The sequence below is a fragment of the Candidatus Protochlamydia sp. R18 genome (genome assembly GCF_000648255.1).
Lineage (GTDB): Bacteria > Chlamydiota > Chlamydiia > Chlamydiales > Parachlamydiaceae > Protochlamydia > Protochlamydia amoebophila.
This window is the reverse complement of sequence record NZ_BASL01000705.1, coordinates 1-57,671: the sequence shown is the minus strand read 5'-3', so window position 1 is coordinate 57,671 and position 57,671 is coordinate 1. Positions and strand designations below refer to the sequence as shown.

At 34.0% G+C, this 57,671-nt stretch carries 46 protein-coding genes and 1 tRNA gene (1 of these 47 running past the window's edge); 29 read left to right on the top strand and 18 right to left on the bottom strand.

Annotation, left to right across the window (positions count from 1 at the left end; translation table 11 throughout):
- Window positions 1-968 carry the 3' portion of an asparagine--tRNA ligase gene (gene asnS / locus TY19_RS06575; protein WP_042281139.1) on the top strand. It extends 436 nt beyond the left edge of the window, so only the last 968 of its 1,404 coding nucleotides appear in the window; the start codon falls outside the window, past its left edge; it ends in the stop codon at window positions 966-968.
- 111 nt (window positions 969-1,079) lie between these two features.
- On the opposite strand, the gene TY19_RS06570 is transcribed toward asnS, so the two are convergent.
- Window positions 1,080-2,102 (bottom strand): glutamyl-tRNA reductase, encoded by a 1,023-nt coding sequence (locus tag TY19_RS06570; protein WP_042281137.1) that lies wholly within the window; start codon window positions 2,100-2,102, stop codon window positions 1,080-1,082.
- A gap of 464 nt (window positions 2,103-2,566) precedes the next feature.
- On the opposite strand from TY19_RS06570, the gene TY19_RS06565 reads away from it, so the two are divergent.
- On the top strand, window positions 2,567-4,378 hold the full coding sequence (locus TY19_RS06565) for a hypothetical protein (protein ID WP_042281136.1): 1,812 nt from the start codon (window positions 2,567-2,569) through the stop codon (window positions 4,376-4,378).
- A gap of 91 nt (window positions 4,379-4,469) precedes the next feature.
- Here the strand turns inward: TY19_RS06565 and pseB are convergent, their stop codons facing one another.
- A complete protein-coding gene (pseB, locus tag TY19_RS06560; RefSeq protein ID WP_039356619.1) occupies window positions 4,470-5,498 on the bottom strand; it encodes a UDP-N-acetylglucosamine 4,6-dehydratase (inverting) in 1,029 nt (342 codons plus the stop codon).
- A 223-nt stretch (window positions 5,499-5,721) separates the two neighbouring features.
- Between pseB and TY19_RS06555 the strand changes: the two genes are divergently transcribed.
- The 8 genes from TY19_RS06555 (at window position 5,722) to TY19_RS06520 (ending at window position 13,115) form a co-directional block, all read left to right on the top strand.
- Window positions 5,722-7,542 carry a DNA topoisomerase IV subunit B gene (locus TY19_RS06555; protein WP_042281134.1) on the top strand — a complete coding sequence of 607 codons (1,821 nt, stop codon included), beginning with the start codon at window positions 5,722-5,724 and terminating at the stop codon, window positions 7,540-7,542.
- Between the two features lie 80 nt (window positions 7,543-7,622).
- The gene (locus TY19_RS06550) at window positions 7,623-9,524 is read left to right on the top strand and encodes a DNA topoisomerase IV subunit A (RefSeq protein ID WP_042281131.1); all 1,902 of its coding nucleotides are present in this window, start codon (window positions 7,623-7,625) and stop codon (window positions 9,522-9,524) included.
- A 113-nt stretch (window positions 9,525-9,637) separates the two neighbouring features.
- Window positions 9,638-10,261 carry a regulatory protein RecX gene (locus tag TY19_RS06545; protein WP_042281129.1) on the top strand — a complete coding sequence of 208 codons (624 nt, stop codon included), beginning with the start codon at window positions 9,638-9,640 and terminating at the stop codon, window positions 10,259-10,261.
- Window positions 10,262-10,369: 108 nt separating this feature from the next.
- Complete coding sequence (locus tag TY19_RS06540) at window positions 10,370-10,636, top strand: hypothetical protein (protein WP_039356632.1); 267 nt, start codon at window positions 10,370-10,372, stop codon at window positions 10,634-10,636.
- Window positions 10,637-10,893: 257 nt separating this feature from the next.
- Window positions 10,894-11,199, top strand: coding sequence for a hypothetical protein (locus tag TY19_RS06535; protein WP_039356635.1), 306 nt, complete (start codon window positions 10,894-10,896; stop codon window positions 11,197-11,199).
- A 15-nt stretch (window positions 11,200-11,214) separates the two neighbouring features.
- Window positions 11,215-12,171 (top strand): RluA family pseudouridine synthase, encoded by a 957-nt coding sequence (locus TY19_RS06530; protein ID WP_042281126.1) that lies wholly within the window; start codon window positions 11,215-11,217, stop codon window positions 12,169-12,171.
- Window positions 12,172-12,187: 16 nt separating this feature from the next.
- The gene (gene dtd / locus TY19_RS06525; protein WP_039356640.1) at window positions 12,188-12,643 is read left to right on the top strand and encodes a D-aminoacyl-tRNA deacylase; all 456 of its coding nucleotides are present in this window, start codon (window positions 12,188-12,190) and stop codon (window positions 12,641-12,643) included.
- Between the two features lie 223 nt (window positions 12,644-12,866).
- Window positions 12,867-13,115, top strand: coding sequence for a KH domain-containing protein (locus TY19_RS06520; RefSeq protein WP_011174907.1), 249 nt, complete (start codon window positions 12,867-12,869; stop codon window positions 13,113-13,115).
- Between the two features lie 292 nt (window positions 13,116-13,407).
- Here TY19_RS06520 and TY19_RS06515 read toward each other — a convergent pair whose 3' ends face one another.
- The 3 genes from TY19_RS06515 to TY19_RS06505 form a co-directional block, all read right to left on the bottom strand.
- The gene (locus tag TY19_RS06515; protein WP_052354828.1) at window positions 13,408-16,065 is read right to left on the bottom strand and encodes a hypothetical protein; all 2,658 of its coding nucleotides are present in this window, start codon (window positions 16,063-16,065) and stop codon (window positions 13,408-13,410) included.
- A 23-nt stretch (window positions 16,066-16,088) separates the two neighbouring features.
- Window positions 16,089-16,161, bottom strand: a tRNA-Arg gene (locus TY19_RS06510).
- 141 nt (window positions 16,162-16,302) lie between these two features.
- On the bottom strand, window positions 16,303-16,701 hold the full coding sequence (locus TY19_RS06505; protein WP_042281124.1) for a hypothetical protein: 399 nt from the start codon (window positions 16,699-16,701) through the stop codon (window positions 16,303-16,305).
- Window positions 16,702-17,152: 451 nt separating this feature from the next.
- On the opposite strand from TY19_RS06505, the gene folK reads away from it, so the two are divergent.
- From folK to lptB, 5 genes are read left to right on the top strand one after another with little or no spacing between them, the layout of a single operon-like run.
- Window positions 17,153-17,665, top strand: a complete 513-nt coding sequence (folK, locus tag TY19_RS06500) for a 2-amino-4-hydroxy-6-hydroxymethyldihydropteridine diphosphokinase (protein ID WP_052354827.1) — start codon at window positions 17,153-17,155, stop codon at window positions 17,663-17,665.
- A gap of 29 nt (window positions 17,666-17,694) precedes the next feature.
- Window positions 17,695-18,522, top strand: a complete 828-nt coding sequence (kdsA, locus tag TY19_RS06495) for a 3-deoxy-8-phosphooctulonate synthase (protein WP_011174912.1) — start codon at window positions 17,695-17,697, stop codon at window positions 18,520-18,522.
- Between the two features lie 9 nt (window positions 18,523-18,531).
- The gene (locus TY19_RS06490) at window positions 18,532-19,164 is read left to right on the top strand and encodes a hypothetical protein (RefSeq protein WP_039356656.1); all 633 of its coding nucleotides are present in this window, start codon (window positions 18,532-18,534) and stop codon (window positions 19,162-19,164) included.
- A complete protein-coding gene (locus tag TY19_RS06485; protein ID WP_042281120.1) occupies window positions 19,161-20,684 on the top strand; it encodes a hypothetical protein in 1,524 nt (507 codons plus the stop codon). The genes TY19_RS06490 and TY19_RS06485 overlap by 4 nt, the downstream gene beginning before the upstream one ends.
- Window positions 20,684-21,424 (top strand): LPS export ABC transporter ATP-binding protein, encoded by a 741-nt coding sequence (gene lptB, locus TY19_RS06480; protein ID WP_042281117.1) that lies wholly within the window; start codon window positions 20,684-20,686, stop codon window positions 21,422-21,424. The genes TY19_RS06485 and lptB overlap by 1 nt, the downstream gene beginning before the upstream one ends.
- 70 nt (window positions 21,425-21,494) lie before the next feature.
- Here lptB and ndk (TY19_RS06475) read toward each other — a convergent pair whose 3' ends face one another.
- From ndk (TY19_RS06475) to ndk (TY19_RS06465), 3 genes are all read right to left on the bottom strand, one after another.
- The gene (gene ndk, locus TY19_RS06475) at window positions 21,495-21,965 is read right to left on the bottom strand and encodes a nucleoside-diphosphate kinase (protein WP_042281164.1); all 471 of its coding nucleotides are present in this window, start codon (window positions 21,963-21,965) and stop codon (window positions 21,495-21,497) included.
- Between the two features lie 287 nt (window positions 21,966-22,252).
- Window positions 22,253-22,831: an anthranilate synthase component II gene (locus TY19_RS06470; RefSeq protein WP_039356665.1), complete on the bottom strand. Its 579-nt coding sequence runs from the start codon at window positions 22,829-22,831 to the stop codon at window positions 22,253-22,255.
- A gap of 12 nt (window positions 22,832-22,843) precedes the next feature.
- On the bottom strand, window positions 22,844-23,275 hold the full coding sequence (gene ndk / locus TY19_RS06465) for a nucleoside-diphosphate kinase (RefSeq protein ID WP_011174918.1): 432 nt from the start codon (window positions 23,273-23,275) through the stop codon (window positions 22,844-22,846).
- Window positions 23,276-24,035: 760 nt separating this feature from the next.
- Here ndk (TY19_RS06465) and pheT point away from each other — a divergent pair.
- The gene (gene pheT, locus TY19_RS06460) at window positions 24,036-26,435 is read left to right on the top strand and encodes a phenylalanine--tRNA ligase subunit beta (protein WP_042281116.1); all 2,400 of its coding nucleotides are present in this window, start codon (window positions 24,036-24,038) and stop codon (window positions 26,433-26,435) included.
- 33 nt (window positions 26,436-26,468) lie between these two features.
- On the top strand, window positions 26,469-27,422 hold the full coding sequence (locus TY19_RS06455) for a toxin-antitoxin system YwqK family antitoxin (protein WP_052354826.1): 954 nt from the start codon (window positions 26,469-26,471) through the stop codon (window positions 27,420-27,422).
- 20 nt (window positions 27,423-27,442) lie between these two features.
- Here the strand turns inward: TY19_RS06455 and TY19_RS06450 are convergent, their stop codons facing one another.
- On the bottom strand, window positions 27,443-27,718 hold the full coding sequence (locus TY19_RS06450) for a 2Fe-2S iron-sulfur cluster-binding protein (RefSeq protein ID WP_011174921.1): 276 nt from the start codon (window positions 27,716-27,718) through the stop codon (window positions 27,443-27,445).
- Window positions 27,719-28,543: 825 nt separating this feature from the next.
- On the opposite strand from TY19_RS06450, the gene TY19_RS06440 reads away from it, so the two are divergent.
- Both TY19_RS06440 and TY19_RS06435 read left to right on the top strand, forming a co-directional pair.
- Window positions 28,544-28,738 (top strand): hypothetical protein, encoded by a 195-nt coding sequence (locus TY19_RS06440; protein ID WP_042281110.1) that lies wholly within the window; start codon window positions 28,544-28,546, stop codon window positions 28,736-28,738.
- A gap of 609 nt (window positions 28,739-29,347) precedes the next feature.
- Window positions 29,348-29,539 carry a hypothetical protein gene (locus TY19_RS06435; protein ID WP_039356673.1) on the top strand — a complete coding sequence of 64 codons (192 nt, stop codon included), beginning with the start codon at window positions 29,348-29,350 and terminating at the stop codon, window positions 29,537-29,539.
- Window positions 29,540-29,569: 30 nt separating this feature from the next.
- Here the strand turns inward: TY19_RS06435 and TY19_RS06430 are convergent, their stop codons facing one another.
- Window positions 29,570-32,305 carry a DEAD/DEAH box helicase gene (locus TY19_RS06430; RefSeq protein WP_226988494.1) on the bottom strand — a complete coding sequence of 912 codons (2,736 nt, stop codon included), beginning with the start codon at window positions 32,303-32,305 and terminating at the stop codon, window positions 29,570-29,572.
- Between the two features lie 101 nt (window positions 32,306-32,406).
- On the opposite strand from TY19_RS06430, the gene TY19_RS06425 reads away from it, so the two are divergent.
- Window positions 32,407-33,225: a hypothetical protein gene (locus TY19_RS06425; protein ID WP_039356674.1), complete on the top strand. Its 819-nt coding sequence runs from the start codon at window positions 32,407-32,409 to the stop codon at window positions 33,223-33,225.
- Between the two features lie 433 nt (window positions 33,226-33,658).
- On the opposite strand, the gene trhO is transcribed toward TY19_RS06425, so the two are convergent.
- Window positions 33,659-34,621: an oxygen-dependent tRNA uridine(34) hydroxylase TrhO gene (gene trhO / locus TY19_RS06420; protein ID WP_039356677.1), complete on the bottom strand. Its 963-nt coding sequence runs from the start codon at window positions 34,619-34,621 to the stop codon at window positions 33,659-33,661.
- 324 nt (window positions 34,622-34,945) lie between these two features.
- Between trhO and trxA the strand changes: the two genes are divergently transcribed.
- A complete protein-coding gene (gene trxA / locus TY19_RS06415; protein ID WP_011174929.1) occupies window positions 34,946-35,266 on the top strand; it encodes a thioredoxin in 321 nt (106 codons plus the stop codon).
- A gap of 471 nt (window positions 35,267-35,737) precedes the next feature.
- Window positions 35,738-37,405, top strand: coding sequence for a cation:proton antiporter (locus TY19_RS06410; protein ID WP_039356679.1), 1,668 nt, complete (start codon window positions 35,738-35,740; stop codon window positions 37,403-37,405).
- Between the two features lie 30 nt (window positions 37,406-37,435).
- Here TY19_RS06410 and TY19_RS06405 read toward each other — a convergent pair whose 3' ends face one another.
- From TY19_RS06405 to TY19_RS06380, 6 genes are all read right to left on the bottom strand, one after another.
- A complete protein-coding gene (locus TY19_RS06405) occupies window positions 37,436-37,882 on the bottom strand; it encodes a tRNA (cytidine(34)-2'-O)-methyltransferase (protein ID WP_039356681.1) in 447 nt (148 codons plus the stop codon).
- An 80-nt stretch (window positions 37,883-37,962) separates the two neighbouring features.
- Window positions 37,963-38,835, bottom strand: a complete 873-nt coding sequence (locus TY19_RS06400; protein ID WP_042281107.1) for an FKBP-type peptidyl-prolyl cis-trans isomerase — start codon at window positions 38,833-38,835, stop codon at window positions 37,963-37,965.
- 47 nt (window positions 38,836-38,882) lie between these two features.
- Window positions 38,883-40,682 (bottom strand): aspartate--tRNA ligase, encoded by a 1,800-nt coding sequence (aspS, locus tag TY19_RS06395; RefSeq protein ID WP_079979252.1) that lies wholly within the window; start codon window positions 40,680-40,682, stop codon window positions 38,883-38,885.
- Between the two features lie 166 nt (window positions 40,683-40,848).
- Window positions 40,849-42,123: a histidine--tRNA ligase gene (hisS, locus tag TY19_RS06390; RefSeq protein WP_042281105.1), complete on the bottom strand. Its 1,275-nt coding sequence runs from the start codon at window positions 42,121-42,123 to the stop codon at window positions 40,849-40,851.
- Window positions 42,124-42,381: 258 nt separating this feature from the next.
- Window positions 42,382-43,668 (bottom strand): hypothetical protein, encoded by a 1,287-nt coding sequence (locus tag TY19_RS06385; protein WP_042281103.1) that lies wholly within the window; start codon window positions 43,666-43,668, stop codon window positions 42,382-42,384.
- A gap of 77 nt (window positions 43,669-43,745) precedes the next feature.
- The gene (locus TY19_RS06380; protein ID WP_042281101.1) at window positions 43,746-44,855 is read right to left on the bottom strand and encodes an FHA domain-containing protein; all 1,110 of its coding nucleotides are present in this window, start codon (window positions 44,853-44,855) and stop codon (window positions 43,746-43,748) included.
- A gap of 821 nt (window positions 44,856-45,676) precedes the next feature.
- Between TY19_RS06380 and pgtP the strand changes: the two genes are divergently transcribed.
- From pgtP to TY19_RS06350, 6 genes are all read left to right on the top strand, one after another.
- Window positions 45,677-47,059, top strand: a complete 1,383-nt coding sequence (pgtP, locus tag TY19_RS06375; protein ID WP_042281099.1) for an MFS transporter — start codon at window positions 45,677-45,679, stop codon at window positions 47,057-47,059.
- A gap of 1,225 nt (window positions 47,060-48,284) precedes the next feature.
- Window positions 48,285-48,752 carry a hypothetical protein gene (locus TY19_RS06370; protein ID WP_042281097.1) on the top strand — a complete coding sequence of 156 codons (468 nt, stop codon included), beginning with the start codon at window positions 48,285-48,287 and terminating at the stop codon, window positions 48,750-48,752.
- A 345-nt stretch (window positions 48,753-49,097) separates the two neighbouring features.
- A complete protein-coding gene (gene dnaE, locus TY19_RS06365; RefSeq protein ID WP_042281095.1) occupies window positions 49,098-52,856 on the top strand; it encodes a DNA polymerase III subunit alpha in 3,759 nt (1,252 codons plus the stop codon).
- 98 nt (window positions 52,857-52,954) lie between these two features.
- Window positions 52,955-54,397 carry a tetratricopeptide repeat protein gene (locus tag TY19_RS06360; RefSeq protein ID WP_052354825.1) on the top strand — a complete coding sequence of 481 codons (1,443 nt, stop codon included), beginning with the start codon at window positions 52,955-52,957 and terminating at the stop codon, window positions 54,395-54,397.
- A gap of 5 nt (window positions 54,398-54,402) precedes the next feature.
- The gene (locus TY19_RS06355; protein WP_042281094.1) at window positions 54,403-54,960 is read left to right on the top strand and encodes an LPS assembly lipoprotein LptE; all 558 of its coding nucleotides are present in this window, start codon (window positions 54,403-54,405) and stop codon (window positions 54,958-54,960) included.
- 15 nt (window positions 54,961-54,975) lie between these two features.
- Complete coding sequence (locus TY19_RS06350) at window positions 54,976-55,398, top strand: ATP-binding protein (RefSeq protein WP_042281093.1); 423 nt, start codon at window positions 54,976-54,978, stop codon at window positions 55,396-55,398.
- Window positions 55,399-55,426: 28 nt separating this feature from the next.
- On the opposite strand, the gene TY19_RS06345 is transcribed toward TY19_RS06350, so the two are convergent.
- Window positions 55,427-55,867, bottom strand: coding sequence for a hypothetical protein (locus tag TY19_RS06345; RefSeq protein ID WP_042281092.1), 441 nt, complete (start codon window positions 55,865-55,867; stop codon window positions 55,427-55,429).
- Between the two features lie 224 nt (window positions 55,868-56,091).
- Between TY19_RS06345 and TY19_RS06340 the strand changes: the two genes are divergently transcribed.
- Window positions 56,092-57,366 carry a D-alanyl-D-alanine carboxypeptidase family protein gene (locus TY19_RS06340; protein WP_042281090.1) on the top strand — a complete coding sequence of 425 codons (1,275 nt, stop codon included), beginning with the start codon at window positions 56,092-56,094 and terminating at the stop codon, window positions 57,364-57,366.
- The last annotated feature ends 305 nt before the right edge of the window (window positions 57,367-57,671 follow it).

Sequence of the window (57,671 nt, the reverse complement as noted above, 5' to 3'; positions counted from 1 at the left end):
CCTTTGCAACGCATCAGTTTTTTCAAAAACGCGGATTTCTATATATCCATACTCCAATTATTACAGGGTCTGATTGTGAGGGGGCGGGTAAAATGTTTCAAGTGACAACGTTAGATCAAAACAACCCTGCTAGAACACCACAAGGAAGAATCGATTATACACAAGATTTTTTTGGCAAGCCTACTTATTTGACAGTTTCTGGGCAGTTAAATGGAGAGATTTATGCTTGTGCGTTATCAGATGTTTATACATTTGGTCCAACATTTCGGGCAGAAAATTCCAATACTTCCCGTCATTTAGCAGAATTTTGGATGATTGAACCCGAAATGGCTTTTGCAGATTTAAACGATAATATGGACTGCGCGGAAGATTATCTTAAGTATATTTTAAAATATGTCTTAGACAATTGCCAAGAAGATATGGAGTTTTTCAACAAGCACGTTGCGACAGATTTAATTTCTAGACTTGAGCATGTCATTAACACTTCATTTGAGAGAGCTTCTTACACTTATGCTGTAAGAATTTTAGAGAAAGCGGATAAAAAATTTGAGTATCCAGTTAAGTGGGGATTAGATTTACAATCTGAGCATGAGCGTTTTTTGGCAGAAGAATTTTTTGGTAAGCCAGTCATTTTGACAGATTATCCAAAAGACATTAAAGCATTTTATATGCGTACCAATGAAGATAATAAGACCGTGGCTGCGATGGACGTTCTCGTCCCAAAAGTGGGAGAAATTATCGGAGGTAGTCAACGGGAAGAAAGGCTTAGTGTATTAGAGTCTAAATTAAGAGAATTCAATTTACCAGCAGAAGAATATTGGTGGTATTTAGAACTTCGTAAATTCGGCAGTGTTCCTCACTCTGGTTTTGGTGCGGGTTTTGAACGTTTAGTTCAATTTACAACTGGAATGGAAAATATACGTGATGTCATTCCTTTCCCAAGGCACCCTGGAAAAGCTGATTTTTAATCAGATAAGTTATGAAAATTTGCAAGAAATCAAAAACTTGCAAATTTTAACAAATAAATCCATTCGTGCTTATCGTTTAGACAGTTTTTTACCTCCCAAAAGAAAGAATTTTTAGGCAGATACTGCAAAAATTGTGATTTTAGAATCTTCTTTTTGCCTGTATCGGTTAGTATGTTCATAAGTTGCCAAGTTGACGCGATTTTCAGCTTCAATGAGAGCTTGTGTCATGCCACGATGACGAATCTTAAGTAGGCGATTAATTTGATCAATATTTAATAAAGTTATTTTGGCATTTTGGCCAAGTTTTGGCTCCACATTGCGTGGAACGCATAAATCCATAATCAGTTTATCATTATCAGCTGGGGTAAAGTTCTTTTCAGGTTTAATTAAATATTCGGAGGACTTTGTTCCAAATATAATCCAATCATACTGATGCCATGAATCGAGTTGGCACCACGGAAGAAGATGCAATCCATATAGAATAGCTAATTCTTTGGAGTGAATTTCTGAACGATTGCAAATCGTCATATCTGAATATTGTTTGGATTTCAAAAAATGTAGAATTTTTCGGTTGATTTCTGAGGCACCTACAAAAAGGATTTTTGGTTGTTGAGTATTCCTAAAAAAATATTTTCCAGTTTGAAGGATTGCATGTTCTAAATTAGGCAACCCTCTTCCTAAGCGTAGCTCAGATCGTATTCTTTTAGCAATTCCCATTGATTTTTGAAAGAGAAAATGAAGTTCTTTTGGCAGACAAAGAAAGGTTGTTGCCAGATTGTACGCATTTTTTACTTGGCCTTGAATTTCTGTTTCGGCGACGATAGCGCTATCAAGTCCGGACGTCACACGTGTAAGATGGCTAAAACAATCCATACCAAAAAAAGAGTAAAGTTTATGATCAAAGTCTTCTTTTACATCTTGTCGTAAAATACTTAATAAATAGGAATGGGTAGCTGTAAGATCATAAGAACTAAAATAAACTTCGGTGCGATTACAGGTAGAAAGTAAGATAAAGTGGTGTTGATCATGAACAGATTGATTAGCTCCAAATCGTTTTTGACAAGCTTTGGCAAGTGCGTCTCTTAATTTTAAATCTGCTAGTTTGTGGTTAATACCAATAACGCCAATACGCATTCTTTTGCTCCTTTTCCCAGTTTCAATTTTACATTCTAGGGAAGTCAAATATCGTTGCGCATCTTTATAAGAAAAACGTTAATTATTGCAAATACACTTTTCATTGGAATTTATCCAAAGTGTTTTCTGTCTAATTTTATCTCTCACTGTTTAATTATTTTCGAGATTTTAAAAATAATTTGATGCTTTGAAAATCAATCTAATCCGTATTTTTTATTAATTTTATTTATTTCTTATTAATTTTATTTTCAAATTTTAACTATATATATTATAAAAATAAATTTAAATATTTAAACTATTTTTTATAATTAGAATTAAAATTTTATTTAAACAAATTTAATTAGTAAATTCAATTTTTAATCATTATTAAACTATATAGATTTTAATTTTTATACTAATTAAAACGACATATTTTATATAATTAATTGGTTGTTAAATTAATTTTTAAAATTTTAATGGTTTTTATGTATAATAATTGTTTTTTTACAAATAATTTTTTTGGTGAATTAGATTTTACATTTGATATTTTTAATTTCCCAAAAAGTTGCGAAGATAGTTTAAATAATTTTATTAGCAAGGAAGATAAAGGAAATTATTTTTCCTTTCGTAAAATTAAAAAAGTAAGAGAAAAAGATGTTTCATCTAAAACACAAATATTTAAAAGAAGGGTTTTTAATGAGAGAAGTATTCCGATAGATTTTCTATCTATAAGAAAGAAAAAACCTGTAACTATAAGAAAATCTTCTTTGAACCTTACAAGTTTATCAAAAATGGCAAGGATTCCCCATTTGTGCGAAGATACGACAAGGGAACATATCGATAGCAAATTTGATGGAAAGAATAGCCAAGTTTTAAATGATTGTTTTCTAGACAGTCAATTAACTATTAATTATTCACCGATTAGATTTTCTGAAAGTAAGGAATCAGAATCGAACGAAAGGATGTCCACTGAATTTAAATTTGATGAAGCTTCAATTGATTATTCTTCAGAAATTAATGAACCAACTATTGCTTATTCACCGATTAGATTTTCTGAAAGTAGGGAATCAGAATCGGCTGAAAGGATGTTCGTAGAATCTAAATTTGATGAAGCTTCAATTGAGTATTCGTCAGAAGTTAAGGAATCAACTGTTGATTATTCACCGATTAGATTTTTTGAAAGTGAGGAATCAGAATCGGCTGAAAGGATGTTCGTAGAATCTAAATTTGATGAAGCTTCAATTGATTATTCGTCAGAAGGTAATGAATCAACTATTGATTATTCAATTTCTGCAGCCTTGCAAGAATTTGAACCTGTAAGTTTAGATAGTGATTTTTTTGAACAGCAAAAACCAAAAGAATGGTTTCCCATTAAAATCGATGGGAATAATAAAATAAGTTTTTCGATTAATGCAAATGCTAAAAAAATCAAACAATTGATTTACATATTTAGAAATCATACAACTGACGAAATTGCTTTAATAGGGAAAACAGGAACTTCTTTTGCTGCTCGGATGAATCATTACAAAACTAAATTTAATAAAAGTGTTAAACCATCCAATCAAAGTAAAAAGAAATTTATTACTGCAGTTCAAAACAATCCTACTCATTTTGAAGTCGCTATTTTATATGTTTTAAAAGAAGGGGAAAATTTAGATACGTTTGAGACAGGTTTTATTAAAAGTAAAAAACCTCTCTATAATCAGCGAAACGGAGGAGGGGGTGGTTTAACTCATTCGGAAGAAGAATCAGCAATTTATGCAATTCCAAAAAATCCCCTTTTTTTAACTCCAAAAAAAAGGTTTCGTTTTAGAGTAATTGACACTTCTATTAGACCTGAAATTGATCAAGAAACTTATAAAAAGATGCTTTCAATCGCTGATAAAGTTCAAGGAATTTTATATTCCATTAAAGAAATAGGAACTGAAAAACGTTATATTGGCTACACGACAGGGAATAATCCACATACCCGTATTAGACAACATGGTTATCAAGCTCAAACCTTTTTTCCTTTTAGCGATCAATATGATCCTGAAGAGAAAGATGGAGCATTACATCCAGCCATGGGACAGAATCCTGAAGGGTTTAGTTTTGGATTTTTACCTATATTACATGATTTGAGTGAAATGAAACTTGACGAATTAGATGAATATGCAATTGTTTCAACCATTGGTGAGGCAGAAAAAACCGCCATCAAAATTTTAAAAACTTTGGTTAGTCAAGGAGGATTTAATTGCAATGGCGGCGGTGGCGGGCCGATTTCAGGGGGTATTGCCCGAAGATTGAATTTTGATTAGACAAAACTTTAATTTTGAAACTTCTTTTCATTTATTATGATTCAATGAAACTCTCTACTTAAAATGATTTAGAGCTAAAAATTTTTCGCTTTTATATAAGTGGAGAGTTTTTAATGAATTGCTGGATTTGTTCAACTGTTAGCCATTCAGAATTTGTATGTGATGCATAAATGAAATCAGGGTGAACTGGTTTTCCCCTGATGGGGCAACTTTTGTGATTAGAAGGAATGCGTTCATCTGTTTCAGAAATGGGTTCCGGTGCGATTAAGTAATAACGTTCAAATTCTACTGTATGGCGCACATCATCAGAACTGACCATCAATTCATGGAGCTTTTCTCCTGGCCGAATACCGCAAATTTCTTTGGTTAAGCCAGGAGCTAAAGCTTCAGCTAGATCGACAATTTTAACGCTTGGAATTTTAGGAACAAAAATTTCCCCTCCTCTCATTTTATAAAAGCAGTTAGTGACAAAGTCGACTGATTGTTCCAAGGTGATCCAGAAACGAGTCATTCGCTCATCTGTTATAGGTAAGGATTTGGCTCCTTGTTCGATTAACTTTTGCCAAAAAGGAAGAATACTACCTCGACTGGCGGCGACATTACCATACCGAACCACTGAAAAAATGGGATAACCTTGTGCACCAACATAAGAATTACCAGCTAGAAATAGTTTATCTGAACAGAGTTTAGTTGCTCCGTATAAATTGATTGGATTAACAGCTTTATCTGTGGAAAGAGCAATTACTTTTTGAATGCCACAATTGATCGCTGCGTCAATGACATTCATGGCTCCTATGACATTAGTTTTAATAAATTCTGAAGGATTATATTCAGCAGCAGGGACCTGTTTTAGTGCCGCTGCATGAACAATCATTGTAACATCTCTAAAAGCACGTGCAAGCCTTTGAGAATCACGAACATCTCCTAAAAAATAGCGAATTTTAGGATGGTCAAAAAGAGGATCACTTCGTCGCATCTCCCACTGTTTCCATTCATCTCGACTAAAGATAATGACTTTGCGGCAACTGTTTTCTTTTAAAATTTTCTTAGTTAAAGCTCGACCAAAACTACCTGATCCACCCGTGATTAAAATTGTTTGATCTGTAAATACTGAATGCATAAAGCTATATCCTACGGTATTATTTTGTAATGGCTAAGTAAACCTGAAAAATGAGTTTTTGGGCAATGTGAAAGCTCAAAGACTTCTAAGCCAAAATTAACAAACCTCTCTATAAACTCACGTTATAAATTTGGCAACCCTTAAAATTAATTGCTAAAAAACTAGATTTTCAATTGTTGAATCGTCTAAATTTTTTTGTTCACAAACTAAAAGATGATTATATATGGAAAAAAACTATGATGAAAGTACAGTCAAAACGTTAGATGCGCTAGCTCACATCCGCTTGCGCTCTGGCATGTATATTGGTCGGTTAGGTGATGGAACTAACCCCGACGACGGAATTTATATTATGCTTAAAGAAGTCGTTGATAATAGCGTCGACGAATTTATTATGAAGCACGGAAAAAAAATCATTATTGAGTTAGATGAAGATCTCAGTCGCGTCTCTGTTCGAGACTTTGGAAGAGGAATTCCACTTGGCAAAGTAGTAGAATGTGTCAGCCAGATTAATACGGGTGCTAAATATAATGACGATGTTTTCCAGTTTTCTGTAGGGCTTAATGGAGTGGGAACTAAAGCCGTTAATGCCCTTTCTAGTCATTTTGTTGTTAAAAGTTATCGAGATGGAGAATTTGTTGAAGCACATTTTTCTCAAGGATTGTTGAAACAAGAGAAGAAAGGAAAGACAAAGGAAGAAAACGGCACCTATGTGGAATTTATTCCTGATCCAGAAATTTTCAAAAAATATCGTTTTCAAAAAGAATATATTTTAAAACGTATTTGGCATTATGCCTATTTGAATACGGGTCTAATTCTTCAATTTAATGGGGAAGAGATTCAATCTAAATATGGATTGCTAGACCTTTTAAATGCGGAAGTCACAGAAGATAGGTTATATGAGCCTATTCATTATCGTGGTAAATTTTTAGAATTGGCTTTTTTACACACCCACAGTTATGGAGAAAGTTATTTTTCATTTGTCAATGGTCAATATACGTCTGATGGAGGAACTCATCTTTCAGCTTTTCGAGAAGGGATTTTAAAGGGAGTAAATGAGTTTACTAAGAAAAATTTCCAAGGAGTAGATGTACGAGAAGGAATTGTGGGAACCATACTTGTAAAAGTGAAAGATCCAATCTTTGAATCGCAGACTAAAAATAAGCTAGGTAATAACGAATTACGCGCTCCTATTGTCCAAGAAGTTAAAGAAGCCGTTGTAAATTTATTGCATAAACACCCCGATGTTGCGAATCGCTTAGTTGAACGAATTGTTTTTAATGAGAAGCTCCGCAAAGAACTGGCTTCTGTTAAAAAAGAAGCAAAGGAAAAGCAAAAGAAAATTTCGTTCAAAATTCCCAAATTGAGAGATTCAAAGTATCATTATCAAGATCGATCGGTACATAGTGAAAACACAATGATTTTTCTAACAGAAGGGGATTCGGCTAGTGCTTCGGTTGTGGCTTCTCGAGATCCATTAATACAGGCAGTTTATTCTTTAAGAGGTAAACCTTTAAATGTATTTGGCATGAAGCTCGATCAACTCTATAAAAATGAAGAAATGTTCAATTTAATGAATGCTCTGAATATTGAAGATGAGATTGAAAAACTTCGTTATAATAAAGTCATTTTGGCAACAGATGCAGATGTCGACGGAATGCATATTCGTAACCTAATGATAACTTTCTTTTTAACCTATTTTGAAGGACTTGTTTTAAACGGGCACTTATATATTTTAGAAACTCCTTTATTTAAAGTACGTAATAAAGTGCAAACAATTTATTGCTATAATGAAGAAGAAAAAAATAAAGCGGTTGTTAAATTAAAAAAACAAGTAGAAGTTACTCGTTTTAAAGGGCTTGGAGAAATTTCCCCCTCAGAATTTAAGCAATTTATAGGGAAGGATATTCGCTTAATCCCTGTTACAATTCATTCTTTTTCTGATATTAAATCTACTTTGCAGTTTTATATGGGGAAAAATACCCCAGAGCGGAAACAATTTATCATGCAAAACCTTATTAATGAAGATGAAATAGCTCCTGTATAGCAAGCGAATTTTTAAAAAATATGTAAATTAAGCATGAGATGAACTCTTTGATCAAGTTATCAAGATATTAGGAATAGCGCATGGAAGATATTAAGCAATTGATGCAACGTCATTATATTAAATATGCCTCTTATGTCATTTTGGATAGGGCAATTCCTAATGTTATTGATGGGCTAAAGCCCGTACAGCGCCGTATTCTCTATACTCTTTGGCTCATGCATGATGGCAAGCTTCATAAGGTAGCAAATGTAGCAGGTCAGACAATGGCTCTACATCCTCATGGAGATGCGCCAATTACCGAGGCACTTATTAATATTGCTAATAAAGGCTATTTGTTAGATCAGCAAGGAAATTTTGGTAATTTATTTACAGGAGATCCTGCTGCTGCAGCTCGTTATATTGAAACTCGTTTAACACCTTTAGCAAAAGAAACTTTATTTAATGCTGATTTGACCTCTACAATTCCCTCATATGATGGCAGACATCAAGAACCTACTTGTCTTCCAGCCAAAATTCCCGTTGTTCTATTACAAGGCGCTGATGGAATTGCTGTAGGTATGTCCACTCATATTTTCCCTCACAATTTTTTAGAACTTTTAGAAGCAGAAATTGCCATATTAGAAGGCAAACCTTTTTCTATTCTCCCTGATTTTCCAACAGGCGGCATTATGGATGCTTCTGACTACAATAAAGGAAAAGGAAAAGTTCGTTTGCGAGCAAAAATTGAGGTAAGGGATGCTAAGTCTTTGGTTATTACTGAAATTTGTTATGGAACCACAACAGAATCTCTAATTCGATCAATTGATGAAGCCGCTAAAAAAGGTAAAATTAAAATTGATGCTATCAATGATTATACAGCAGAAAAAGTTGAAATTGAAATTAAGCTTCCACGTGGGCAATATGCTCAAGATTTATTAGAAGCTTTATATGCATATACTGAATGCCAAGTTACTCTACATTCACAAATTGTGGTGATCAAAGACAATTATCCCTGGGAAACAGATGTCGATTCTATCTTACGGTTGCATACAGAAAAACTTCAGGAATATTTGCAAAGAGAACTAGAATTAGAGCGGGATCATTTAAACGAAAAAATCTTCGAAAAAACTTTGGAGCAAATATTTATTGAAAATCGGCTTTATAAGCGAATTGAAGATTTAACTTCTTACGAAGAAGTTCATGTAACGATTGCTGCAAGTTTAATCCCTTTTCATTCTCAACTTTTAAGAGTTCCTACAGAACAAGATAGAGAACGTTTACTCAGCATTCCCATTCGTCGTATTACGCGATTTGACTTAGCGAAAAGTCAAGAGGAAATTTTATCTCACCAGGAGCAATTGACGCGTGTTGAAAAAGACCTGAAAAATATCATTAAAGTTGCCATTCGTTATCTCAATAGTTTGATTAAAAAATTTGCAAACGAACATAAGCGCAAAACAGAAATTCAAGAAATCCAGCAAGTCGATACTCGTGCGATGGAAACAAGGCAAATTACTGTCTGTTTTGATCCTACAACTGGATTTATAGGAACTAAAGTCACTAGCAACTATACAATTGAGTGTACAAATTTTGATAAATTACTTGTGATATTCAAGGACGGAACTTATCAAATCATCAATATTCCTGAAAAACAATATGTCCATCATAAGGGGAATAAAGTTGTTTATGTAGGTATAGCAGATAAAAAGACAATTATTAACGTCGTTTATCGAGATCCCGAAACTCACTATGTTTATGCAAAACGTTTTATTGTCGAAAAATTCATTTTAGATAAATATTACCGCTATTTGGAAGAAGGAACAACTTTGGAATTTATTTCTACACAACCTGGAGTTTCTTTAGAATTACAATTTATTCCAAAACCTCGTCAAACTATTTCAAAAATGCAATTTCAAATCGATAATATAGCGGTAAAAGGGGTGACAGCTAAAGGTATTCGCATATCAAACCGGGAAGTCAAAAAAGTTATTATTGCCAAATAAGCCATTGCAATATGTTTTGATCTTTATAAAGCTTTTTGAAGGAGTTACGGCCCTTTAATTTATTGTGCTTGGATAAATACGAGAAAGAAAATTAAGAAAAGAGGTATTTAGTTTTGCAATTGCCTTTAAAGATTGAAGTTAAACCTCATGAATGGCGTAAAGAACTTTTTACTCTTTATATTAATGAAGAGCGAGAGCGAGATATCCATTCATCTATTTTCGGGAAAAACCCCGCTTTACCTACTTGTTTACAGCTCTCTGATTGGAAAGGAATGTTTGATCGATGGGAATACAAACGAACTAGAAATTACGTTATTTGGCGTCTATCTAATCAATCTTATCATTCAGAACAGCTACAAAAATTACTTAAAGATAAACTTGTTCAACCTGTAACCATACAAAAAGTAATTCAAGAATGTAAAATAGCAGGGTATTTGAATGATGAGGATTGGATTTCTTCATTTATGCGTAGTCATCAAAAAAAACATAGTTTGCGATCCATTCTTGTTAAACTTCAAACAAAAGGGTTAACGAGAGAGAGTTTAGAACAAATTAAACAAGAATGGAATCAATCCGATCAAGAAAAAAATGGAATTCTCACATTACTTCGAACTCGCTATCAGCATCAAAATTTAAGGGATTTTGTGATAAAACAAAAAGTTGTGACAGCTTTGATGCGTAAAGGATATTCATTTGATTTAATAGAAACAACGATACGCGAATTTATTGTGGATTAGTTTTATTTTTTTTAATTAATTTATTTGCCATATTGTATAATATAAATTATTTTGATATTATAAAAGTAAAGACCAGGGATTTCTGGCCAATTATCAAAGTAGGTCTGTATGTCTCAAGAAAATGTTAGTTCAGTTGGAGCTGTTGATTCAGCGAGCCTAAATGTGCAAGATCCAGCAGCAACAAATTCTCCAAATGGAACATTAAAGTCTAGTTCGGAAGTCAAAAGTTTGGCTGCCTTCAAAGAAATGGCTCCCGAAGTTTATGATAAAATGATGTTGTCAATAGCAACTGAGATTTGTAATAAAATGAAAGCACACCAAGAAAAATTGAAACAGATGTGGCGAGAGGCAACCGAACGTGCAAAAGGGGGATAGTTTTCTTATTTTATATTCTATCATGATGGAATCAAACTATTCTACATTGCTTTGTTGAATCGCTAGTGATGGTTATAAGTTCACATAATAGCGATTTACTTTTTAGTTAAAATAATTTTTGACAATCAATCACATGGAATATGCAAATATTTTCAATTTCAAATAAATTCCTTTTTGACCTACATAGTAGCTAAATCTTAGCGGACAAAAATGAATTTTAACTTTAGCTAAAGTCGATTCTTCTTTAGAATAAGCTTATGTTTGATTACCAATTATTTTTAGCATTTCCTATTTCAGAAGCTTACTTTTATCAATTGCTCCAGATTTCAGAACCAGTTCGCAACTTATTCATTCAAGAAATTGAAGGGGAATATTTGCAACAAATCACCTATCAAGAAAAGATTTATTTAGGCAAAAATGTCGGGTATTCGGTTGAATTGGAAAAATTAGAATTTATACAAAATCATATTTTCAGTTTGCTTAAGCGATTAGTGAGCGATTATCCCTATCATGAGCAGTCCCTAGTAGTTTTAGCTATTCCTCAGACCGAATGTTCTTCTTAAAGAAAAAGTATTTTTATGGCAAATCCTTATGGAGAAGAAGTTGATCTCTTAATCATATCTGAAGATGAGGTGGGAGAACGCTTAGATAAAGTTTTAGCTAGACGTTTTAATGCTAAATACTCTCGTACCTATTTCCAATTTTTGATTGATAAGCATTTGATATTAGTCAATGGGATTGCTGTCAAAAAAAGGACATTATTGCAAGAAGGGGACGAAGTTGAAGTGCAATTCGTCGCATCTCCTGAATCAAATTTAATGCCAGAAAATATTCCTTTATCTATCCTTTACGAGGATGAACATCTTCTTGTCATTAACAAACCAGCCGGAATGGTCGTTCATCCAGCACCTGGTAATTGGTCAGGTACTTTTGTGAACGCTCTACTTTATTATTGTCAGAAGTTACCGCTTTTACCAGACACTATACGTCCTGGCATTGTTCATCGGTTAGATAAAGGCACTTCAGGACTATTAGTGGCAGCTAAAACGCTTGAGACGCAGCAAAAACTCATTGAATTGTTTGCCTCTAGAAAAGTCTATAAAGCTTACCTAGCTATTTGTATTGGACGACCAGCAGATGGAGAAATACAAGCACCTATTGGTAGGCATCCTATACATCGTAAACAAATGGCTGTTATTCCGACTGGTAAACCTGCCATTAGTTTTTGCAAAACACTTGGATGGAGTGATAAGTTGAGCTTTGTGCAAATTGAGATTGCCACAGGTCGCACCCATCAAATTCGTGTGCATATGAAGTATAGAGGGTCTCCTATTCTAGGAGATCCCTTGTATGGTCAAATTTCTTTAAATCAATATTACTCTGTTCCACATCAACTTCTTCATGCAGCGGTGTTGCGTTTTCAACACCCCATTTCGCTAGAAAATCTAGAATTTTGTACTCCACCTCCTCCTGAAATGGTTCGATTGATTAAAAAAATAGACCCTAAATCTCCATATATTCGAGATGTTGAATAGGAGAGATAGATATGAGATGAAGTTAGTTATTCAACGTGTGTTACAAGCGCAAGTTTATATTGATGATAACCTGTTTAGTGCAATTGGCCCTGGTTTAATGTTATTGCTAGGAATTCACCATCAAGATAACTTAGAGCAGATTTTATGGTCTGTGGATAAGCTAGTTCATTTACGCATTTTTAACGATGAAAATGGAAAGATGAATAGAAATGTAAAAGAATGTGAAGGAGAAATATTAGTGGTCAGTCAATTTACTTTATACGGAAATTGTTTAAATGGTCGAAGACCCGACTTTATCCAAGCTGCTTCTCCTCCAATAGCTCTTTCTCTTTACAAACAATTTATTGATGAATTAAAGAAAGAAGCTCCCCATGTCAAAACAGGACAGTTTGGGGCTCAGATGCAAGTTTCATTAACAAACGATGGTCCTGTTACTTTTATCTTAGATTCATTGAATCGACGGAAAGCATGATTTAAAAATTTTCTGCTTTTTATCTACCATTTCACTTGTTTAACAAGTGAATAAATGCTTATAAAATATTTTATATAGAGAAAGTAAAATAAAAAAAAACTTTTGATGGTTTTTTCTAGAAAATTATAGAATAATTCGCTATTGTCAAATTAAGAGACAATTATGTTTTATTGCATACGACGTCGAATGTTATCAACGTTTCATATTTGCAAAGGATCGAATTATGAAAGAATTTGTAGCATATATAGTTAAGAATTTGGTCGATCATCCAGACAAGGTAAAGATTAATGAAATCGGCGGTACACAAACACTGATTATCGAATTATCAGTCGAAAAGTCTGATATTGGAAAAATTATAGGGAAAAAAGGTAAGACCATTAATGCGATCCGTACTCTATTGATGTCTGTTGCAAGTCGCAATGGTATTCGCGTTAATTTGGAAATCTTAGAAGAAAATTCTAGACCCGAATAATTTCTATTTAAGGATGTAAGAAATAAGCAAACTTATTTCTTATGCTATTTGTCAGAAATAGTCTTACTGTATTAATTACAGCTATATTTCTGACAAATAGTATTCACTTTTCTCGCTCAATTTTCACATAATCTAAACTAAATTTGAAAATGATTAGTTTTTCTTAGAGAGTTTTCATCTTAGTACACTATTCCTAAACTTTCACTAAATTTTATTTTAGCTCCCTATAAACGACTAAAAAATCTGTTTTGAAATTAGGAAATAACATTTTAATTTTTGATTAAAAGAAGAATTAGGTTAAACGAGGTAAAAAGGGGGTAACCATCGATTTTCGAGAATTTAGCGCTCCTGCTTTAAATCTTAGAATCGCTAATGACATTCCTGTCTGAGATTCGTTCACAATTTTCTGAGGAATATGAGGGAAATGAGAGGAAAAAATGATCTGATAATTTTGAGCATTAGGTCCTAAGAATTCTACTGACATGTTTTCTACAAAGCTTTTAACAACTGTTTGAAAGCCTGTTAGAAAAGAATTTAAATGATCACTTGCTTGAAGCGTATTTGGAATCCAAAACCAAAGTTCATCTTGATGAGAATACGGGCCAATTTGATTGCGATAAACTTCTTCGGAACTCGCAATAGTACTGATCATGTGCAGATGTAAATCAATATCTGGTTTATCCCGATTAATTTCCCTAGATTTATTCAACCAAGTTGAGCGGATACTTTGAGCATGTTCAAGGAAGAAAGGAAAATTAAACGCAAACATTTTTGTTTGTCCAACCCGTGCACAACCATTTTGTTCTTTAGCATCTAAAAAGATGTTAGAATAGCACCCTTTCACACAGAGCTGTAAGTTTTTTTGAACAGAAGATTCTCTGAGGTCATAAATCTTCTTATAAAATTGATACATATCTTGTTGTTGGAGAATTCGTTGCGCGGCTATTTTTGTGAATTTTTTATCAAGGGGAATGTCATCAAAATGTATAATCTCTGTTTCATAGCCCATGGATAAAGATTTTAGACGGTTGAGAAGTTGGGCAATGCAAAACAAATCCCGGTTTGAAACTTTTGTCAAAAGATCTGTATCATCTAAAATTGCGTGAAGATAGCATAAATATTCTTGAAATTCTCGTTGAGGATGAACAAAAAATTGATTGGTTTGGTAAGTGACTAACCGACGTTGCAGAAGGCGTTGCAGAATGCGAATTTGGCTAGAATTACCTGTTGAAAGAGCAAGTTTTTGAATCTGGTTATCAATGGCTTGCGCTGTCATTCCACCTAAACTATAGCGATCATTAATAAGAAAGGCTTGTTCAGCAATCAAAACGTTACAAGACTGAGTATCTCCAATTAATGCTGTAGGAACGGATAAAGTTTTTAGCGAGCTTTTGTGGTGATCAACAACACTGATTACTTCTAGATAGGAAGCCATTTTGACTTCTTCCAAATTACAAAAATCTCTTAAAGTAATAGTTCCAAGGCCGGTCATTCGTAAATCTGTCGCTCTAATAACACCAACGGGAAACAAAGACCCATCTTTTTCGGGAATAACGACAGTGATAAAGTCATGGCTCTGCATTTTGTGACGTATTTCATCGATGTCGCTTCTTAGATTAACATAAAGGAGAGAAGATCCTAATACTTTATGCTTGATACCTAAGACGATATCAAGACATTCTACATAATTGCGTACATTTTGAATAGCAGCATCAAGCTGATTAATAATTTTTTCTAATTTAAGGAAAATTTTAGGGCGATCTTCTTTAAGCTTGCCTTGTTCATCGAAAATAGAGCTTTTTGGAAGAGATTGGATACTATGCTGAAAATGCAAGAGCTCTGAGACAGATAAAAAATTAAGTGCTTGAATTAAATCATTAAAAGTTCCGCTAAGTCCTTTTTTGACATGTAAAATTTTGTAAAAAAAATCATGCAAATCGTTTTTTTGTTTTTCGTTAAATTCCTGGACAGGTTCACAATCTTTAATTTTCACATCAAAAACTGAAGAATTAAATAGCGGAAAATCGATAACCGAAAGGTTTGTTTTAGCAAATAGGGAAATGAGTTTAGTGTGTAGATTATTTTTAAACCATGTCAAACAAGATTTAAATAGAATAATAATTTGGCGAACAGTTTCTACATCAGAGCTTTGCCAATCACCTAAATAATGTCCGTTTTCATCAATTAAGATAATTGCTTTTTCATTAGTTTCATGATCAATATAACCCGTTAAAGTTTCTTTTGCTTCTTTAATAAAGTCTTTTTGGGATACAAGATCTATGGCTGTCAAAGTGATTGTTTGAGCGGTACGAGCCAGACAATTAAATAAACCTTCTCCAAACATTTCACTAACAATCGATGAAATAGGGGAATCAGGAGGACCTCCAGGTAAGCACCATTGATGGAGCCCTCTAGTAACTCTAGAGGCAAAGGCATCAACCCAACCCCAAAAAGAGGCTATCATGGTATCTACGTCAGGGGACAAATGAGCAGCTATGAAATGTGTTCCATTATAGCTTTTATCCATTCCTATGGGAAAAAAGGCTTGGTAATCGCTCCTAGGAATCCATTTTCCAGCGATCTTAGCACGAATTGCATAGTTTTCTTCATCGCTTAACTCAGAAAAGTTATTGAGCCAAAATTCGAAGGTACTCATTGTTAATGATTCGCTGAGAATTTTTTCTCGATTAACACGCTCCATAAAATCTAGAATAGCACTAAGAAGGAAAGATTGCGTAGGCGTTTGATTAATCAAATCACAAAGGGTTTTGTTGATCATTCTGAAGCGGTGCCTAAAGCTCAAATTGAGAAACTCAGTTGAGCGAAAGGAGTCAATCAAAGTTTGAATATCAGGAAAAGTTTGCGCCTGTGAGATATGACATAAAGAAAAACAAGATGAGCTTGGGAAGGCTGAGGCGGTAGATGGGAGACTTTCTAATGATTTAGTCATTGTAATTTTCTTTTGAGTCAAATCGGACCGAGTAGGATTCGAACCTACGACCACCCGCTTAGAAGGCGGGTGCTCTATCCACTGAGCTATCAGTCCAGAAAGGTTTATCGAAGGCTTATTCTAGCCAATTGCAATAAAACCTAAAATGTTAACTTGAAGGCTTGTTATTTTCAAGAATTTTCGACTGCTCAGTAATTTCTTTTTATAAATTGTTGACGATTTGATTGCATTTAAAATTTAATGAGCTTGTTGAAGTCTTTGAATTTGCCTTTGAAGTTCGGCTGAATTTTTATAAATCTGCCAACAGTGTTTTCCTATGTGAAGTAAACCAATTGAACCCATGAGGAAATTTCCTTTTTTTCCAATAAGATTTAATCGGGAAAGGACAAGTGTTAAAGTGGAAAAACACAGTGAATGAGTAAAAATGTATATTTGATGAGAACGCAAATTATCTTGATTACGCATTAAAGTATTTATCGAGTGAAATAACAATTTGTCGGCTAAGCAATAAACTCCAAAGATGGTGGCTGTCAATTCTGCATTGACATGGAATAATTTACCGTAAATAAAACCAGTTAACGTGTCAATAGTTAGACTAATAGGTAATGTAGAGACTTGTGGCAGTGCTTTTAGCATAAAAAACTCCAATTCTTAACGGTTAAGCTTGATTTGGTTTTCTCTTTGAATTGCCAGGGTGTTTGGTTTTGTACTAGCACAGCTTTTCATTCGCCGGCTATTCCCTAAACTTTCATAGTTAAAATCAACTTTAGCAAATAGTATAAAATTTAAATTCAAAAAATTCAAAAACAAAATTTTTATATTGTAATTACAATGAACTATATAAATGTAAAAATAATTAAACAACTAAAATGAATGATGCTTGTTTAAAGATTTATTGATTTAAAATTTATCACTTCGAAACAATTTTTTGTTAAAAAGGTTTTTTTTTATTTGATGTCTCTCTAAAATTGTGTTTTTCACAAAAACAATATTATGTGAATTGATTGACCTAAGTTTAATCAGGAGATTTTAGTTGAGGGATATCAGCTAAAGAATAATTTGAAACTTAGAAAAGCAGGGACTATTGTTGCAAATCGTTTATTTAGGAATTGGGGGCAATCAAGAGGAAACTTTAAAAGCCATAGAAAAAGCTCTTAATGAACTTGCTCTATTTTCAGAAGAAGCCCTGGAAATTTCGAAATTATATAAAACCTCACCTGTTGGAGATAAAAATCAAAACAACTTCACTAATTTAGTTTGCCGATTGCACACTTCATTTGATCCGAAGCTTTTACTAAAAAAAATTGAATTGCTTGAAAAGAAATTAGGTAAAACACCTAAACCGAAGTGGGCTTCCCGCCTCATTGATATCGATATCCTTTTTTATGGAAATATCATTTATTCCGATGAGGCATTGCAAATTCCTCATCCACATTGGCAAGAAAGATTATTTGTTTTGATTCCTCTGCTGGATTTAACTCCAACAATTTCTATTCGTGAAGGTGAACAATCGAAAAATTATGATTTGAGAGTAATGATACAAAATCTCACATTTGATTCTTCAGATTGGGTAATTCCATTAAACGATTCTAATACTTAAAGATTTTTTATCTCTATTAAAGGTTGAATATGCGTCGAATTGTTGTTAAAGATTTTGCGATAGGTCCTAAAGAACCTCTCGTTATCATGTCTGGTCCTTGTGTAATCGAAAGCGAAACGCACTGCTTAAAAGCTGCAGAAACGCTAAAAAATATGTTTGAAAAATATAACGTTTCTCTAATTTTTAAATCTAGCTACGATAAGGCTAATCGATCTGCGTATGATTCTTTTAGAGGGCCCGGTCTAGAAGAAGGTCTTCGTATTTTAGAACGTATACAAAAAGAGTTCGGTTTAGCAGTCGTTACAGATGTTCATTCCCCCCAAGAAGCAACTACTGCTGGTTCAGTTTGTGAAATAATTCAAATTCCAGCTTTTTTGTGTAGACAAACAGATCTTATTTTAGCTGCAGCCCAAACAGGAGCGATTGTTAGTATTAAAAAAGGGCAATTTTTAGCTCCTTGGGATATGGAAAATGTCATCAGAAAAATGGAATCTGGTGGAAATTCTAATATTATCTTAGTCGATCGCGGAACAACTTTTGGTTATAATAATCTTATCAGTGATATGCGAGGGATTCCAATTATGCAAGAATTGGGTTACCCTGTGTGCTTTGATGCTACGCATTCAGTGCAAAAACCTGGAGGCTTAGGTTCTAAGTCTGGTGGGGATCGAGAATTTATTCCGATTCTAGCAAAAGCAGCATTGGCTGCGGGAGCCAATTGTTTATTTATTGAATCTCATCCAAATCCTTCTGAGGCTAAAAGTGATGCTGCTTCTGTAATGGATTTCAAAGATCTAGATCAATTACTGCCTCAATTTAAAGAACTCTATGAACTTATTCAGAAGCAAGGCAAGTAGGTTGAAGCAATGTTTAAAAAAAGAAAAATTGCTCTAATAGGCATTCTAATAAATTTGATTTTAGGAGGAATTTGGTTTTATAGCACTCCTTCTGCGGATGATGTTCGCAATTATCGAAAGTTAATGGAGTATAGTGATAGATCTTCCAAAAAAAATGAAAAGCACAATAAAGCCTTTGAAACACAACAAAATCGTACACAAGTGACAAAGCAAATACTTTTTATGAAAGACCAAGTGCGTTTACAGTGGCGTTTAATGAGTGAAAAATCTGAACTTAAATTATCTCAAATTGAAAATGCAATAGAACTTGTTGAATTTTTTACGGAAGTAACTTGCCAATGTCAAGAACAATTGGATGCTTGTTCAAATACAGATCTTTCTTGCCATCCTAGTCAATTATTACGTTATTTAAGAGCTAAAAAAGCGACTTATCACTATCAAACAGAACAATTGACAGCTGATGATGTGCAATTAGCACGTTACAAAATTAAGGGTCATCAATGGATTAACGATTTACAAGCGTTCCATCCTTGGATGAAAGGAAGTGCTAAAAGAATTCAACTTTCTTTTTCTCAGAATGATCGTTCATTTACTGCCCAAGATTTGCAAGCAGCCTTTCAGGATTGGGGCGAACTATTGTGAGACTTTTTTTGTGTACAGCTCTATATTCTATTTTGATCTTTCATTTCCCTATGATAAGTCAAATTCATCAAGGCTTTGACGAGCAAATCGTTATTCATTCAGGCGAGGCTAAATATAACGGAAAAGATATTCATTTAATAGGACAAGTCACGATTCAGCACGGGCTTGGAAAAATTTCTGCTCAACTTTTGTCTATATCTCCTTCTCAATCAGATCTTAAGAAACACTTTTCATTCTTCCATATTCGTGACAATGTGTTAATTGAATTTCAGGGTGGAGGAGAGATTGTTTGCCAGGAAGCAGAAATTGATTATTCTCAATTAAAGGGACATTTTAAAGGCAACACAATCTATCCTGACGTTGTTTATAAAAATCATGGGGTGAAAGATCATGAAAGAGACTCACTTATTATTAAAAGCTTGGAAATGGAAGTTGCTTTAGCTAGGATTCCAATATCAGAAAATCAAGTTTTAAAAACTGTTGTTAAAAGTCTAGAAGCTAAGCATCACGTTCGTGCTCACTATTTAGATGATTATATTTTGTTAGCTGATCGGGCTTTTTTTGAATGTTTACAAACAAATAGGTCTGAAGGAATTCTTACCTTATTTGCAAAAGAGCAGCAACCTTATTGCTTATTGACCAATAGAAGTGGCGATCATATTCAAGCAGAAAAAATCAAGATGGTGACAATTCAAAAAAAATTGTTTTTAAATAAACCGAAAGGAAGTCTTCACCATCAAGGAAAAAACTCATTGAAACAAAAGATTGATTTTAGTGCTGATGAATTGGTGTGGGATCAATCTTCGCAACGTTTGATTTTAAAAGGAAATGTAAAAGTTTATCAAGATCAAGTTTTTCAACTTGATACGAAACAAGAATTAATTATTGAACAGCAAATTTTAAATGGGCAAAAAACCCTTCGTTCGATGATCTCTCCCAGACAGACGACTTTGATATATGACTATGATTCGCAAAAAGAGCTTTCGTATAAAATTATAAGTCCAGGAAAATTAGTTATTGATCACGAAAATTTTGTGACAACAATAGAAGGTTTAAAAGATAAAGAGGGGAATTTAGTCATAGGCGAACAAGTCTATTTTGAAAATTCTTTTGGGGATATATATGCAGATCAAGTTTATATTTCCTACGAATGGAAAAATCAGCGACTAATCCCATCAAAAATAATTTTAACGGGTAATATTAAACTAATGAATCGCTACGATGGTTTATCTCAGGGAACAAGTTCTATTCTTCAGTATGCGATGGCAGATCAGGTAGAATATTTTCCAGATTCACATGAAATGACTCTTTTTGGAAAAAATGGGCATCGTGTTCTTTTTTTTGATAAAGTGAATAATGTTCAAATAAGTGCCCCTGCCTTGAGAATTCGAAATAATAAGAAAAATCACAAAAATTCATTTCAAGGCATTGGAGATGTGCGTTTTACTTTTATTGAAAAAGAGCTAAGTCAATTTAAACAGCGTTTTAGCTTAGATGATCATACAAAACAGGAGGAATGATGAGCCTTGATGCTTATTCCATTTGTTTAGACGTTCGGAATATTGTTAAAAAATACAATGGAAAAAGAGTTGTTAATGAACTTTCATTTCAAGTTCTTCGAGGGGAAATTGTTGGATTATTAGGACCCAATGGAGCAGGTAAAACAACAGCCTTTTACATGACAGTTGGGTTGATTCGTCCTGATCACGGAAAGGTTTATTTTCAAGGAGTTGACGTTACTCATTATCCTATGCATCAACGTGCAAGAATGGGTATGGGGTATTTGGCTCAAGAACCCTCTGTCTTTCGAAGTCTTACTGTAGAGCAAAATATTTTATGCATTTTAGAAAGTTTACCTTTGTCAAAGCAAGAAAGAAAAAATAAATTAGAAGAGCTTTTGGGTGAACTACATCTTGAACATTTAGCAAAAAAAAATGCTGCTACTTTATCAGGAGGAGAAAGACGTCGAGTGGAGATTACAAGAGCTTTAGTGACGAATCCTTCTTTATTAATGTTAGACGAACCATTTGCAAATATCGACCCTTTATCTATTCAAGAAGTTAAACATTTAGTTCAAATTCTTTCTCAAAAAGGAATTAGTATTCTAATCACTGATCATAATGCGCGGGAAATTTTTTCTGTTGTGCATAAAAGTTATTTAGTTCAAGAAGGAAAAGTTATTTTAGAGGGTGTGGTAGATGATCTCATCCAAAATGAAGTTGCCAAAAAAACTTATTTAGGATCAGACTTTAGGATGTAGTCAAAATACTTGAGTATTAAAAATGACAAATTTGTAAAACCTCAAGTATTTTTATTTACAGAGCTGAAAATCAACGGTGAGTTATTTCATCTGGTTTAAAGAAAAATAAAACTTCTTCTTCGGCAGTTTCTGAGCTATCTGATCCATGTACAGCATTGCGTGACATAGACTCTGCAAAATCAGCACGCAGGGTTCCTTTTTCAGCTTTTTTAGGATCTGTAGCGCCCATGAGTTCTCTATTTTTGGCGATTGCTTGGTTGCCTTCGAGCACCATCACTACAACAGGACCGGAGGACATAAAATTAACTAAATCATTGTAGAAAGGTCGATCCTTATGAATAGCGTAAAATTTACTTGCTTGATCTTTTGTCAACGTAGTCATTTTAATGGCAGCAATTTTTAATCCGGCTTGTTCGAAACGAGAAATAATTTCTCCAATATAGTTATTTTGAACTGCATCAGGTTTGATAATAGAAAGTGTTTGTTCCGAAGCAAACGTTGGTTTTTGTTGAGTTAAAGTTGGGTGAGTAGTTTCAGTAATCTTAGGATATACTTGAGAAGTTTTTGGAGCACTTATTTGAGACTCTTCTTTAGGGGTTGGAGAATGAGCTTGATATTGATTATCGTCATCTTCATCGTCATCATACCAGTCTTCATCATCTTCATCGTCTTGATTTTTATGTTGATTATCTTCAGCTAGAGTATATTGCGGATTTGTGGTCTCTGCTGATAGTCCAGGTAAGGCAAAAGTAAAAATAAATAAAGTTATTAAGCGGTAAATATTCATTTGAATCCCCATTAGAAATTTAAAAATCGTTTAATTCGAGGTTATAACGTCAATAATGGCTTGTCAAGAAAATTTCTTAAAAGAGAAAATCCATGTTCTGTCATGATAGATTCTGGGTGAAATTGAACGCTTTCAATATCATAAAAATGATGTCGAAGACCCATGATTTCCCCCTCTTTCGTTGTTGCTGAGATATCTAAACAATGTGGTAAATTGTCATGTTTAACGATTAAGGAATGATAACGTATGGCTTTAAAAGATTGAGGGATGTTTCTAAAAATCCCTTGCGAGTCATGGTAGATGAAACTACTTTTACCATGCATAGGATAAACGGCTTTGACGACTTTTCCACCGTAAGCTTCTGCCAATACTTGGTGTCCTAGACAGATGCCTAAAATAGGTAAACGGCCTGCCATTTTTCGAATTAAATGCTGAGAAATGCCGGCTTCTGAAGGTGTGCCTGGCCCTGGCCCAATCACTAAGTGAGTAGGGCGCAGAGTGAGGCAATCAGAAAGAGATAAACCTTGATTTCTTAATACTTTGACATCAGATCCAAGCATTTGGAAGTATTGGACCAAATTATAAGTAAAAGAATCAAAATTATCGATAAAAAGGAGCACATCAATACTGATTTAACGTTTTCTTGCGCAAACGTCTTGAGATTTAAAAAAGTATTCAATTTCTGTTTTTGCTGTTTCCGCAGCATCAGAACCGTGAACAGCATTTTCATCGATTGTTTGTGCAAAATCTGCACGAATTGTTCCAGGAGCAGCTTTTTTAGGATCTGTTGCTCCCATAATTTCACGGTTTTTATTGATGGCATTTTCACCTTCAAGGACCATGATCATCACAGGTCCCGTTGTCATAAAACCAACTAAATCTTCGAAGAAAGGGCGCCCTTTATGAACAGCATAAAACCCTTCAGCATCTTTTCTATCTAATTGTTTCATTTTCGCAGCAACAATACGTAAACCAGCTTTTTCAAAGCGAGCAATGATTTCGCCAATGTGATTGTTACCTACTGCGTCAGGCTTAATGATAGAAAGAGTACGTTCCAACGTCATGAGATCTCCTTAAATGATTCTGTGTAACTCATAGTCAACTGTATGTTTTGACCATCTTTATTTGAATGCCAATAACTATATCTAAAGCTTACAAAAAAATCACGTGCGAGAATAGTAAAAATCTAAATTTTGGATTTAATAATTTGAAAAATCATTTGAATAATGCGGCTGATAGCAATAGTAGGGATACATCAAAACGTATATGCCTTAGATAAATAATAAGCATATATATTGCTTTGATTGATGATTGTTTAAATCAAATTAAAATTTTAGATAATAACATTGATATTTAATCTAACCAAATCTAAGAGATTTTAATCAGATTTTTTTAATTCCAAAGAAGCATTATTACCAATCAACTTTTGTTGATAGAATCAAATAGAATTTTTATCCCACTTTAATAATAGCCATTTTTCTTAAAATTTGACGATCGATCTAAGATTTGTTATTTTCTTTCTAGTACTTGATATTATCACTAGCACGTGGATTTAGCGAAAGTGTACAATCAAGTAGTGATTCAAAAGAACTCCTAATCCCTATCTTTTTTCTTTTTCCAATCTACAGAGTATGATATGTTAGCTTGAGGAAATCACTCGAATAGACTTACTTTTAAGACACTAATAAATAATATTTTATCGTAATAACCAATTCAATTTTACGATAAAATATTCTTAATATCTCCTCGAGCTTCTCAATTAGAAGAATCTATTCAGAATGAAAATCATTTAATCCTTAAAATCTAAATCTATGTTTGGTCATTATGCGTATACCTTTATCTTGGCTTAAAGAATATATTGATTTGAATCTTGAACCTGTTGAAATAGCTAAAATTTTGACAATGGCTGGTCTAGAAGTAGATGGCTATGAAGAGATAGGAAAGGGATTTTCGGGAGTCATTGTGGGAGATGTTTTGGAAGTAGAAAAACATCCTAATGCTGATAAACTCCTTATTGCTTTGGTAAGTGATGGAAAAGAAATTCATCAAGTGGTTTGTGGAGCTTCTAATTGTCGAAAAGGATTAAAAACAGCATTTGCACCTGTTGGAGCTTCTCTGATTGATGAAGGGAAAGAGTTTAAAATAAAAAAAGGAAAGTTAAGAGGAATTGAATCAAACGGCATGCTTTGCTCGGCCAAAGAACTGCAGATATCAAATGAAGATGATGGAATTATGGAACTTCCAGAACATCTACAAGCAGGAACAGTATTAAATACGCTTTATTCGGATACCATTTTTGAAATTTCTTTAACGCCTAATTTGGGGCATTGTGCAAGTATTGTTGGTGTAGCTCGGGAGTTATCTGCAGCGACAGGCCATCCTCTTCGTTATCCTCATTTGGTTTTTAAAGAAGAGGGAAATCTTATTAATAACAGCCTTACACTTGATATTGAAGCGAAAGAAGCTTGTTCAAGATACACTTGCCGGGCGATTAAAAATGTGAAAGTAGGTTCTTCTCCAGATTGGTTAAAAGCAAAAATCGAAAAGAGTGGTCTTCGCAGTGTAAATAATATTGTCGATGTAACTAATTATGTATTGTTAGAAATGGGACATCCTTTGCATGCCTTTGATTACGATCTTGTCAAAGGAAAAAAAATTGTTGTTAGAATGGCTCAAGAAGGAGAAATTTTTGAGACTTTGGATGGGAAAGAGCGAATTTTAAAAGATTCTCACCTAGTGATTGCTGATTCAGAAAAGCCCATAGCTATTGCTGGCGTGATGGGAGGGCGCAATAGCGAAGTGAGCGAGAAAACAACCAATATTATTTTAGAATCTGCTTTTTTTGATCCTATTTTTGTGCGAAAAACAAGCAAACAATTAGGATTGCAAACAGATGCTTCTAAGCGATTTGAAAGGGGCACTGACCCAAACCAACTGATTTCGGTTCTTAATCGTGCAGCCATGTTAATTCAAATGGTGGCTGGAGGAATAATTGAAGATTCTATTTTAGATGAGCAAACGAAAGACTTTCTAGAATTGACAATTCGATGCAGACTATCTCGAATAAATCAGATATTGGGGACAACGCTTAGCCGAGGAGAAGTTGAAACTATTTTTCAAAGTTTAGGATTCCATTATCAGTGGGATGGACAAGATAGTTTTATGGTATGCGTGCCTACTTACCGAACTGACGTTAAAGAAGAAATTGACCTCATTGAAGAAGTTGCTCGCATCTATGGCTACGATCACATTCCAAGAAACGGTGGTCGTTATCAAACGTCCAAATTACCTGATGCACCGATTTATCTATTCGAAAAAGAAATTCAATCATGTTTGATTGCAGAAGGGTTACAGGAATTTATCACATGTGATTTGATTGGGCCCACTTTGGTCAATGTCGTGCAAAACCTTTCTATGCCTGCGGAAGCAATTGTCAAAGTTCTAAATCCTACGTCGATAGAACAATCGATTTTGAGAACATCTTTATTACCCGGACTTTTACAAGTTGTCAAATACAATTTGGATCATCAAAACCATCAAATCAATGGCTTCGAAATTGGGCGGATCCATTTTAAAGACGGCGATCAATATCAAGAACAATCTGTTGTTGGAATTCTTTTATCAGGTTTTTCTCAACCCTATCATTTTGAAGAGAAAAAACGAGAGTATGATTTTTATGATTTGAAAGGAATTATAGAAAACCTTTTGAAAGAACTAGGAATTGAAAAACCGCAATTTAAAAATTTAAATCTTAAAACTTTTCATTCTGGGCGGCAGGCTTCTTTGTTTGTAGATGAACTTGAGGTAGGTTCTTTTGGAGAAGTTCATCCTAGTATTCAAAGGCGTTTAGATGTTTCTCAACGTATCTTATTTGGAGAGTTTAATTTACATGACTTAATGCAAGTGGCAACTAAACTTGAAAAAGTCAAACCTTTAGCTATTTATCCTGGTTCTGAACGCGATTGGACTTTCACAATCAAGACGTCTGTGTCTTTTGCTGAAATTATCAAGGCCATTCATGAGCAAAAATCTGATCTATTAGAAAATGTATTGTTATTAGATATTTACCGAAGCGAAAAACTGACAGTTGGTCATCAAAATATGACTCTGCGATTTGTTTATCGGGATTTTTCTAAAACAATTGCACAAGAAGTTGTAGAAAATGAGCATCAACGATTAAAAACAGCAGTTTCTCAAAAGTTTGCTAATGATCTTAAACAATAATTTGAGAAAATTCTCATTCAATTGGAGTGTTATATGAAGAATTCATTTTTCTTATCTTCTACTTTGTTATGTCTATTAGTTTCTACCTCTTGTCAAACTCATCGTCATCCTGAAGATGTCGTTTATGAAACATATGTTCATCGCTACGGAGTAGAATTGCCGGCGGAAGACTGGTCTTCTCGTGGACAACATGGTCAAGTCTTATCTACACGCCGTGATGGTGTGGTCGTTTCAAAAACCTATGAATCAGGGATATTGCATGGAGAAGTAACTTATACATTCCCTCATCGTGAATGCATTGAAAAAAAAGAAGTTTATGATCAGGGGAATTTAATTCAAGAAATTTACTATTATGCGAGTGGAATGCCAAAACAACAAATAGATTATCGATCTGCTGATCAATATTTTGTCATTTCTTGGTATGAAGGAGGAGCGCCTCAGTCCAAAGAGGAGTTTAACGAGCAAGGATTAGTTAAGGCCGATTATTATAACTTAGCCAACCAAATAGAATCTTCTGTGCAAGATGGGTTTGGTAAGCGAATAGTGCGGGATAGCTATGGACTTCTTCACTCAGTGGACCAAATCCAAGATGGGCAAATGACAATGCGAACAACCTATCATCCTAACGGAACCCCTGCAGCTTATACTCCTTATGTAAATGGTGTCATTCAAGGAGAAAGAAAGACTTATACCATGTCTGGGGAACCAATTTCGATTGAACAATGGAAAAATAATTGCCAACATGGAAATACCATTATTTTTGAAAATGGAGAAAAATATGCAGATCTTCCTTATGTAGAAGGGCGTCCACATGGTATTGAATATCGATATCGCAATGGGAATCAAGTTGTTCAAAAAAGAACCTGGGTTAACGGAAGAAAACATGGCCCTTGTTATAATTATGTAGGAACAACGACTCAAACAGATTGGTATTTTAAAGACCGTCCGGTTAATAAACCTACTTATGATATGTTATCCAATCAATAGCAAATTCCTTAAGGTTGTCATTAATCAATGACAACCTCTCCAAAAATTGCACATTGACAAGCTAAACGATAGTTGGCGTCCAACCGTTTAGTTGTTAAAGTGGCTGTTTCTTCTTGAGTCTTTTTCGAAAGATTTTCCATTCCTTTAACTACTTTAATGGCGCAAACAGCACATAGCCCTTTGGTACAACCAAAACGGAAAGGAAGAGAACAATTCAATTGATAAGCTTTTAATAACTCTAATCCTTGTTTAATATGATATATTTTTTTATTTCGTAGACTGATTAAAGATGGCATAATTTTAACCGATTACAAGCAAAGGTGTTTGCATATCCCACTCTTCTGATAAAAGGGAAGTGAACTTCCCCGTTTCTGGGTTGTTTGATATGTTTTTATCATGAAAAAACGATTTTCTAGATTGAATAGAACAAATCTATTAAAGGCATCCTGTTTGTTTTGATAATACAATTTTTGAAAAGCTAAGAGAAGGCCATGAATAGAGCGAATTTCACAAAATGTACAGTTTTGGTTATGAAAACAGTGGGTTTTGAAAAAAATAGCGCGGTCTTCTTGATTACGTAATAAACACTGAATTTGTGTGGATCCTTTGTTAAGTTGTTTCCTTTGCCACGCATTTTGATGAATAGGGTTTAGACAGCGAAAATCTAGCAACAATAGGAAGTCAAAAATGATCTTTTCAAAGGCACCGAAATTGTATTTTTCTATGAAATACCATTTTCCATAAGATTCAGTAACTATTTTATAGCTGTAAGAGCTTACTTCATTCAAAAAGTTTAGACTTTTTGGTCTTCCTCCTTTCCAATAATAATTTTGATAATTTTTATGCAAGCTGATCACCAACGCTTTATCTGTAAGATGAAGGGTAACTTAAGGGAGTAACTCTTTTAAATGCAATTCAAATTGTGGAATTTGAGGTTGGTTTAAATAAAGTTCATGCTTCGATGTTTCCACCTTACCTCTAGTTTAATTTGTCGCTTTCTTCAAAATAACTTCTTGCTAAATCGCGAACAAACTCAATTTAATAAATCATGAAGTAGCTCTACAATTTTATTTGGCATAGGATTTGCATTGATTTGGTATTCCAGAAAAAGGAGGAATCCCATGAATAAGGCACAGTTAGAAAAAAAAATAGCTTACCTTGAATTTGTTCATGACCAATTAGAAACAGAGTTAGTTTACGTTGATAGCTTGCTCAAATCTGTTGGATTTCCTCACGGTCTCGCATCTGCTAAAGAAGTTGCTTTGGAATTATTACAAAATGCTGAAGCTGAGAATGAAAAAGGGCATGAAATTTAAACATTTCCTTTTTTATGTTTAGGTATTGCTAGAAGGGCTTTTAGTATTTGAAACCCATAAGAATGGAAAGAAAATATAAAAAAGAAAACTTTTAAAAATTATTCAAAAAAATAAGTGTTTTCAACACGAATAGATTTTTAAAAATAATCTTAATTTCTAAAAATAAGTAGATTAAAGTAAAATTTCGTAAGTTTTACCTGATTTTGATTAGATCTTTATCAATTGTTAATATAATTACGGTTTTATAGGCCTTTCATCAATGCTAAATTATTAATATAGCTAATAAAAACTAATAATAACACCCTGGCAAGTCAGTAAGACTCGCTACTAATAATAACTGATACCAGGGTTTATGATTCTGATAAAAAAGTAAAATATTAAGTAGATTAATAAAAATTTAGCAGCCTCTTAATCAATAATTAATATATTGTGTGTGTAATAAAGTTTTATCAATGCCATTATAGTTTAATAGATTCATAATAGGTCATAGTAGCCCTGAGCTTTTATAATATATAATAACCCTAAGCTCGGGGTTTGGTTTTTTTTGATGAATCAGTCGAAGATGGCATACCACATGCATAAATAATCATGTACACCTTGGAGGTGAATATGAAAAAGACAGATCTTCTTAAAAAAGTAGCTTATTTGGAATCTCTTAATGATCATTTACTAACTGAATTAGGTTATGTAGATCATCTAATGAGATTAGTTGGCTTCGCAGGTGGTCTTGAAACAGTCAAAGTTACAGCTCGCGAGCTTTATGAATCAGAGCAAGAAAATAATGCAGATTTTAATGGTTAATAAGAGGGTGTAGAAAATTATCATCCAAAATTAACTAATTAAATAGCGCAAATCTTCAATGGTTAATTGAGTGGGAGCCGCTTCGAAATCAAAAATGTCATCAACCAGTGTTCTTTTAGCGGCTTTCAACTTCATCATTTTTTCTTCAATGCTCTCAATAACAACGAAACGCTTGGCGATCACTTGCTCCTGGCGTCCAATGCGGTGGGCTCGATTAATAGCTTGTTCTTCGACGGCTTCATTCCACCACGGATCGTAAAGTATTACATAGTCTGCAGCAGTTAAATTTAATCCGACACCCCCAGCTTTTAAACTGATAAAGAAAATAGATTGTTCCAGGTTTTCTTGAAATTCAGTTACGACTTTTTCTCTATTTTGAGTACTTCCATCTAAATAAGCGTACGTCCAACCTTGCTGATTAGCATAGCGTGTCATTAATTTTAACATCGAAGTGAATTGACTATAAACAAGAACTTTTCGTCCTTCCTCTCTGATTGTTTGTAAATCTTGCATTAAAAGATCAAATTTGGCGCTAGTTATTAAATCTTCTTTTTCCTCTATTATCGATGAAACAAGAAGGGGGTGGCAGCAAATCTGACGGAGACGGAGAATAGCTTCTAGAACTTCTAATCGATGCTTAGTAATCCCTTCAGCTTCAATTTTCTTAAATAAATTTCCCTTAAAATTAGCTAAAAACTGTTCATAATGCTGCCTTTGAGACTCACTCATTTCGATCCAAACAATTTGATCAATACGGGCAGGCAGGTCTTTAGCCACTTCTTGTTTCTGTCTTCTGAGAATAAAAGGAGCCACTTTTTTCTTAATACGATCGAGATAACGTCGATCAGCACTTGCTGCTTGAATATCTGCATTAAAACTTTCTTCTGAACCAAAAAGATCAGGAATTAGAAAATGAAAATGAGACCAAAGTTCTCCAAGATGATTTTCAATAGGTGTGCCGGTGATACACAACCTAAAGTGAGAGGATAATGAACAAGCTGCTTGAAATGTCTGTGTATGAGCGTTTTTAATTTGTTGAGCTTCATCTAAAATGAGTGTACTTAGATCTAATTTTTGTAAGAGAGAAAGATCTAATCTTAACGTAGTATAAGAAGTCAAGATAATCGAATAGTTTTGCAAAATCTCTATAGAATTTGCACGCTGAGAACCTTGGTGAATATAGCACGAACATGAAGGTAAAAAGCGACAAATTTCATTTTTCCAATTAAAAAGTAAGGAGGTAGGAACAACAATCAAATGTTTAGATTCGGAAGCGAACCGAGAAATAAAGGCCAGTACTTGGACTGTTTTTCCAAGTCCCATTTCGTCTGCTAAAATTCCATGGAATCCATAGTTAAATAAAAAAGAAAGCCAGTTTAATCCCTCTTGTTGATAAGGCCTTAAATGTCCTTCAAAAGAAGGGGCAGGTAAAGCAGTTTCTATTCCTTTAAAATTTTCCCACTTTTGTTTAAAAATGGATAGTGTAGAAGGAAGTTCTGTTCGATCAAATAACGAAGAAAGTGCACCAATATGACTTTTTTTGATATGTACTTCTTGTCCAATGATTTCTCCTTCTTCCGCAAGTTCTTTTAATTCTTGTACAGAATGTAACTCTGGAAGAAGGCCGACTGTGCCTGGGTTCAGTTGTATAAATCGCTCTCGTCGATTAAAAGCTCCTAATACGGAACTGACGTCGGCTTCATGAGTTTCGTAGCGAACGGAGCCTTTAATTTTTATCATTTGAGGGGCATCTTCCAATTTTAAATCAATATGATCTTGTTTAATGACCCGGTTTTCTTTCCAGTCTAAAATCACCCAACCAATTTCTAATAAGAAAGTGAGACTTTTGGCAACCTTATCAAGAGGGCAATAATAGTGAGAGGTCCCCACATTTTTCTTGATGAAATCCGTTTCTAATAAATCTTTTTCAAAATTTTTTTCGGCTTCTTCTTGACGTTTAAAAGAAGTTTTTTTTAATTCATGAAAAGCAATTTTTAACCCATTTCCATAATTTAACCAAAGATCTGCAAAGCCACCGGAGCGATCTTTTAAAATGAGAAAAGGGAGAGGTTCAGTTTGTTTATAGACATTTTCAATGGAATGACCTTTTATCATCAATTGCGGAGAATCAGAATCATTTTCTTCTAACTCTTCTAAAAAAGCAGCTTTTTGTGAACCTTCCAAGATCCAAGGCCGTGTTTGATAAGCACGTTGAAGCTCTTTCCATGAGATAAAGGTTGTAATTCCTTTTAAAGAAATCCCTCGTACAAACCAGACAGGTTTACCAGGTCCGATGCAATCACAACTGGCGATGTCAATATCTTGATCACGCCATTTCAAATGCCCTTTTATTTCTATTTGGTTGGTATTTAAAGGAAATACTTCATAATAAAATTCAACTTTCCCAACAAAATCGACAACCAGTTGCTTATTGTTTAAATAAATTTTTTGCAAAGATCCTAGAAGATTTAAGAGATTGACCGCTTGATTTGAAGAAATATGGAAAAAAGGAGAGGTCGTAGTTTCTAGAGAAGGGGAACGTCCTATGAGTTTGGTTTGATAGTTAACCTCTTCTTTAAAAAGGGATGTAAAAATTTCTTTTTCGCGATCTTGTTGAATAGACGCTTTCCATTTGGCTAAATTTCTGGTTAAGGGATAATGCAGGCGATGATGATAACCTTCTTTTATCACTTCTGTTAATTTAAGAGTCAAAAATCCGGTTTTATTCATCTCTTCAATGTCTAAAGTGTAACCGATTTCATTCATGAATAAAGCCTTGATTTGTTATAGTGTTAGAAAAACAAATAAAGATACTGTTTTCTTTTCAAATTTTCAACCTTCGGACGATCTTTTTAAAGGAACATTTTATGACAAAATTAACCATGTGGCAAAAGCATTGGGATGAAGCTGAAAAAGAATGGGACCAAAAAGCTCAACTAGCAGCTAAAAAAAGGCCCATAAAAAAACTGGCAGTTTTACCCGATATGGTTGGTATGACTGAAGAAACAGCTAAGTATTTAAAGTGGAAAAGTTTAAAATGGATGTTAACAAAAGATCATGAAAGAACTATTCTGAAAGGATTTTTGAAGCACCCTTTTAAATATGGGTGGGCTTTTTTGAAATCTTGTTGGCAGACAAAACCCTATAAGAGAGAAGGGGATTTTTTTCTCTATGGAGTAGATTCTGTTGACCAATTTCAAACTCTTTTAGAAAATCCGTCGGCTATTTTTGTTTTAGGATTTTCTTATTGTCATAAACCTTTTGAATGTCCGTCTGGTCGCTTTACTCCCGATTGTATGCGAGATGCCTCTCATTCTGTTTGCCAACAATGCTTTATTGGTAAATCAGTCAATGCCATCACTTCAAAACAAACCATTCCTTTATTCATTCCAACAATTCATTATATTGGAGGAAAAATCTTTGAAATTGTTCATCAAAATCCAGATAAACCTGTCATATTTATCATTACGGCTTGTGAAATGACTTTAGAAATGTTTGGAGACTGGGGAAACATGGTTAACCTTAAGGGACTCGGCATTCGATTGGACGGCCGCATTTGCAATACCATGAAAGCTTTTGAATTATCTGAAAGAGGGGTCAAACCAGGTTTGACTGTTATCTTAGATGAAACACAAAAGAAAATTTTATCACTTCTCAAACACCGTAATCTCTCAATGCCAACCTAGATGTTTTGAAAATAAAAAATCGAATTTTTTTTGACACGTGTTATGAAATTTTTTTTCAGCGAATAAAAGTTATTTATATCCTGTTCTTTTTGTCAGATAGTGCGGACATTGACATCAGTTTAGACTTCATTGCTTTCAAAGTGAAGGGGGAACATAAAAATAGTTGGGACAAAGCAAAAGCAGCTGTGTGAGAGATATACAGAGAAAGAAGAAGACAAATAAGCGCTTACTAACGTTGAAACAAACAGAGATAAGAGAGCGCTGATAAAACTTAATTTTGAAAGATTTTTTATCATTGTCATTTTTACTCTTGAAAATGGTTTGATTAGTTAAGCAGACAAATTTTTAGTGTGTTTTGGAATAAGGAGGCTGAATTTGTCTGAAAATTTTCAGCTTATACAGAAAATCATGAATGACTGTTAGGCCATAAACTTTATTGTTTACTTGTCAAATCATCTTTAAAATAGTGATGCCGTTTTCGAAATGGCTTGTGAACATCTTGATGATGATAAGGTCTGACGCGGGGAGCATTTTGGCAATCCGTACAGCAACAACCTAAAAATTTCTCTACGCAAGTTTGGCAACACAGATACAGGTGGTTGCAGTCCATATTTGCGCAATTGTAATAAGTTTCATTGGACGTTTGGCAATGATGGCAAGATCCAATGACAGGGGCTGGTTCTTGACTAATCGGAATAGTTAAACGATCATCAAAAACAAATAATTTTCCGAGCCAGTGTTCACTTCCTTGTTTCAAGCCATAGTTAATGATTCCTCCCTCTAATTGATAAACCTCTTTAAATCCTTCTTTTTTGAGCAAAGAGGAATATAGTTCACATCGAATGCCCCCTGTACAATACATCATAATAGGAGTTTGTTCAGGGTTGACTTGCGTTTTAAGATTTTCTGCGTATTCTTTGAATTCACGGAATGTGTCACAAGGAGGACATTCGGCTCCATCAAACCGACCTACCTGCCATTCATATTCATTTCGCACATCTAAAAGAAGCGGACGTTTTTCTTTTTCTAATAATTCTTTCCATTCGAGAGGGGAGATATGTTGACCTGTTTGATTCATATCTACGTCTTCATCGAGAGCGACAAGTTGTTTGCGATACTTAACGGTTTGTCTTGGAAATACATTTTCGTGATGAGAATGAATTTTAAATGGCATTGTTTCAAAAAGAGGATTTGCATGAAGCCAATTCATATAAGCTTCTGCATCCTCTCGTTTTCCACTCATTTGACCGTTAATGCCTTGTTCGGATAAATAAATTCGAGAAGTAATATTTCGGTCTTTAAAAAATTCTTTGTGGGCCTTTACTTCTTGATGCGGATCTGCGATTGCAGTAAAATGATAATAAGCTAAAACGAAAAAAGAAGGTTCTTGAGCCATGCAATTCACTCTTTAAAAACATTGAATAATATTTGATTAATTGTTTGAACTTTGCATCACAACTGCAGTTGCAAATTTATTGTAAACCGAGATCTTGTTGATTTTCGCTCATCCATTTAGCGAAAATAAATAGCCTTTTCTAGAAGCACAAGAAAGATTAATAAATAGCTAGAAAACCTTGCGTTTATCAGGAAAAATTCAAACTATAAACAACAATTATAACGCATTTAGCCGTTTATTTCAAGTATCACTGTTTTTAAAGAATGACAATCTTTATACCCTCTGGTATAGACTAAATTTTGTTTATTTTAATAAGGAGTATTTATGTCAGACAAACTTGTTCATTTAAATGATGATAATTTTCAACAAACAATTTCTCAAGGTGTCACTTTGGTTGATTTTTATGCCACTTGGTGTGGGCCTTGCAGAATGATAGCTCCAATCGTTGAACAATTATCTACTACGCTACAGGGGAAAGCAAAAGTTGCTAAACTTGATATTGATCAAGCGCAAAGCACAACGGCAGATTTGCAAATTACCTCTGTACCGACGTTGATCGTTTTTAAAGATGGAAAAGAAGTGAAAAGAGTGGTTGGGGTAAAAGATTTAGATTATCTCTTAAACCTCGTTCAATCTTTTACTTAATATTTACAATACTTGACTCAAGAGAAATTTTCTTGAGTCAAGTTCTTTTTTTATCTCTTAACTATTTAAGTTAAGTAGAATTTTTTTTGTTAAGGTAATTTTTTTCCCAAGATAGAAGCGAATGCAAATTCGAATTCAATAATAGTTTATCCTTTTAGACTGTTTCCTTTTTTCTTAGAACAAACGAACCTTACTATTTTTGTTACCTTGTTAAATTTTTCAGCGATGACCGGTTCAAAAGTTTGGAAATACAGGATTAAAACGACTAAAACTCTCAAAAGGCCATTTTTACCCCTTGTTAGGGTAGAATGTGAATTTAATGCATTTAAATCTAAGTCATTCCTATTAAAAGAGTTTTTACATTTCAATTTTAACCTAAATCAAAAAAAAATTTATGATTTAATATCCACTGTTTCTGATAAATGCTAGACGTGCTAAGTTTCGGGAAAGCAATAATGGATGGTTAACAGCATGGACTCTCATAATCTGAAGATTGTACTCATTTTAGCCTTTGGTTTTTCTTTAGCAGGAATTTTGGGTTATATTACTCACCGTTTAAAGCTCTCACCGATTTTGGGCTACTTACTTGCGGGGTATATTATAGGTCCTTATTCCCCGGGCTTTGTTGCAGATGTCAATGTCTCTGAACAACTAGCTGAAATTGGCGTTGTTTTAATGCTCTTTGGAGTGGGTTTACATCTAAAATGGGAAGATTTAGTCAACGTAAAAAATATTGCAATACCGGGTGCGATAGGACAAACTTTAGTCGCTGCCGCATGTGGGGCTTGGATCGTTTATGCAATTGGTTGGCCTATTGAAGTGGGAATTATCGTTGGTTTGGCTATTGGTGTGGCTAGTACAGTTGTTCTTGTCAGAGTTTTATCTGATAACCATCTTTTAGATACGTTAGAAGGTCATGTTTCCATAGGTTGGTTAATCGTTGAAGATATTTTGACTGTTATAGTTTTGATTTTATTACCTGTTATTTCTACCTTTGCTAAAGAAGGAAATCTTCCTTTAATTGAATTATTAGAGACTTTAGGTTGGACAGTTTTTAAATTTCTTCTTTTAGCTCTGGTCATGTTCACATTTGGAAAAAAAATTGTGACTTTTATCCTTATGCATATTGCTAGGCTTAGATCACATGAGCTTTTTACACTCGCTTTGTTAGCATTAACATTCATGATAGCAGTCGCTTCAGCACTAGTTTTTGGAACATCGATTGCATTGGGTGCATTTATCGCGGGGATGGTGATTGGGCAAACCCACGTAAAACATCAAGCAGCAGCCAACGCTCTTCCGATGAAGGATGCATTTGCCGTTATTTTCTTTTTAACTGTAGGGATGATTTTTAATCCCATGGCAATTATGGAGAATTTTACCCTTTTTATAGGAATTTTAGCGATTGTTGTTGTTATTAAACCACTTGCAGCATTTTTAATTGTAGTGATCATGCGTTATCCTGTCAAAGTTGCTTTGACAGTTGCCTTGGCACTTGCTCAAATTGGAGAATTTTCTTTTATCTTGGGTGAAGAAGCAATTAAATTTCATCTTTTACCTGATGAAGGCTATGATATTATTGTTGCTTGTGCTCTTATCTCTATTTCTATCAACCCTCTCTTATTTAAAGGTATTAACTTTTTACAGAATTCTATCGAATCTGTGCAAAATACCTATAATCCTTTAGTTCCCAATGATATTCCTCCAGTTTTTCATTCTCTTCACGCAATTGTTATTGGATTTGGGCCTTTAGGTCGAGCTATTGCGCAGACTTTAGAACAGCAAAATTTTGATGTGACTGTGATTGACCAAAATGTAGATACAATTGCTTTCTTAAGTGATAGCCATCAACGAGCTGTTTTTGGAGATGCTACACTTCCTACCATTTTAGAAGATGCTCATATTAAAGATGCTGATTTGCTACTGATTACTGTTCCGAGTTTGAATACAACTTTAAAAATTATTCAAGTCGCACAACCTCTCAATTCAGAAATGAAAATTTTGGCTCGAGCTAATTATTTAACAGACCAACAAAAGTTACAGAACTTAAATATTCAATCAGTATGTAGCGAAGAAGAAACAAAGCAAGCGTTTATCAAAATGGTCGACCAGATTGTAAAAGAAGAACTTGAGGCTTAAAACTAAGTTTATAAAGGCTTAATATTATTGTTACATAAATCCTTGTTGACGCCACGCTTCATACAAGGCGATACCGGCAGAAGTAGCAAGATTTAAACAACGTACTTTTGGCTTCATAGGGATTTTAACAAATCGATTTCCCCATTTCTCTTGAAAAATGGAAGGGAGACCGCTAGTTTCTGAGCCAAATATCAGAAAAGAATCTGCAGCGTAAGAAACTTCAGTATAAAGAGTTGTCGCTTTGCTAGAGAAAAAGTAAAAAGAAGCTTGTTGATTTTCTAGGTAATTTTCCAAATTTTCAATAAATGAGACGCTGACACCTTCCCAATAATCTAGACCTGCTCGCTTTAGCCATCGATCATGCGTACTGAATCCCAAAGGGTGAACCATTATTAAATCTGTTCCAGTAACGGCACAAGTTCTTACAATATTACCGGCATTTTGGGGAATTTGAGGTTGGAATAAAATAATTTTCATAGAGGAAAAGGAAATTTAATGAAAATTTGCAAGACTTTGGGCTTGCAAATTTTCAATGAGATCGGAGTTAATGCAATTTATTAATTTTTAGCAGAAGTATTTGAAGCTTCTGGTGTTTTTGCATTTTTTTGAGCGGGCTCAAGATCATATTCTTCTTCATCGATAAAAAGATCTTCTTCATCCGCATCATCAGCAGATTTACCTGTTTTAGTTTTCGCATCGTCTGAGTTGGCTTTTATCACTTCAATGTCAAAAATTAAAAGTTCGTTTGGAGGAAGTTGTCCGGTCGTTCCGTATCCGAGATCAGGATGAACGTAAAGACGTCTTTTTTCTCCTTCTTTCATTCCTACAATTCCTTTGCTAAAGCCAGGGATTGTTTGATCAAGAGGAATGGTAATAGGACCGTCCATTTCTTCAGAAGTTCCAAACACAGTTCCATCTTGATATTTTCCTGTATAATGAATTTTTGGAGAAGAGTGAGGCTCAACGACTGGCCCTGTTCCTTCTTTTTCTACTGAATACTGCAGTTTGCCCGGAACGATCTCAGTGACATCTGTACTTTGGCTATTTTTTATCATAAAATCATTGGCATTTTTTAAGTTCTTTGTTGACATTTCTTTAAATGCTCTTTCTTGAACAGCTGCCATCATTTCTTCATATTCTTTTTCTGACAGAGGGGCAGGTTTTCCAGCTGCACCTTCACGAATCCCTTTGATAATAGCTTCTAAGTCAAATTGCAAGCCAGGAGCTTGTAAATTTCGGCCGATAAAATGGCCGAAAGCTTCAGAAAGTTTTTGCATGTCAATTTGATCAGATTTTGGTGTTTCAGTCGAAGCTTGAACACTTTTATTAGTCTGATTTGTTGCTATATTGGCATCATTAGCATGCAAGACACCACATCCGATAAACATTCCAAAGCTAGCTAGAGCTAATAATTTTGTCTGTTTGAACATAAATAGACCTCCATTTGAAAGAATATTACTGTAGGCAATCTCACGAATTAAGTCCAAGAAAATTGAGAGTCAGGTACACGTATTTCTAATTCTTTAAGTTGTTCATTAGCTACCGGGGAAGGGCATTCTATCATTAGATCACTTGCTTTCTGGGTTTTAGGAAATGCAATAACATCACGAATATTTTCTGTTTGGGTTAAAATCATGATAATACGATCCAATCCTAAAGCAATTCCCAAATGAGGAGGAGTACCATAATTAAGGGCTTCTAAGAAAAATCCAAATTTTGTTTCGAGTTCTTCTGGAGAAAATTTTAACCGTTCAAAAATCTTTTGTTGGAGATCACTATTGTGAATACGTTGCGAACCTCCCCCAATTTCATAACCATTGAGAACAATGTCATAACCTGAGGAACGCATTTTCAAGGGGTTAGTTTCCATTAAATGAAGATCTTCTAAATGTGGAGAAGTGAATGGATGATGCTCGCTCTGAAGTCTTTTTTCTTCTTCATTCCAACTAAATAGAGGGAAATCGGTTACCCATAAAAATTCATAATGATGCGGATCGACAAGATTGCGATCTCTTGCGATTTTACGCCTTAAATGATCAAGTGCTTGATTTGTTTTAGAAGGAGTATTAGCAATCATAAAGATGATATCTCCTACTTCCATTTCCATTTCTTCAATTAGCTGTTGATGAATAGACTCAGGAAAGAATTTGACAATACTTGAATTAAGACCATTTTCTTGTCTTTTAATCCAAGCCAATCCTTTTACCCCTAGACGTCCTACAAACTCAGTATATTCATCGATTGTTTTTCGTGAAAAATCGGCCCCACCTTTGATACAAAATCCTTTCACAAGACCATTTTCTCTGATTTGATCTAAAAAGACCGAAAATGTTGTTTGAGCAGCAAGATGATTTAAATTGTGCAGTTTCATACCAAAGCGAAGATCGGGACGATCACATCCATATTCTTCCATACAAATTGCATGCGACAAGCGTTTAAATGGTGTTGGTACATCGATGTTAGAACAGGTTTTAAAAACTGTTTTTATCAAATCTTCTACAATATTTATTAGATCTTCAGGCGTACCAAAGCTCATTTCCATATCGATTTGCGTGAATTCTGGTTGTCTATCAGCTCGCAAATCTTCATCTCTAAAACATTGCGCTATTTGGAAATAACGATCCATTCCAGAAATCATCAACAATTGTTTAAAAATCTGTGGAGATTGCGGTAGTGCGTAAAAATTTCCTGGATAGACACGTGAAGGAACAAGATAATCGCGTGCTCCTTCAGGCGTAGATTTACCTAAAATTGGAGTAGAAATTTCTAAGAATCCTTGGTTATTTAAATAATTTCTAACTGCAAGCATAGCTTGATGGCGAGTGATTAATTTCTTTGCTACATCTCCTCGTCGAATATCTAGATAACGATATTTTAATCTTAGCTCTTCGTTAACCTCAATAAGGTCATCAGAAACCGAAAATGGGGGTGTTTTCGATTTTGAGAGAATGTCCATTTCATGGACCATAATCTCGATTTCTCCAGTGGGAAGCTTTGGATTTGTCATTCCTTCTTGTCTAGGAATCACTGTTCCTTTAACGGAAATAACCCATTCGGAGCGTAATTTCTCAGCCGCTAAATGGGCAGTTGGACTTTTAATTGGATCGAAAACGAGCTGGGTTAAGCCAAAACGATCTCTTAAATCAATAAAAATAAGACCTCCGTGATCTCGTCGGCGATTAACCCATCCAGATAAGGTCACTTGAGAATTCACTTTTTCTTTACGTAATTGTCCACACGTATGGGATCTACGGTAATCAAACATCATAAGATTCATCCACTAGTTTTTTCGTTTTTTCGGCATTATTCATGGCTTGTTTTTTAACTTTTGTGCTCCGTGAAGAGACTTATGTAGCTTTTCAACGAAAAATTGCGTTTGTTTTTCCGTTTCAAAAGGAATAGATAATTCTTTCCACAACTTCAAATAAAATTGTCCATGAAGATCAATTTTTTAATGTAGGAGCTAATTCATCAATGGTTAATTTGTATTTTTTTCCACTTGCCAATTCTTTAAGTTCAATCTCTTGTGTTTGGAGTTCATTTTCTCCAATCACAACGACATAGGTAGATTCAATTTGATCAGCATATTGTAGAACTTTTCCTAACTTTTTTCCGCTGAAATCCATTTGAGTCGGGATACCTTGTTGTCTAAGTTCATGTGTTAGAGTAAAGCAAAGATGTTTAGCTTCATCACCCATTGGAATTAAAAATAAACTGGGGTGAGAAGGAGAAGGGAGGGGAATGCCTTGGTTAATCATCGTTTGAATGATACGTTCAATCCCGGTCCCAAAGCCAATGGACGGAAGGTCAGGACCACCTAATTCTCGAAGAAGACCATCATATCTTCCACCTCCACCAATACTATTTTGAGCTCCCAGTTCCCCCACAACTACTTCAAAAACAGTTTTATTATAGTAATCTAATCCTCGGACGAGAAGGGGATTAACTTGATAAGGAATTTTTAATTGTTTAAGAAGTTTCTTAAGCTGTTCGAAATGAATTTGAGAATCTTCGTCGAGAAAATCTAGAATTGAGGGAGCGTCAGCAACAATTTGTTTGTCTTGAGCATTTTTTGAATCTAAAATTCTCAAGGGATTAGTTTCAAAGCGATTTTGACTATCAGAGGAAAGATTATTTAAATGAGGCTTTAAATAATCTTTTAAAGCTTGTCTAAATGTATGTCTGCAAGAAATAGTTCCAATAGAGTTAATATTCAAACTTAAGTTTTGAAGTCCTAGTCGTTTATAAAGCGTATAAAGTAAATCAATCAATTCAGCATCTTGTTCGGGCGAACTATTACCAATAGCCTCGGCTCCAAATTGATGATGTTGTCGATATCGCCCGGCTTGAGCTCTTTCGTAGCGAAACATAGGAGCAATATAAAAAAGTTTTTGTAACGGAGCGATTGTATGCAATTGATTTTCAATGAAAGAACGCATGACAGGCGCTGTTCCTTCTGGGCGAAGCGACATAGAACGCCCACCTTTATCTTCAAAGGTATACATTTCTTTAGAAACAATATCAGATGTTTCTCCCACACTTCTTTGAAAAAGTTCTGTTCGTTCAAATAAAGGAGTTCGAATTTCTTGATAACCATAATCTCGTACTGTTTTTCTAATGGTTTGTTCAACAAAATCCCATAAATAAGAACTCTTCCAAATTTCTTGGGTGTTTGTTGGAATGATATCGAAAACTCCTGGGGGAATTGAAAATTTCATGAATGCCCTTTTAGTCAAACGTAAAATAAGAAAAAAATAGGATACTTGGAAAATTATAAAAAGTGCAATGGTGAAAAATAACTAACGTAACGCTAGGATTAACAAGAGCTCGCGTTTGAAACTAGCTGGGATGACGACAGTATTAAAATTTAAATGAGATAAAATAATAGACAAGTTAATTTTTCAGCAATGTCCAAACTTTGGATTTCTATCGATCAATTTTGCATGTTGTCATAAGCTTTAGAATTTAATTAAAAATTAAAGTTCGATATTGCCAGAAACAGTTCGGTCTGGCTGTATTTCTATTTTTTCTTCTGTAGAAGTAGAAACTGAAGCCTCCGTATTTTCTTCTTGAAAAGTAGATTTATTTGTTAACAATGCTTCAAATTCTTCTAAAAAAAAATCTTTTTCTTCTGATTTAATCAGACGCTTGTGACTTAAAATCTTTTTTAAAATTTCTTTATCTTGCTCTTTAACATTAACATGTTTTGTTTGAGATAAAAGATGTTTCTCTAATTGACTTAACACGCTATTTCTGACCAGGTTTTGATATTTGATCAATTCTTCAGGATCTTTGATGTAATCAAAATTTAACCATGAATTGCAAATATGAATTAGATTATCCAATTCTATTAATGATTTAGCTTTTTCTATTTGCGTTAACATTGTTTCTAAATTTTGAATACAATTTTCATCAACAAAGCCGATGGATTTATCATTTTGTATAATTAAATGCTCTAAATGAAGCTGTTTAACAAAAACAATAAATTGATTAATCGGCATATCTTCATATTGCTGGTAAAGCATTTCAAGTGCTTCTTTAAGTAATTGTCGATGTTTGGCGTCAGTCATCAAATAAGAGTGAGAAAGAGTTTGAAAATCGGTTTGAAAATGTCCACTAGGATGGTGTAATTCTCGATTGATTAAATGGTTTAAAGCAGTAGAAAGAGGAGTAAGTTCGTTTTCTCTCGCCAGCGTTAAAGCTTGTAGTTGGATATAGATAGGATGGTTAAAATCGACGTGGGTGGTATGGTCCATATGAAGTGGTTCGTTTTCTTCTTTAATATTTTTTTCATTTATTTCTGATCCAATCAATGCAATCTGTTCTTTTTCTTTCAAAAAAATATGATCTTTGATTTCTTCTTCATCTTTAAGTAAATGAGCTTGTTGAATTTTTCCCTGTTTATTAAATAAAAGATATCCCAAAAGAATTTTATTGGATGGAGCGAAGGTGGCAATCCCTTGTTTTGTTTGTAAAGCTGTTTTTTTTCCTTGCTCTGAGTAAAGCACTGCATGAGGAAGTTTAGAAAAATTTTCCACATCTTGTTTTAATGCAGAAACTTCTTGGCTAGTTCCTTTTGCGGTTGCAAGATTGATTGCTTTTTGTATTAAAGGATGGCCTAAACGAAAATATCGGGGGGAATTATAGATAAAATTTTCTGCTCCAGGTTTGATCCACCCTAAATTTTTTGGTGGAGAAAAATCTTGTTGATTAGGATCGGTTGAAAGAGTAGCTAGTCGAGTGAGAGTTCCTTGTTTAATCAAAGCGGAAATATCTTTACCATTGGTCCCTTCTAAAGGTTCTGGATTAGCGAGCAGTCGATTTAAAGTGCGTAGGTCTTTTAATGTGTGCGCAATTCCATTGCATTGGAATCAACAACGATGGTTGATTTTGGAATTAACCAATAATAAATACTTGGTGCAGGCTGAGCAATTAACAGGAAATGAGATAAATCGCTATTTGTATAGATTCTTAATGTGTAAGGGCAGCAAATAAACTGACCTTGAGCATCGATCTGATTGCCATATGATGGCGTATCAGCTAGAATAGCTTGAAAATTGTTTTTTAAGAAATCGAGATCTGCCCAATTTTGATTATGGGGTTTAAGTCTGTATAGTTTCGCGTATGTTAATGCCATTGCCACATCTGCGACTCCTTGAGAAGCAATTGTTTCTTGAATTTCGGCCTTATCGCTGAATCTAAAGTAAATAATGGTTCCTACAAATCCTGTGATAGTCAAAATTAATAAGATGAACAAAATAAGCCATTTCCAAGCTCTTATCAAATGTCCAGATTCAGTAAGGGTGTAATTAAACACGGTATCTTTTTTAGTTTGATTTTCATCATCTAAATCTCGTAGATAATCATCTTTGAGGCTTTGATTCTTCTTTTCACCTGGTTCTTTATTCTTAGAATTGTTCGAAGAAATTGGACTAATTGAATGTGTACTATCAGTGGAGAGGTTTAAGTATTGATCTAAATTTGTTTGATTCCATTCATTATCGCTTAACGCTTCGACTTCGTTTTCAAAAGGCAGAGACATGTTTAGTGAGTACGAAGATGCAATTTCGCCAGATTGATGTGGATCTTCTCCGGACGTTTTTTGATCAAGAGCATGATTAGAAAATAAAGGTGTATCATTCGAGTTTTCAAGGCTTGTATGAGCGAGATTTTCAAATAAGAGTTGATTTTGATGAACAGTAATGACATCTCCCGAATTTAATAATTTTTTTCCAAAAGGGTGTCCATTAATAGAAACAAAAGGGTCTTTAGCTTGATTAATCAGAATTAAAAAACCATTTTGATCAATAATTTTTAGGTGAATGGGTTGGATGAAATTTCCTGGCAAAACAAGGTCTGCTTGTTTCGCATCTGCCCCTATCAGAATTGTGGATTGATCAAATAGATGTATTTCTGAATCCGATGAAGCGTTTATTGTAAGCCGAATCATAAGAAGCTAAATACCTTGCTAATTATATTTTTAAAAATTTTTAACATATTTAAAAAGAAGCGTCAATGAAAATTTAGCTGTTAAAAAATAGGTTTTTTTATTCTCTGTCCTATTTTTAGTCGGCGATTAAAGTCGATTATTCTTTTTTTGATATATTCTGGGTAAAGTAAAGTACGTGATAGAGGCAATCATTCTATAGCAATTGTTAATTAGAGTCTATCTTCTAATGATTTGGTCTATCTATTTACATTCTAAACATTTTTTAGCTAAAGAAGTTTTTATTACTAAATTAATTAAAAAATTGAATGAAATTTTCCTGAGAAAGTCTTAACCTCTTCAGGAATTCTCCCTCTATTTTTAATTTAATTAATTTAAATATTTATTTACTATTTAATAATTTTATGAACTTTATATAATATGAATTTTTCAATTTATATTCATAAATAGTCTTATTTCTTGACTTTTAGAAAGCTCATGGCAAAAATAGATGGTATTGAAAAAATTTAACGTTTTTTAGACACAGATCTATCTTTAAAGTTAAAGTTCTTACTTAATCGATGTTGATTTTTTTTAGGAAAAAATTTGTGTAAATTTGGATGCTTGTAAAGTGATTTTGCAGGGAAAATATTAAAAAATAGCCTTGAATGAATAAAAAAAGCTTTCGAATATTGAGTCGGATGTAGTAAAGCAATAATAGATTTATAGATATCAGAATATTGAAAACCAACCTGAACCTAAGCTGAATGCGGCAATTGCAGCCTGTTCAAACGTTAATTAAATTCGGTTTGCTATAGCCTTAGGATGAACTTTAAGGAGACCTTGTGAATAAATTGCTCAATTTGCTGCAACCAGCTCCCCATATTCCTGAATTAAAAGACCAAGAGCTTGTCAAAGATCAATATAAATATTGGCGTATTCGCATTCTTTATTCGATGTTCATAGGATACGCTTTCTACTATTTTACTCGAAAAAGTTTTACTTTTGCGATGCCTGGTCTTATTCAAGATTTGGGCTTTGATAAAAGCCAGTTAGGAATTTTAGGAAGTATTCTTTCAATTACGTATGGAGTAAGTAAATTTGCAAGTGGGATCATTGGAGATCGTACTAACTCTCGTTATATGATGGCCATTGGGTTAATGTTAACGGGCATTTGTAATATTTGTTTTGGGCTTTCTTCTTCTATTTTCTTTTTTGCCCTATTTTGGGGTCTTAATGGATGGTTTCAGGGATTTGGTTGGCCTCCTTGTGCGCGCTTTTTAACTCAATGGTATTCACATTCAGAAAGAGGTTCGTGGTGGTCCACATGGAATGTTTCACATAATGTAGGCGGTTTTTTAATCCCCTGGATAGCAGGAATTACTCTTCAATATTTTGGCTGGCGTTATGCCATGTATATTCCTGGAATTTTATGCATCCTCATCAGTTTTTTCTTAATCAATCGTTTAAGAGATACTCCGCAGTCTCTTGGATTACCTCCTATTGAAAAATACCGTAATGATTATGTGGATAAAGCTGAGGCAGACAAAGAGGCTGAACAATTAACAACAAAACAACTATTAGTCAATTTTGTTCTTAAAAATTCCTATATTTGGATATTAGCGCTTGCCTATTTTTTTGTTTATGCCGTGCGAACAGGAATCAATGATTGGACAGCTTTATTTTTAGTTGAATCCAAAGGATATAGTAGCATTGGAGCAAATGGATGTGTTTCTTTATTTGAAGTTGGCGGATTTTTTGGAAGTCTAGCTGCTGGTTGGTCATCGGATAAACTTTTCGGCGCAAAAAGAGGACCTATTAATGTTTTATTTACATTAGGAATGTTTGCTTTTATTGCCATTTTTTGGATGGTACCCTCTGGCTATTTGTTATTTGATTCTGTCATCATGTTTTGTATAGGTTTTTCTATTTTTGGCCCACAAATGATGATTGGTTTAGCGGCTGCAGAACTGTCTCATAAAAAAGCGGTGGCAACTTCAACTGGATTTGTTGGTTTTTTTGCTTATATCGGAGCTGCTTTTGCAGGCTATCCCTTGGGATATATCACTCAGCAATGGGGATGGCAAGGTTTTTATTGGGCTTTAATGGGATGTTGTATTATTGCACTATTTCTACTTATTCCACTTTGGTCAGTTTCTGCCACCACTTTAAAGCCTAAAAATAAATCGAGTTCTCCTGTTAGTTCGCCTGCGTTAGCTTCTAAATAAGAAGATAAAAAACTACCGCAAAATAAATTTGCAATTTGGAACTTCTTTAATCGTTGATTCCATTTTGCAGTTTATTTTTTTTGACAATAAAATATACTTTTTCACTATATGTCATTCTCTTTAGTTTATAATTCAAATTAAATATAATAATTTTAATTTATTTTCGAATTGTAAACCTTTTATTGATATATTCATGAAATTTTCTTATCTCATTTTAATCATTGTATTTAAATTAAACGTCTAAACCGACTAATTTTATCCAAAAATTTTAACTTTAGCTATTCAATATGGTAAAGATGGAAATGAAATGAGATTGAGAACATTTTTTGTAATTTTGTAAGATATTGCTTATTTGATAATGATTAATTCGAATAGTGGCTGCCAGTCGAATAGAATTGAAAATTAAAAGCTATTTATCAAAATGAAGAAAAATGTAGATACACTAACTTTGGATATATTGTTTTTTGTGACAAGAACGCTTGTTTTGGATTCTCACACATTAAATTAATGAGAATTTTTTCGATTTAAGATTTTCTCTTATCAATGAGATTAGGCAACTTAATTTTAAATTCTCTTACAGAAATTAATAGAAATATTTATTGTATAAAATTTTATGATGCTGATTAGCCAATTAATGATGATTAATACGACATCAGCATCTTGTCGAGTTGCACAATCCGATAATTGTGATTTGCTTATATCATCAAGCATTTTTAATGTAGCAAATTAAGTTCCAAACTCTTTAAAGTCGTAGTAGCAACAACTAGCATTAGCAACGACTATAGGATAACAGCCAGCCTTTAATTTCAAAAGCGGTTATTCTTATTGCTTGTGAGACTTAAATAGGGGGCAAAATAGCAGAAATTACTTATAAAAACATAGGAAGGCTTGGATTTGGTAACTCTTGTACAATAGGCGTTGCCTTTATAATTTTCGCTTTACTTAAGTGTGCTCAAAAGGACCTAATTCTATATCAAATAATTTGGATTACAATAAGATGAGATTTATTTAGTATGGATGCAGCCCCGTTGTATGAGTAAATATTCTGACAACTGATTAGAATTTTAATCAATCATAGGTAAAATTTAATCATAGCGTTCTATTTATTTCTATTGTATGCTAATTTAAAGAATTAGATTTAAATTAATTCATAAGAAATTGAATTATTTATAATCTTAAATCTATTTGAATAAGAAATAACAAAAAAATTAATTAGAGGTTTATAATGTTTATTAACCAAACAATGGCGACTTTGACGGCAATGAACTGTCGAACAAATAAGAATTCTGATTTGTTGAAAAAAACTCTTCAAGCAGCAAATTTTGCTCTTTTGGCATCACCCATCATTCTGACTGTTACAAAGATAGGCTCTGATCGTTTAGGGCACTTAATATGTGGAATAGTAGCCGTGCCTTTAATAGCAAAAGGATTTGTTCATTTGGCTCGCAAATATGAAGTAGGAACCCAAGCATCAGACAGTATCTATAATAACATCGGAAAATGTTTTGATATAGCAACTATCATAACACAAATTTTTAATGTAGCAATTTTATATCCACTTGCAAGAAAATATCCAGTTCAAGTTGGCTTGTCGATAGCTGCAGTTGGGGTAAATATTTGGCATTTTAGTAATGCTTATTTAGGTACCACTAATCAGGAGACATTAGTTTATGAGCGAATTCAAGCTGTTTAAGATAATTGGTAAATAACCCTATTAATAACAAAATGTGATCTATGGCTTAAGAAATGAAATGTATTTTTCTTTTCTTAAGCTGTTTATTTTTAGTAAATCTCAATTGAATAAGCCGATTTTCTATTCTTTACTGAAACAACGTTTCTTTGGATTATTTATTCAATCTGCTATGATTTAGTAGTCGATAATATCTTTATTAATGCCGATAATTTAGCTATCATATCAAATAACCAATCTGCAAATTCGAATAATTTAAATAACTGTTTATAATTTATTGTCGCTTGATTATTTATGATAGTGTTTAGCGAAGTTCATTGTCTTATCCTGGATTAAAGTAGCCTTCTTATGATTAGTAGCCCCTTTGTTCATCTTCGTACTCATTCTCAATATTCAATTTTAGATGCTTCCGCTTCTATATCAGATCTTTCTCAAAGAGCTTTTCAAGAGGGGATGTCCTCGATTGCTTTGACTGATCATGGCAATTTATTTGGTATTGTTGATTTTTATAAAGCCTGTAAAGAAGTTAAAGTAAAATCGATTATAGGGTGTGAGCTTTATGTGGCACCTGGTTCTCGCTTAGAGAAAACAAAGGTTTACGGCCAACGAGCCGCGTATCATTTGACATTGCTAGCCCAGAATAATCGAGGATATCAGAACTTGGCTAAACTTTCCTCCAGTGGGTATATTGAAGGATTTTATTATTATCCAAGAGTCGATCATGATTTGCTTAGAAAGCACAGTGAAGGATTGATCTGTTTGTCAGGTAGCTTAGGAACCCTTTTAGCTCACGAAATTCTGCAAGGAAATGTCAAATCGATTCAAGATCACCTGCTTTGGTACCAAGAGGTTTTTAAAGATAGGTTTTATTTAGACTTACAACGTCACGAGATGGCAGCAGAAGATATCCAACAAGATGGCCTTTATCAAGAGTCGTGGCTTGTTCAGCAGTATCAAGATTATTTTAATCGACAACAAAAAGTGAATGAAGCGCTTATTGCATTGAGTCGAGAACATCATATTCCTCTTGTCGCGACAAATGATGTACATTACATTGATCGTGAAGATTGGCGTGCACATGAAATTTTACTCAATATCCAGTCGGGAGAACCTTGTGAAATATGGGAGAAAGATGCATATGGTACACCTAAATTTCGAATTCCAAATCCTAAAAGGCAAACTTATCCTTCTCACGAATATTACTTTAAATCCTCTCAGCAAATGGAACAACTTTTTAAAGACGTTCCAGAAGCCATCATAAATACTCAAAAAATTGCTGAGCAATGCTTGGTTGAGATTGATTTTAAAACAAAACATTATCCTGTCTATCTACCACCTTCTTTAGAAAACCGACCTTTTGAAAAAGATGAGCAAAAAAAAGAAGTTGAAAATTATCTTTGGAAGCTTTGTGAAGAAGGAATTTCGAATCGTTATACAATTGAGAGACTTGCTAAAGTTCAAGAAATTTATCCTGATCGCAATCCGTTGGATGTTGTTCGAGAACGGTTAAATTATGAAATGAGTATTATCGTTCCTAAGGGAATGAGTGATTATTTGTTAATTGTTTGGGATTTCATTAATTGGGCAAAAAGAAATGGAATTCCCATGGGGCCTGGGCGTGGATCAGGAGCTGGTTCGATTGTGTTGTATTTAATCGGGATAACCGATATCGAACCTTTACGTTTTCATTTGTTTTTTGAGCGTTTTATTAATCCTGAACGTATTTCCTATCCTGATATTGACGTTGATATTTGCATGGATAGACGAGGGGAAGTCATTGCCTATACGTTACAGAAATATGGAAAAGATAACGTTGCACAGATTATCACTTTCGGCACGATGAAAGCCAAAATGGCTTTAAAAGATGTGGGACGAGTTTTGAGTGTTCCCTTGTCAAAAGTAAATGAAATTGCCAAATTGGTCCCGGAAGATTTAAATATCACTTTAGATAAAGCTTTAGAAAAAGATCAAGATTTGCGCCAACTCTATGAAAATGATGAAGAAGTAGGACGTTTAATTGATCTTGCTAAAAAGCTTGAGGGATCAATACGGAATACGGGAATTCATGCAGCGGGAATTATCATTAGCGGAGTCCCCCTGACAAATTTAATTCCTATCTGTAATTCTAAAGATTCCGATATTCCTGTCACCCAATTTTCTATGAAGCCTGTTGAGGCTGTGGGAATGCTGAAAGTAGATTTTTTAGGCTTGAAGACACTGACTGCTATCCAGATTTGTGTAAATGCTGTGAAAGCGAGCACTGGAAAAGAAATCGACTGGATTAACCTCCCTTTAGACGATAAACCTACATTTGACTTATTAAATCAAGGTAAAACGTTAGGGATCTTTCAGTTAGAGTCCGGAGGCATGCAAGACCTTGCAAGGCAACTTCATTTAGATCGTTTTGAAGAAATTATTGCGGTAGGGGCACTTTATCGTCCGGGGCCGATGGATATGATCCCATCTTTTATCAATCGTAAGCATGGACGGGAAGCCATTGACAATGACCATCCATGGATGAAAGATATCTTAGCAGAAACTTATGGTATCATGGTTTATCAAGAGCAGGTGATGCAAATTGCGAGTAAGCTGGCTAATTTTTCTCTTGGAGAAGGGGATGTATTGCGAAGAGCCATGGGTAAAAAAGATATGGATCAAATGGCTAAGCAAAGAGAGAAATTTCGCTTAGGAGCATTGGAAAATCAAATCGATAACCAAACGTCTATGTTGATTTTTGATAAGATGGAAAAATTTGCTGCTTATGGTTTCAACAAATCTCATGCTGCTGCTTATGGCTATCTTTCTTATGTAACGGCTTATTTAAAAGCCAATTACCCTGGCGAATGGATGGCTTCTCTAATGACCTGTGATCGAGATGATTTATCAAAAGTTGCTAAGTTTATTCGTGAATGTCAAAGCATGAATATTCCCATGCTTCCTCCTGATATTAACGAAGCAGGAGAAATTTTTCAGGCCACTAAGCAAGGAATTCGATTTGCTATGACTGGAATTAAAGGAGTGGGGGCTGGGGTTGTTGAAGCAATTGTACATGAAAGGCAAAAAAGAGGGCCTTTCAAAAATTTTTATGAATTTTTTAAAAGAATTGATACCAAGAAAGTAGGTAAAAAAGTTGTAGAAAGTTTAGTTGAAGCAGGGAGTTTTGATTTTACAGGCTGGGCTAGAGATGCTTTAGTGATGAGTATTGATCCGATGTATGAATCATCATCTAAAGAACAAAAAGAGCAAGCAATGGGTTTTATGTCTTTGTTTGCAAAGATGGATGATGAAATGACTAATCAATTCAGAAAACCTCCCGAAGTCAAAAATAAAACTTCTCGTCAAGATCTCTTGCGTAAGGAAAAAGCATTATTAGGGTTTTTTTTGACAGGCCATCCCATGGATGAATATAAAGACATTCTCCAGCGCCTTTCTTGTGTACCTTTGAGGCGTTTAGATCAATTAAACCATGATGCAGTTTTTCGCTCAGCTTTTATTGTAGAATCACTTCAAATTAGGATTGCATCAAAATCGCAAAAGAAATTTGCCATTTTGATAATTAGTGATGGGATGGAAAGACAAGAGCTTCCTATTTGGCCCGATCTTTTTGAAGAAAAAAGCCATTTACTTCAGGAAAATCAATTACTTTATGCTGTTTTACAAATTGAAAAAAAAGATGGGGAAGTTAAGCTTTCTTGTCGCTGGTTGGATGATCTAACCAAAGCAAATGAAGAAATGATTGAAACGTGTGATCGAGCTTATGATAAGGCTAAACATCAAGCAGTTCGTTTTGCTCAAAATAAAAACATTGCAACGAAACAATCAGAAAAGCCCAAGGCAGAAAAAATTATCGTAAAACAGAATCAAGAGGCCTCTTCGATGAAAACAGTGTGTATTAAACTCAATGCTGATCAAGCACGATTAAGTCATATTTTAAAAATTAAAAAATTAATACAAGACCATCATGGAACAACGTCTGTTCTAATTGATTTTCATAATTCGACTAAATCTCTTGCCACCTTGCATATCGATGCTAAATGGGGAATTACATTAAGTGAACAATTCAAACAAAAAATTTGTGAACTTCCTTGCGTTTTAGAAATCGAATAAGTGGGTATTAGATTGACAGTAAGGAAATATCCTCATAAACTAAATCCCTTAATAGCAAATCGATTTTTTTGAAAAGTTAATTCATTTAGCGAGAGTTTATGAAACAACGATCTTTTTTACTCCTCCTCATATTAACTATCTGTTTAGGGTTTCATTCTTTTGTAGAAGCTTCGAAATCCAGGCCTTTTTCAAGTCAACAAGAGGCTCAAAGATACCTAAATCAACATTACAATAAAGGGTGCTATTATTATAATAAGCAAAATTGGCGTTTTGCGATGGATGAATTTGAAAAAGTAGTTTATTTTTTTCCAAATTCTACAGAAGCAGCTGAAGCCTATTATTATTTAGGAGTCTGTTATTTTGAAAGAAAAGAGTATGACTTCGCAAATAATGCATTTTCAAAATATTTGACTTCTGTTGAACAACCGGCTTTTTTTGAAGATGCTGTGCATTATAAATTCTGCATTGCAGAGCATTTTCGCTGCGGAAAAAGAAGAAGGCCTTTAACATTTCGTTATTTTCCTAAATGGATGTCTGGGCAAACAATAGCTTTAACAATTTACGATGAAATCATTGTCGCAATGCCGAACAGTGATATGACGGTTAATGCTTTATATTCTAAGGCTCAATTGCTGCAAAAAATGGAAAGTTTTAGAGAAGCTATTGAAACATATCAAATTTTAATTCGCCGATTTCCTAAACATGAAATGACTCCGCTGTGTTATCTTAAAATTGCTGAATCTTACTCCCAACAAAGTATTTATGAATTTCAAAATCCCGATATTTTGGCATTAGCAGAACTTAATTCGCGGAAATTTAAAGAAGAATTTCCTCGGGAAGAAAAAACTGAACTTGCAGAAAGGTATGTTCAAAGAATTAAGGATATGTATGCCAAAGGTTTGTGCGACATGGGGTTATTTTACGAGAGAATGGGACACCGTGATGCAGCTGCTATCTATTTTCGTAGCTCGATTGAAGAATTTCCTGATACATATGTAGCAGGTTATTGTCGCTCACGTTTGAAATCATTTGGGTGTGAATATGAAGAAGAGCAACCAATTTTGATAGAATCAGGCGAAATAGAAAATTCTTGCCAAGAGAAAGAGACTTGTGAAAATGAAAGCCTGCCTATGCAAAAAGAAAATCCTGAAGCTCAAACTTTTTTTGAAAATGCATACTCACCTGAAACTCAATCGCAAATTTTAAGTCTACAGCTATCTTCAGATAAAGTTAGCCAAGAGCATTTTGTTGAAGAAGTTCTTATTAATCACTCCTCTGTAGACTCTGCAGAAGCCCTCCCAAAAGACTGTTATCAAGAAGAGATAGTTAATGCTCGTTCATATGAATCCCAATTTAACGATTTTATTTTTTATGATTTGCAATCCGATGCTGTTCTTTCCGATCATGAATCAGTCAATGGAAAAACAAATGAGCAAATGGATTCTCAATTAGATGTCCAGGAAGAGGTTGGGACAACTCCTTATATTCTTCATTATAGCTTGACAAAGAAAACCCCCCAACAGCGCATGCAAAGACCTTAGCTGCGATGATTAAATTCATTCTGACTTGTTTTTTTTTATTGGGTTTTTTTTCAAGCTGTCAATACCAATTTGGAAGAGGAGAATTGGCCGGTCAATATCAAACGATAGCCATTCCTTATGTAGAGGGTGATCAGGAAGGGGGAGTGACAGCTGAAGTCATTAAAAGAATGAGTGAAACTGGCGCCTTTCGTTATGTCTCATCTCATGGAGAGTTGATTTTAAAGATAAAACTCATTGAATTTCGTGATGAAAATATTGGCTTCCGCTATGACCGAAAAAAGCAAGGAGAGTTAAAAAAAACTGTTATTCCTACTGAAACTCGCTTAAATGCTGTTGCAGAAGTGATTATTACGGAAGCTTCTTCAGGAAAAATCATCAGAGGGCCAACACGAATTAAAACGAGTATAGATTTTGATCATGATTTCTATTCTAGTTATCATGAGATAAATGTATTTTCTTTAGGACAACTTAACGATTATGATGCTGCACATGACGCTGTCATGTATCCATTAAATCGGCAATTAGCCGAAAAAATTGTAGATTATGTGACCCAAAGTTGGTAAATATGCAGTAAATCTATGCATCAAAAAACATTTTTAGCTAATCTCAGCCAACTTCATGAAATGCTTAGTTTTATTCAATCTTATGGGCAATCTCATCATATAAATTCTTACACACTCAATAAAATTGTTGTTGCAGCTGAAGAAGCTCTTGTAAATATTATTCACTATGGATATCCCGACCAAATTGGAAAAATAGAAATTATTTGTGACAAAACTTCATTAAAACTCGGGATTCGCATTTTAATCAAAGATCAAGGAATCCCTTTCAATCCTGTAAAAAAAGGCCTTTCTAATAAGAAAAACAACTCAAGGAATTTGAAGATTGGAGGTTATGGAATTTATCTTTATGTCGAAATTATGGATAAAGTAGAATATCAAAGAGGTAAGGAGGGCAATATCCTTTCTTTGATTAAATACATTATGGATCCTGAACAATAGGTTTAAAACTTAGAGAATGCATTTAAAATCATAGATTGTAAGAGTCTTTCAGTTGAGATAGTTGCTGTTCATTGTCTTGAATTTCTGCCAAAAAACTTTCTAATATTTTTAAAACAATTTTAGAATTGTTATAAATTCCGGACGCTATAAAAGTGGCTTCTAAGTGAACATCTTCTTCAGGCTTATTTAAAGCAATTAATGTATAAGTGACGGGTAAATCATCTAGCTGATCGGGTACAATCCATACGATATAATCATCGTTAACTAAGGTAATTTTATCTGTCGATTCAATGATATGAAAATAACGAGGGATCAATTGAGTTTTCTTTTTTGTCAAGGGCTGAAAATGTAATAAATCAAAATGATGAAGGAGATCAAGGTTAACGTAAAAAATTCCATCAGGAATCCAATAAGAAAGATTCTTACTAAATTTTTTATAATATTCTTCGATCATTGCTAAATTGTGCATATAAAGCTCTCTTATCTCTTCCTTTGGAATAAAAACGTATTGGCTAATTTCATTCAATTAGTAAATTCATTCACTTCTAGAGGTCTGAAAATACTAATCTTATATAATAATTTTAATTTATTTTTTAATTGATTTTCAATTTTTTAGTTGTTTTTTTTTATAATTTCTCGGATTTTATTCGTAATATTTTAGTAAGTAAGCGTCAAGTTGAACATGGGTTTAAAATGAGAGTCTGGTACATTTTTTTTGTGACAATAATTTCTTTTTCTTTACGATCAGCCCCCCTTGATTTTAAAATTGCTGGGGAAGCGGCTATTTTACTTAATGCTGAAAGTGGAGCAATTCTATTTGAACAAGAAGCCTACACTTGCCAATTTCCAGCCAGTACAACAAAAGTAGCCACAGCTTTATATGCGTTAAGTAAAAAGCAAGATCTTAACCAGATGATGACCGCTGAGCAAGATTCACTGACGACACTTTCTCAAGAAGCTAAGAAGAAAAGTAATTATGATCCTCCTTATCGACTAGAACCTGATGGCAGTCACATAGGTCTGAAAAAAGGAGAAATGATGTCATTGCACGATCTTTTAGGAGGGATGTTAATTCCTTCTGGAAATGATGCTGCAAACGTAATTGCTAATGCCCTAGGCCCTACAATTCCAGTTTTTATGGCAGAGTTGAACATTTACTTAAAAAAAATAGGCTGTGAGAAAACAAATTTTTATAATCCTCATGGTCTGCATCATCCTCAACATCAAACAACGGCTTACGATTTAGCTCTAATAACCAAAGAAGCTTTGAAACAACCTGTTTTTTGCGAATTGATTGCACAAAAAAAATATTTAAGGCCAAAAACGAATAAACAAGCGGCAACGACTTTATTACAGACAAATCGGTTAATTCGCCCCGGAAGCTTTTATTATTCTAAAGCGATTGGAGGAAAAACTGGTTATCATGCAAAAGCTAAAAAAACATATATTGGAGTTGCTCGATCGGAAGAAAGGACCTTGATAGTGGTTTTATTGGGTTATCAAGAGAGAAATACCATTTTTCAAGATGCTATTAAATTGTTTGATGCTGCTTTCAATCAACCTAAAATTCAACGTACATTTTTGAAAGAAGGAAGACAGTCATTTGCTCAGAATCTTCCTAAAGCTGCTTGCCCGCTACAAACGCATTTAAAAGAACCATTGAAGTTAGACTATTATCTGGCAGAAGATCCCGAAGCTAAATGTCTTTTATATTGGATGATTCCATCTTTGCCTATCCAAAAAGATCAACAAGTGGGAGAGTTACATCTCATAGCTAAGAATGGTAGCTTAATTAAAAAGGCCTCTCTTTTAGCATTAGGAGATGTTTCTTACGCATGGCCCTATAGCTGGATGGCTAATATCGAGGGTTTTTTCGGTCAACTTTCTTGGCTATGGGTAAGTTTGGTTAGCTTATTTATGTTTGGGTTATTGTTTTTCATTTGGAAATCTAGTCCAAAAGAACTCTAAAATATACTCAACTCTCAAACCTTAATTGGACATAAAATTTCTTTTAAAATTGATTGTCATTAAAGCAAGAAAGCATTGGTGAAAATAAATTCCAATTATAAATTTTCACCATTAAAATTTTTTAATGATAAAAATTTCCTTATTCTAACTAAACTGACGCAGTTTAATTGATAATACAAAATAGAAAAGTTTTAGCCTGAAATTCATAAATTAAAATAAGCTTGAATAGGTTAATTACTTAATGTAAGTTGCAAATAACTAATTTATTAAAAAATTTGTTGCAACTGCTACTAGAAATCCTAAAA

Bases quoted from the DNA above. Each gene is read 5' to 3' on its own strand.
- TY19_RS06360 (WP_052354825.1), top strand. From the start codon at position 52,955: ATGAAACAACGATCTTTTTTACTCCTCCTCATATTAACTATCTGTTTA.
- TY19_RS06400 (WP_042281107.1), bottom strand. From the start codon at position 38,835: ATGTTCAAACAGACAAAATTATTAGCTCTAGCTAGCTTTGGAATGTTT.
- TY19_RS06345 (WP_042281092.1), bottom strand. From the start codon at position 55,867: ATGCACAATTTAGCAATGATCGAAGAATATTATAAAAAATTTAGTAAG.
- dtd (WP_039356640.1), top strand. From the start codon at position 12,188: ATGAAGTTAGTTATTCAACGTGTGTTACAAGCGCAAGTTTATATTGAT.
- pseB (WP_039356619.1), bottom strand. From the start codon at position 5,498: ATGCATTCAGTATTTACAGATCAAACAATTTTAATCACGGGTGGATCA.
- TY19_RS06530 (WP_042281126.1), top strand. From the start codon at position 11,215: ATGGCAAATCCTTATGGAGAAGAAGTTGATCTCTTAATCATATCTGAA.
- TY19_RS06450 (WP_011174921.1), bottom strand. From the start codon at position 27,718: ATGCCATCTTTAATCAGTCTACGAAATAAAAAAATATATCATATTAAA.
- TY19_RS06340 (WP_042281090.1), top strand. From the start codon at position 56,092: ATGAGAGTCTGGTACATTTTTTTTGTGACAATAATTTCTTTTTCTTTA.
- TY19_RS06535 (WP_039356635.1), top strand. From the start codon at position 10,894: ATGTTTGATTACCAATTATTTTTAGCATTTCCTATTTCAGAAGCTTAC.
- TY19_RS06425 (WP_039356674.1), top strand. From the start codon at position 32,407: ATGACAAAATTAACCATGTGGCAAAAGCATTGGGATGAAGCTGAAAAA.
- TY19_RS06370 (WP_042281097.1), top strand. From the start codon at position 48,285: ATGTTTATTAACCAAACAATGGCGACTTTGACGGCAATGAACTGTCGA.
- ndk (WP_011174918.1), bottom strand. From the start codon at position 23,275: ATGACGTTGGAACGTACTCTTTCTATCATTAAGCCTGACGCAGTAGGT.
- TY19_RS06540 (WP_039356632.1), top strand. From the start codon at position 10,370: ATGTCTCAAGAAAATGTTAGTTCAGTTGGAGCTGTTGATTCAGCGAGC.
- TY19_RS06410 (WP_039356679.1), top strand. From the start codon at position 35,738: ATGGACTCTCATAATCTGAAGATTGTACTCATTTTAGCCTTTGGTTTT.
- TY19_RS06405 (WP_039356681.1), bottom strand. From the start codon at position 37,882: ATGAAAATTATTTTATTCCAACCTCAAATTCCCCAAAATGCCGGTAAT.
- TY19_RS06515 (WP_052354828.1), bottom strand. From the start codon at position 16,065: ATGACTAAATCATTAGAAAGTCTCCCATCTACCGCCTCAGCCTTCCCA.
- TY19_RS06355 (WP_042281094.1), top strand. From the start codon at position 54,403: ATGATTAAATTCATTCTGACTTGTTTTTTTTTATTGGGTTTTTTTTCA.
- TY19_RS06570 (WP_042281137.1), bottom strand. From the start codon at position 2,102: ATGCGTATTGGCGTTATTGGTATTAACCACAAACTAGCAGATTTAAAA.
- TY19_RS06555 (WP_042281134.1), top strand. From the start codon at position 5,722: ATGGAAAAAAACTATGATGAAAGTACAGTCAAAACGTTAGATGCGCTA.
- TY19_RS06430 (WP_226988494.1), bottom strand. From the start codon at position 32,305: ATGAATGAAATCGGTTACACTTTAGACATTGAAGAGATGAATAAAACC.
- TY19_RS06565 (WP_042281136.1), top strand. From the start codon at position 2,567: ATGTATAATAATTGTTTTTTTACAAATAATTTTTTTGGTGAATTAGAT.
- TY19_RS06455 (WP_052354826.1), top strand. From the start codon at position 26,469: ATGAAGAATTCATTTTTCTTATCTTCTACTTTGTTATGTCTATTAGTT.
- trhO (WP_039356677.1), bottom strand. From the start codon at position 34,621: ATGGCTCAAGAACCTTCTTTTTTCGTTTTAGCTTATTATCATTTTACT.
- aspS (WP_079979252.1), bottom strand. From the start codon at position 40,682: ATGAATCTTATGATGTTTGATTACCGTAGATCCCATACGTGTGGACAA.
- TY19_RS06380 (WP_042281101.1), bottom strand. From the start codon at position 44,855: ATGATTCGGCTTACAATAAACGCTTCATCGGATTCAGAAATACATCTA.
- dnaE (WP_042281095.1), top strand. From the start codon at position 49,098: ATGATTAGTAGCCCCTTTGTTCATCTTCGTACTCATTCTCAATATTCA.
- TY19_RS06550 (WP_042281131.1), top strand. From the start codon at position 7,623: ATGGAAGATATTAAGCAATTGATGCAACGTCATTATATTAAATATGCC.
- hisS (WP_042281105.1), bottom strand. From the start codon at position 42,123: ATGAAATTTTCAATTCCCCCAGGAGTTTTCGATATCATTCCAACAAAC.
- TY19_RS06435 (WP_039356673.1), top strand. From the start codon at position 29,348: ATGAAAAAGACAGATCTTCTTAAAAAAGTAGCTTATTTGGAATCTCTT.
- TY19_RS06440 (WP_042281110.1), top strand. From the start codon at position 28,544: ATGAATAAGGCACAGTTAGAAAAAAAAATAGCTTACCTTGAATTTGTT.
- pheT (WP_042281116.1), top strand. From the start codon at position 24,036: ATGCGTATACCTTTATCTTGGCTTAAAGAATATATTGATTTGAATCTT.
- kdsA (WP_011174912.1), top strand. From the start codon at position 17,695: ATGCGTCGAATTGTTGTTAAAGATTTTGCGATAGGTCCTAAAGAACCT.
- TY19_RS06350 (WP_042281093.1), top strand. From the start codon at position 54,976: ATGCATCAAAAAACATTTTTAGCTAATCTCAGCCAACTTCATGAAATG.
- trxA (WP_011174929.1), top strand. From the start codon at position 34,946: ATGTCAGACAAACTTGTTCATTTAAATGATGATAATTTTCAACAAACA.
- lptB (WP_042281117.1), top strand. From the start codon at position 20,684: ATGAGCCTTGATGCTTATTCCATTTGTTTAGACGTTCGGAATATTGTT.
- TY19_RS06505 (WP_042281124.1), bottom strand. From the start codon at position 16,701: ATGCTAAAAGCACTGCCACAAGTCTCTACATTACCTATTAGTCTAACT.
- TY19_RS06520 (WP_011174907.1), top strand. From the start codon at position 12,867: ATGAAAGAATTTGTAGCATATATAGTTAAGAATTTGGTCGATCATCCA.
- TY19_RS06490 (WP_039356656.1), top strand. From the start codon at position 18,532: ATGTTTAAAAAAAGAAAAATTGCTCTAATAGGCATTCTAATAAATTTG.